Annotated in this window: 58 protein-coding genes, 2 tRNA genes and 1 pseudogene (2 of these 61 only partly in view); 37 read left to right on the top strand and 24 right to left on the bottom strand. The window is 62.9% G+C overall.

The window, feature by feature from the left end; genetic code table 11:
- On the bottom strand, positions 1 to 318 hold the 5' portion of the coding sequence (locus F9Z44_RS16770; RefSeq protein ID WP_159607860.1) for a LapA family protein. 177 nt of this gene lie to the left of the window's left edge; only the first 318 of its 495 coding nucleotides appear in the window; the start codon lies at positions 316 to 318; its stop codon lies off the left edge, out of view.
- Between the two features lie 127 nt (positions 319 to 445).
- On the opposite strand from F9Z44_RS16770, the gene hisI reads away from it, so the two are divergent.
- From hisI to tatC, 7 genes are all read left to right on the top strand, one after another.
- Complete coding sequence (gene hisI / locus F9Z44_RS16765) at positions 446 to 844, top strand: phosphoribosyl-AMP cyclohydrolase (RefSeq protein ID WP_201450084.1); 399 nt, start codon at positions 446 to 448, stop codon at positions 842 to 844.
- Between the two features lie 7 nt (positions 845 to 851).
- Positions 852 to 1,232 carry a phosphoribosyl-ATP diphosphatase gene (locus F9Z44_RS16760; protein WP_159607858.1) on the top strand — a complete coding sequence of 127 codons (381 nt, stop codon included), beginning with the start codon at positions 852 to 854 and terminating at the stop codon, positions 1,230 to 1,232.
- A gap of 12 nt (positions 1,233 to 1,244) precedes the next feature.
- Positions 1,245 to 1,634, top strand: a complete 390-nt coding sequence (locus tag F9Z44_RS16755) for a DUF4870 family protein (RefSeq protein ID WP_201449980.1) — start codon at positions 1,245 to 1,247, stop codon at positions 1,632 to 1,634.
- A gap of 22 nt (positions 1,635 to 1,656) precedes the next feature.
- Complete coding sequence (locus F9Z44_RS16750) at positions 1,657 to 2,019, top strand: histidine triad nucleotide-binding protein (RefSeq protein WP_159607856.1); 363 nt, start codon at positions 1,657 to 1,659, stop codon at positions 2,017 to 2,019.
- 131 nt (positions 2,020 to 2,150) lie between these two features.
- A complete protein-coding gene (gene tatA / locus F9Z44_RS16745; protein WP_159607855.1) occupies positions 2,151 to 2,393 on the top strand; it encodes a Sec-independent protein translocase subunit TatA in 243 nt (80 codons plus the stop codon).
- 94 nt (positions 2,394 to 2,487) lie between these two features.
- Positions 2,488 to 2,979 carry a Sec-independent protein translocase subunit TatA/TatB gene (locus F9Z44_RS16740; protein WP_159607854.1) on the top strand — a complete coding sequence of 164 codons (492 nt, stop codon included), beginning with the start codon at positions 2,488 to 2,490 and terminating at the stop codon, positions 2,977 to 2,979.
- Entirely contained in the window at positions 2,979 to 3,779 is an 801-nt protein-coding gene (gene tatC, locus F9Z44_RS16735) for a twin-arginine translocase subunit TatC (RefSeq protein WP_159607853.1), read from the top strand. The genes F9Z44_RS16740 and tatC overlap by 1 nt, the downstream gene beginning before the upstream one ends.
- A 7-nt stretch (positions 3,780 to 3,786) precedes the next feature.
- On the opposite strand, the gene F9Z44_RS16730 is transcribed toward tatC, so the two are convergent.
- On the bottom strand, positions 3,787 to 4,944 hold the full coding sequence (locus tag F9Z44_RS16730; RefSeq protein ID WP_159607852.1) for a S1C family serine protease: 1,158 nt from the start codon (positions 4,942 to 4,944) through the stop codon (positions 3,787 to 3,789).
- A 175-nt stretch (positions 4,945 to 5,119) separates the two neighbouring features.
- On the opposite strand from F9Z44_RS16730, the gene F9Z44_RS16725 reads away from it, so the two are divergent.
- Together F9Z44_RS16725 and pdxA are read left to right on the top strand one after the other, a co-directional pair.
- A complete protein-coding gene (locus F9Z44_RS16725; protein ID WP_159607851.1) occupies positions 5,120 to 5,905 on the top strand; it encodes a Nif3-like dinuclear metal center hexameric protein in 786 nt (261 codons plus the stop codon).
- A 6-nt stretch (positions 5,906 to 5,911) separates the two neighbouring features.
- The gene (gene pdxA, locus F9Z44_RS16720) at positions 5,912 to 6,961 is read left to right on the top strand and encodes a 4-hydroxythreonine-4-phosphate dehydrogenase PdxA (protein WP_159607850.1); all 1,050 of its coding nucleotides are present in this window, start codon (positions 5,912 to 5,914) and stop codon (positions 6,959 to 6,961) included.
- Here pdxA and mscL read toward each other — a convergent pair.
- Entirely contained in the window at positions 6,951 to 7,379 is a 429-nt protein-coding gene (gene mscL / locus F9Z44_RS16715; RefSeq protein WP_159607849.1) for a large conductance mechanosensitive channel protein MscL, read from the bottom strand. The genes pdxA and mscL overlap by 11 nt on opposite strands.
- Before the next feature lie 248 nt (positions 7,380 to 7,627).
- On the opposite strand from mscL, the gene petA reads away from it, so the two are divergent.
- The 6 genes from petA (at position 7,628) to F9Z44_RS16685 (ending at position 11,858) form a co-directional block, all read left to right on the top strand.
- Positions 7,628 to 8,236, top strand: a complete 609-nt coding sequence (petA, locus tag F9Z44_RS16710) for a ubiquinol-cytochrome c reductase iron-sulfur subunit (protein ID WP_159607848.1) — start codon at positions 7,628 to 7,630, stop codon at positions 8,234 to 8,236.
- Between the two features lie 37 nt (positions 8,237 to 8,273).
- On the top strand, positions 8,274 to 9,674 hold the full coding sequence (locus F9Z44_RS16705) for a cytochrome b (protein WP_159607847.1): 1,401 nt from the start codon (positions 8,274 to 8,276) through the stop codon (positions 9,672 to 9,674).
- Positions 9,675 to 9,706: 32 nt separating this feature from the next.
- Positions 9,707 to 10,462, top strand: coding sequence for a cytochrome c1 (locus F9Z44_RS16700; protein ID WP_159607846.1), 756 nt, complete (start codon positions 9,707 to 9,709; stop codon positions 10,460 to 10,462).
- A gap of 116 nt (positions 10,463 to 10,578) precedes the next feature.
- Positions 10,579 to 11,190: a glutathione S-transferase N-terminal domain-containing protein gene (locus F9Z44_RS16695; protein ID WP_159607845.1), complete on the top strand. Its 612-nt coding sequence runs from the start codon at positions 10,579 to 10,581 to the stop codon at positions 11,188 to 11,190.
- Positions 11,191 to 11,242: 52 nt separating this feature from the next.
- A complete protein-coding gene (locus F9Z44_RS16690) occupies positions 11,243 to 11,764 on the top strand; it encodes a ClpXP protease specificity-enhancing factor (RefSeq protein ID WP_159607844.1) in 522 nt (173 codons plus the stop codon).
- Between the two features lie 18 nt (positions 11,765 to 11,782).
- A tRNA-Thr gene (locus F9Z44_RS16685) sits at positions 11,783 to 11,858 on the top strand.
- Between the two features lie 39 nt (positions 11,859 to 11,897).
- On the opposite strand, the gene F9Z44_RS16680 is transcribed toward F9Z44_RS16685, so the two are convergent.
- Positions 11,898 to 12,215 (bottom strand): hypothetical protein, encoded by a 318-nt coding sequence (locus tag F9Z44_RS16680; RefSeq protein ID WP_159607843.1) that lies wholly within the window; start codon positions 12,213 to 12,215, stop codon positions 11,898 to 11,900.
- A 51-nt stretch (positions 12,216 to 12,266) separates the two neighbouring features.
- Between F9Z44_RS16680 and F9Z44_RS16675 the strand changes: the two genes are divergently transcribed.
- From F9Z44_RS16675 to F9Z44_RS16655, 5 genes are all read left to right on the top strand, one after another.
- Positions 12,267 to 13,217, top strand: a complete 951-nt coding sequence (locus F9Z44_RS16675; protein WP_201449979.1) for a M23 family metallopeptidase — start codon at positions 12,267 to 12,269, stop codon at positions 13,215 to 13,217.
- A gap of 165 nt (positions 13,218 to 13,382) precedes the next feature.
- Positions 13,383 to 16,136 (top strand): preprotein translocase subunit SecA, encoded by a 2,754-nt coding sequence (secA, locus tag F9Z44_RS16670; RefSeq protein ID WP_159607841.1) that lies wholly within the window; start codon positions 13,383 to 13,385, stop codon positions 16,134 to 16,136.
- A gap of 65 nt (positions 16,137 to 16,201) precedes the next feature.
- On the top strand, positions 16,202 to 17,449 hold the full coding sequence (gene argJ, locus F9Z44_RS16665; RefSeq protein ID WP_159607840.1) for a bifunctional glutamate N-acetyltransferase/amino-acid acetyltransferase ArgJ: 1,248 nt from the start codon (positions 16,202 to 16,204) through the stop codon (positions 17,447 to 17,449).
- A 10-nt stretch (positions 17,450 to 17,459) separates the two neighbouring features.
- Positions 17,460 to 18,338 (top strand): ATP-binding protein, encoded by an 879-nt coding sequence (locus tag F9Z44_RS16660; RefSeq protein WP_159607839.1) that lies wholly within the window; start codon positions 17,460 to 17,462, stop codon positions 18,336 to 18,338.
- On the top strand, positions 18,335 to 18,796 hold the full coding sequence (locus tag F9Z44_RS16655; protein WP_159607838.1) for an NUDIX domain-containing protein: 462 nt from the start codon (positions 18,335 to 18,337) through the stop codon (positions 18,794 to 18,796). The genes F9Z44_RS16660 and F9Z44_RS16655 overlap by 4 nt, the downstream gene beginning before the upstream one ends.
- Before the next feature lie 15 nt (positions 18,797 to 18,811).
- On the opposite strand, the gene F9Z44_RS16650 is transcribed toward F9Z44_RS16655, so the two are convergent.
- The 8 genes from F9Z44_RS16650 to F9Z44_RS16615 form a co-directional block, all read right to left on the bottom strand.
- Positions 18,812 to 19,015, bottom strand: a complete 204-nt coding sequence (locus F9Z44_RS16650; protein ID WP_159607837.1) for a DNA gyrase inhibitor YacG — start codon at positions 19,013 to 19,015, stop codon at positions 18,812 to 18,814.
- Between the two features lie 19 nt (positions 19,016 to 19,034).
- On the bottom strand, positions 19,035 to 19,790 hold the full coding sequence (zapD, locus tag F9Z44_RS16645) for a cell division protein ZapD (protein ID WP_159607836.1): 756 nt from the start codon (positions 19,788 to 19,790) through the stop codon (positions 19,035 to 19,037).
- Between the two features lie 42 nt (positions 19,791 to 19,832).
- Positions 19,833 to 20,450 (bottom strand): dephospho-CoA kinase, encoded by a 618-nt coding sequence (gene coaE / locus F9Z44_RS16640; RefSeq protein ID WP_159607835.1) that lies wholly within the window; start codon positions 20,448 to 20,450, stop codon positions 19,833 to 19,835.
- Positions 20,447 to 21,307 carry a prepilin peptidase gene (locus tag F9Z44_RS16635; RefSeq protein ID WP_159607834.1) on the bottom strand — a complete coding sequence of 287 codons (861 nt, stop codon included), beginning with the start codon at positions 21,305 to 21,307 and terminating at the stop codon, positions 20,447 to 20,449. Before F9Z44_RS16635 ends, coaE begins: the two co-directional genes overlap by 4 nt.
- Positions 21,307 to 22,524 carry a type II secretion system F family protein gene (locus tag F9Z44_RS16630; protein WP_159607833.1) on the bottom strand — a complete coding sequence of 406 codons (1,218 nt, stop codon included), beginning with the start codon at positions 22,522 to 22,524 and terminating at the stop codon, positions 21,307 to 21,309. The genes F9Z44_RS16635 and F9Z44_RS16630 overlap by 1 nt, the downstream gene beginning before the upstream one ends.
- Before the next feature lie 32 nt (positions 22,525 to 22,556).
- Positions 22,557 to 24,251 carry a type IV-A pilus assembly ATPase PilB gene (gene pilB, locus F9Z44_RS16625; RefSeq protein ID WP_442907210.1) on the bottom strand — a complete coding sequence of 565 codons (1,695 nt, stop codon included), beginning with the start codon at positions 24,249 to 24,251 and terminating at the stop codon, positions 22,557 to 22,559.
- Positions 24,252 to 24,461: 210 nt separating this feature from the next.
- Positions 24,462 to 24,538: transfer RNA gene (locus F9Z44_RS16620), tRNA-Pro, on the bottom strand.
- Between the two features lie 50 nt (positions 24,539 to 24,588).
- Positions 24,589 to 25,518 (bottom strand): polyprenyl synthetase family protein, encoded by a 930-nt coding sequence (locus F9Z44_RS16615; protein ID WP_159608779.1) that lies wholly within the window; start codon positions 25,516 to 25,518, stop codon positions 24,589 to 24,591.
- A gap of 272 nt (positions 25,519 to 25,790) precedes the next feature.
- Between F9Z44_RS16615 and rplU the strand changes: the two genes are divergently transcribed.
- From rplU to proB, 4 genes are all read left to right on the top strand, one after another.
- Positions 25,791 to 26,102 (top strand): 50S ribosomal protein L21, encoded by a 312-nt coding sequence (rplU, locus tag F9Z44_RS16610; protein ID WP_159608778.1) that lies wholly within the window; start codon positions 25,791 to 25,793, stop codon positions 26,100 to 26,102.
- Positions 26,103 to 26,115: 13 nt separating this feature from the next.
- Complete coding sequence (gene rpmA, locus F9Z44_RS16605; protein WP_056273119.1) at positions 26,116 to 26,373, top strand: 50S ribosomal protein L27; 258 nt, start codon at positions 26,116 to 26,118, stop codon at positions 26,371 to 26,373.
- Positions 26,374 to 26,511: 138 nt separating this feature from the next.
- Positions 26,512 to 27,582: an Obg family GTPase CgtA gene (cgtA, locus tag F9Z44_RS16600; protein ID WP_159608777.1), complete on the top strand. Its 1,071-nt coding sequence runs from the start codon at positions 26,512 to 26,514 to the stop codon at positions 27,580 to 27,582.
- Between the two features lie 29 nt (positions 27,583 to 27,611).
- Positions 27,612 to 28,775, top strand: coding sequence for a glutamate 5-kinase (proB, locus tag F9Z44_RS16595; protein WP_159608776.1), 1,164 nt, complete (start codon positions 27,612 to 27,614; stop codon positions 28,773 to 28,775).
- 19 nt (positions 28,776 to 28,794) lie between these two features.
- Here proB and F9Z44_RS16590 read toward each other — a convergent pair whose 3' ends face one another.
- Positions 28,795 to 29,247: a CNP1-like family protein gene (locus tag F9Z44_RS16590; RefSeq protein ID WP_159607831.1), complete on the bottom strand. Its 453-nt coding sequence runs from the start codon at positions 29,245 to 29,247 to the stop codon at positions 28,795 to 28,797.
- 74 nt (positions 29,248 to 29,321) lie between these two features.
- Positions 29,322 to 29,966, bottom strand: coding sequence for an RNA pyrophosphohydrolase (locus F9Z44_RS16585; RefSeq protein ID WP_159607830.1), 645 nt, complete (start codon positions 29,964 to 29,966; stop codon positions 29,322 to 29,324).
- A 197-nt stretch (positions 29,967 to 30,163) separates the two neighbouring features.
- On the opposite strand from F9Z44_RS16585, the gene F9Z44_RS16580 reads away from it, so the two are divergent.
- Together F9Z44_RS16580 and F9Z44_RS16575 are read left to right on the top strand one after the other, a co-directional pair.
- Positions 30,164 to 31,909 carry a proline--tRNA ligase gene (locus F9Z44_RS16580; protein WP_159607829.1) on the top strand — a complete coding sequence of 582 codons (1,746 nt, stop codon included), beginning with the start codon at positions 30,164 to 30,166 and terminating at the stop codon, positions 31,907 to 31,909.
- Positions 31,906 to 32,535 (top strand): lytic transglycosylase domain-containing protein, encoded by a 630-nt coding sequence (locus tag F9Z44_RS16575; protein WP_159607828.1) that lies wholly within the window; start codon positions 31,906 to 31,908, stop codon positions 32,533 to 32,535. Before F9Z44_RS16580 ends, F9Z44_RS16575 begins: the two co-directional genes overlap by 4 nt.
- 6 nt (positions 32,536 to 32,541) lie before the next feature.
- Here F9Z44_RS16575 and F9Z44_RS16570 read toward each other — a convergent pair whose 3' ends face one another.
- From F9Z44_RS16570 to hemA, 5 genes are all read right to left on the bottom strand, one after another.
- The gene (locus F9Z44_RS16570) at positions 32,542 to 33,546 is read right to left on the bottom strand and encodes an AAA family ATPase (RefSeq protein ID WP_159607827.1); all 1,005 of its coding nucleotides are present in this window, start codon (positions 33,544 to 33,546) and stop codon (positions 32,542 to 32,544) included.
- A gap of 189 nt (positions 33,547 to 33,735) precedes the next feature.
- Positions 33,736 to 34,059 carry a Grx4 family monothiol glutaredoxin gene (gene grxD, locus F9Z44_RS16565; protein WP_159607826.1) on the bottom strand — a complete coding sequence of 108 codons (324 nt, stop codon included), beginning with the start codon at positions 34,057 to 34,059 and terminating at the stop codon, positions 33,736 to 33,738.
- A gap of 53 nt (positions 34,060 to 34,112) precedes the next feature.
- Positions 34,113 to 34,949, bottom strand: a complete 837-nt coding sequence (prmC, locus tag F9Z44_RS16560) for a peptide chain release factor N(5)-glutamine methyltransferase (RefSeq protein ID WP_159607825.1) — start codon at positions 34,947 to 34,949, stop codon at positions 34,113 to 34,115.
- A complete protein-coding gene (prfA, locus tag F9Z44_RS16555; protein ID WP_159607824.1) occupies positions 34,946 to 36,034 on the bottom strand; it encodes a peptide chain release factor 1 in 1,089 nt (362 codons plus the stop codon). Before prfA ends, prmC begins: the two co-directional genes overlap by 4 nt.
- A gap of 79 nt (positions 36,035 to 36,113) precedes the next feature.
- Positions 36,114 to 37,430 (bottom strand): glutamyl-tRNA reductase, encoded by a 1,317-nt coding sequence (gene hemA, locus F9Z44_RS16550; RefSeq protein WP_159607823.1) that lies wholly within the window; start codon positions 37,428 to 37,430, stop codon positions 36,114 to 36,116.
- 48 nt (positions 37,431 to 37,478) lie between these two features.
- On the opposite strand from hemA, the gene F9Z44_RS16545 reads away from it, so the two are divergent.
- Positions 37,479 to 37,745: a hypothetical protein gene (locus F9Z44_RS16545; RefSeq protein WP_159607822.1), complete on the top strand. Its 267-nt coding sequence runs from the start codon at positions 37,479 to 37,481 to the stop codon at positions 37,743 to 37,745.
- A gap of 1 nt (position 37,746) precedes the next feature.
- On the opposite strand, the gene ugpQ is transcribed toward F9Z44_RS16545, so the two are convergent.
- The 5 genes from ugpQ to ugpB form a co-directional block, all read right to left on the bottom strand.
- A complete protein-coding gene (ugpQ, locus tag F9Z44_RS16540) occupies positions 37,747 to 38,499 on the bottom strand; it encodes a glycerophosphodiester phosphodiesterase (protein WP_159607821.1) in 753 nt (250 codons plus the stop codon).
- Between the two features lie 2 nt (positions 38,500 to 38,501).
- Positions 38,502 to 39,506, bottom strand: a complete 1,005-nt coding sequence (gene ugpC, locus F9Z44_RS16535; protein ID WP_159607820.1) for a sn-glycerol-3-phosphate ABC transporter ATP-binding protein UgpC — start codon at positions 39,504 to 39,506, stop codon at positions 38,502 to 38,504.
- Positions 39,507 to 39,524: 18 nt separating this feature from the next.
- Complete coding sequence (gene ugpE, locus F9Z44_RS16530) at positions 39,525 to 40,376, bottom strand: sn-glycerol-3-phosphate ABC transporter permease UgpE (protein WP_159607819.1); 852 nt, start codon at positions 40,374 to 40,376, stop codon at positions 39,525 to 39,527.
- Positions 40,376 to 41,263: a sn-glycerol-3-phosphate ABC transporter permease UgpA gene (gene ugpA, locus F9Z44_RS16525; RefSeq protein ID WP_159607818.1), complete on the bottom strand. Its 888-nt coding sequence runs from the start codon at positions 41,261 to 41,263 to the stop codon at positions 40,376 to 40,378. Before ugpA ends, ugpE begins: the two co-directional genes overlap by 1 nt.
- Positions 41,264 to 41,346: 83 nt before the next feature.
- Positions 41,347 to 42,663 carry a sn-glycerol-3-phosphate ABC transporter substrate-binding protein UgpB gene (gene ugpB / locus F9Z44_RS16520; protein WP_159607817.1) on the bottom strand — a complete coding sequence of 439 codons (1,317 nt, stop codon included), beginning with the start codon at positions 42,661 to 42,663 and terminating at the stop codon, positions 41,347 to 41,349.
- A 176-nt stretch (positions 42,664 to 42,839) separates the two neighbouring features.
- Here ugpB and F9Z44_RS16515 point away from each other — a divergent pair, with 176 nt between their 5' ends.
- The 10 genes and pseudogenes from F9Z44_RS16515 to F9Z44_RS16470 all read left to right on the top strand — a co-directional run.
- Entirely contained in the window at positions 42,840 to 46,718 is a 3,879-nt protein-coding gene (locus tag F9Z44_RS16515; RefSeq protein ID WP_159607816.1) for a DUF3683 domain-containing protein, read from the top strand.
- A gap of 28 nt (positions 46,719 to 46,746) precedes the next feature.
- A complete protein-coding gene (locus F9Z44_RS16510; RefSeq protein ID WP_159607815.1) occupies positions 46,747 to 47,160 on the top strand; it encodes a gamma-butyrobetaine hydroxylase-like domain-containing protein in 414 nt (137 codons plus the stop codon).
- Between the two features lie 10 nt (positions 47,161 to 47,170).
- On the top strand, positions 47,171 to 47,902 hold the full coding sequence (gene ubiE, locus F9Z44_RS16505; protein ID WP_159607814.1) for a bifunctional demethylmenaquinone methyltransferase/2-methoxy-6-polyprenyl-1,4-benzoquinol methylase UbiE: 732 nt from the start codon (positions 47,171 to 47,173) through the stop codon (positions 47,900 to 47,902).
- A gap of 36 nt (positions 47,903 to 47,938) precedes the next feature.
- Positions 47,939 to 48,948: pseudogene (locus F9Z44_RS16500) on the top strand (Tim44 domain-containing protein).
- A gap of 147 nt (positions 48,949 to 49,095) precedes the next feature.
- Positions 49,096 to 49,671, top strand: coding sequence for a ubiquinone biosynthesis accessory factor UbiJ (locus F9Z44_RS16495; protein ID WP_236574167.1), 576 nt, complete (start codon positions 49,096 to 49,098; stop codon positions 49,669 to 49,671).
- Positions 49,668 to 51,233, top strand: coding sequence for a ubiquinone biosynthesis regulatory protein kinase UbiB (gene ubiB, locus F9Z44_RS16490; protein WP_159607812.1), 1,566 nt, complete (start codon positions 49,668 to 49,670; stop codon positions 51,231 to 51,233). Before F9Z44_RS16495 ends, ubiB begins: the two co-directional genes overlap by 4 nt.
- 164 nt (positions 51,234 to 51,397) lie before the next feature.
- On the top strand, positions 51,398 to 51,742 hold the full coding sequence (locus tag F9Z44_RS16485; protein WP_159607811.1) for an FmdB family zinc ribbon protein: 345 nt from the start codon (positions 51,398 to 51,400) through the stop codon (positions 51,740 to 51,742).
- 10 nt (positions 51,743 to 51,752) lie between these two features.
- The gene (locus F9Z44_RS16480; protein WP_159607810.1) at positions 51,753 to 52,433 is read left to right on the top strand and encodes a DUF502 domain-containing protein; all 681 of its coding nucleotides are present in this window, start codon (positions 51,753 to 51,755) and stop codon (positions 52,431 to 52,433) included.
- Between the two features lie 48 nt (positions 52,434 to 52,481).
- Positions 52,482 to 54,284 (top strand): aspartate--tRNA ligase, encoded by a 1,803-nt coding sequence (aspS, locus tag F9Z44_RS16475; RefSeq protein ID WP_159607809.1) that lies wholly within the window; start codon positions 52,482 to 52,484, stop codon positions 54,282 to 54,284.
- Between the two features lie 151 nt (positions 54,285 to 54,435).
- Positions 54,436 to 54,492, top strand: the beginning of a protein-coding gene (locus F9Z44_RS16470) for a DUF883 family protein (protein ID WP_159607808.1). It continues 264 nt past the right edge of the window; 57 of the gene's 321 nt are visible here — the first part of the coding sequence; the start codon lies at positions 54,436 to 54,438; its stop codon lies beyond the right edge, outside the window.

Raw genomic sequence — 54,492 nt, 5'->3', positions numbered from 1 at the left:
CATCTCGGCCTGCAGGAAAGTGCGCAACTCGGTGAAGCGCGACGCCTCCGCCTTGTCAGCCAGGGTGCGCTGCTCGGAGGCTTCGCGGGTGACGCGACGCACCTCCATCATGTGCGTGGTCTGCTGGTAGACCAGCGCGGCAAGAAACACCACCAAGACCAGCACGAGCATGCTCAGAAGCACCAGGCCCAGCGGCGCCTGCACTTCGGTGAGTCCGAAATTCAGCGCGGTAGGTTGCAGAATCTGGGCGAAGTTGAGGGCCACGAAACCTGCAACCAGCAGGATGAACAGGATGAGTAGCAGGGTACGGATTTTCATGGCGGGTCCTGTGCGCGTTGTTGCGCGGTGGCAAGTGATCGGGCGGGGGCATCGGTCTTGTCAGAACCGCCTTCATCCTAGCGGCTTTGCCCGGACCGCCGCGCAGTCGTGCAAATGCCCATGGTAGATTCGTTGGATGAACTGGTTGGACGAAGTGAAATGGGACGCGCAGGGCCTTGTGCCCGTGATCGCGCAGGAGGCGGCCACGGGCGATGTGCTCATGTTCGCCTGGATGAACCGCGAGGCGCTGAAAAAGACCGCCGAGCTTGGGCGTGCGGTGTACTTCAGTCGCTCGCGCAACAAGCTCTGGTTCAAGGGAGAAGAGTCGGGCCATGTGCAGACGGTGCACGACATCCGCATCGACTGCGACAGCGACGTCGTGTTGCTCAAGGTCACCCAGCTCGGCCATGAGCCCGGCATCGCGTGCCACACCGGCCGCCACAGCTGCTTCTTTCAGCGTCTGGACGGCGGGCAGTGGCAGGCGGTCGAGCCCGTGCTCAAAGACCCCGAGTCCATCTACAAGTGAGCCAACGATGAACCCCACCGATGACCTGGCGCGCCTGGCCGCCGTGATCGAAAGCCGCAAGCCGGCCAACGGCGGCGACCCCGAAAAAAGTTACGTCGCGCGCCTGTTGCACAAGGGCCCCGACAGCTTCCTCAAGAAAATCGGCGAAGAAGCCACCGAAGCCGTTATGGCCGCCAAAGACCTGGACCACGGCGGCGACCCGCAGAGGCTGGTGAACGAAACGGCAGACCTCTGGTTCCACTGCATGATCGCGCTGGCTCACTACAAGCTGGGTCCGGCCGATGTGGTGGCCGAGCTGGTGCGCCGGGAGGGTCTGAGCGGTCTGGAGGAAAAGGCCATGCGCAAGGTGCTGGCGCGTGAAGCCGGCACCGAGCCCGACCCCCACTGAAAGGACATGACCATGAGCGACATCATCGACGTCGAACCGGTTGACAACGAACGGGCTCAATCCCTCAAGACGGTGGGTTGGGTCAGCTACATCCTGCACCTCATCGTGGCCGTGGGCGCGGTGTTGCCCGGCACCCAGCCCGGCGTGGCCTTGCTGATCGTGGCGCTGGTCATCGATCTGGTGAAAAAGAGCGATGCCGAGGGCACCTGGCAAGCCAGTCATTTTTCCTGGCGCATCCGCACCGTGATCTGGGCTGCCGTGCTCTACCTGGTGACCATGCCGCTGTGGCTGCTTTTCTTCGTTCCCGGCTGGATCGCCTGGGGGCTCATCTCCATCTGGTTCCTTTATCGCATCGTCAAGGGCATGGTGCGCATGAACGCCAGTCAGCCCATGCCCGACTGAACCTGTCCTATTCGCATCCGACATGACCGCACACGACCCCAACTGCATCTTCTGCAAGATCATTGCCGGCCAGATTCCATCGAAGAAGGTGTACGAGGACGAAGACCTCTTCGTTTTTCACGACATTCATCCCTGGGCACCGGTGCACTTCCTGCTGGTGCCCAAAGCGCACATTGCGTCGATGGCACAGCTGGGGCCGGAGCACGAGCGGCTCATGGGCCGGATGATGGTGCTGGCGCCCAGGCTGGCCATGGAGCAGGGGTGCAATCCGTATCCCGAGGGGGGGTTTCGCATCCTGTGCAATACCGGCGCCGAAGGCGGGCAGGAGGTTCACCACCTGCATGTTCACGTGATGGGCGGCCCCAGACCCTGGTTGCGCGGTTGATCGTTCTGCCTCTGGCGCCTCGCCGCATGGCGCCGAGCTGGAATTGGCCGCGCACCAGGCTTGAACTACTGCGCGGGCTTAGAATCCCACCCACAGCGCACTGCGCTACACCTCAATATCTGGAGTAAACCATGGGTTCGTTTTCTATCTGGCACTGGCTCATCGTGCTGCTCATCGTGGTGATGGTTTTTGGTACCAAAAAGCTCAAGAACATCGGCTCTGATCTGGGTGGTGCCGTCAAGGGTTTCAAGGACGGCATCAAAGAGGGCGGCCAAAGCCCTGCAGACACCGCGTCGGCGTCGGCCGGTCAGGTCACCCAGGAAACCCGTGCCGACAAGAACGCCATCGACGTCGAAGCCAAGCAAAAAAGCTGATCTCTCTCAAGCGCTGCGGTGACCCCACTCGCCGCCCGAGCGCCCACCTCCAGGCTCTTCCAGAGCTCGAACTTGCCCGCAGGATGGCCGACACATGATTGATTTGGGCATTTCCAAACTCGCCCTGATCGGGGCCGTGGCACTTATCGTCATCGGTCCTGAGAAGCTGCCGCGCGTAGCGCGCACGGTCGGTGCCTTGCTGGGCAAGGCGCAACGCTATGTGGCTGACGTGAAGTCGGAAGTGAGCCGCTCGATGGAGCTTGAAGAGCTCAAAAAAATGAAAGACTCGGTGACCAGCGCTGCGCGCGACGTCGAGCAGTCGGTCCAGAGCGGCGCCAGCGATTTCGAAAAGTCGTGGTCTGACGCCACGGCCGGGCTGGATGGCAGCGGCTCTTCTTACGACTCCAGCGGCACCCTTGGGTCGCTCGAGCCACCGGTTTACAAACACCCCAAAAAGAACTGGCGGCTCAAGCAGAAAGCCATGCCCCAGTGGTACAAGGCCCGCACCGGGGTGCGAACACGCACCCAGTCCGGTGCGGCCCGCGTGGCCCGTTTCCGGCCCCGCTCCTCTTCTGCCCCCCGCTGATGTCCGACACCGATAAAACCACCGACGAGCTCGCCGGTTCAGAACAACCGTTCGTGCAGCACCTCATGGAGCTGCGGGACAGGCTGCTTTATGGGGTGATCGGGCTTGCGATCTGCATGGCCTTGCTGGCGTTTTGGCCCGGCCCCAGCGGTTTGATAGACCTGATAGCCGTGCCGATCCGCGCGCACATGCCGCCCGATGCCAAGCTGATCGCTGTCGGCGTGTTCTCGCCGTTCTTCGTGCCCATCAAGGTGCTGGCCATGGCAGCACTGCTGCTGTCGCTGCCTTGGTGGATGTACCAGGTGTGGGCCTTCGTGGCACCTGGCCTCTACAGCCACGAGAAGCGTTTTGCCGTCCCGCTGATCGTGTTGGGCAGCCTGCTGGCCTACGTGGGCATAGCCTTCGTGCAGTTCTTCGTGCTGGACAAGATGTTTGGCTTCATCCAGCAATTCACGCCCGCCAGCGTCGCGGCCACGCCCGACATCGCGTCGTACGTGGAGGCCATCCTGTCGCTCTACCTGGCCTTTGGCCTGGCGTTCCAGGTGCCCATTGTGGTGGTGCTGCTCGTCAAGATGAACATGGTTACGGTCCAGAAACTCAAGGAGTTCCGCGGTTACTTCATCGTGGTGGCATTTGTCATTGCCGCCGTGGTCACTCCGCCCGACGTGATCTCCCAGCTGGCTCTCGCCGTGCCAATGTGCATCCTTTACGAGATCGGCATCTGGGGGGCACAGTGGTTCATCAAGGCATCTGCGCCCACTGAGGCTGAAGCCGCCGAAAAGGAATCGGCGTCTTCTTGACGGGCTGTCAGCGCGCTGCGGGCTGGCGCGCAATGTTGCGACGGCCTGGGGTGACCTGAATCTGGACCTTGCCATCCCGGCGCGTCACGTCCAGCGGCGATGCGGTGCCCGGTTGCAGGGCGGCAACCGCTGACAGCAACTGAGGCACGTTCGTCACGGCCTTGCCTCCCACCGCGGTGATCACATCTCCCGGGCGAATCCCGGCCTGGGCGGCGGGTCCGTTCTGCAGCACCCCCGTGATGACCACACCTGTGCCCGGCTGCAAGCCAAAGCTCTCGGCCAGTTCGGCCGTGAGATCCTGCGGCTCTACCCCGATCCAGCCGCGCGTCACCTGACCGTCGCGCACGATGGCGTCCAGCACGCTGCGCGCGGTGGAGGTGGGAATGGCGAAGCCGATGCCCATGGACCCGCCCGAGCGGGAATAGATGGCCGTGTTGATGCCCATCAAATGGCCGTTCACATCCACCAGTGCCCCACCGGAATTGCCCGGATTGATGGCCGCGTCGGTCTGGATGAAGTTCTCGAAGGTGTTGATGCCCAGTTGCGTGCGGCCCAGCGCGCTGACGATACCGCTCGTGACCGTCTGCCCGACACCGAACGGGTTGCCGATGGCCAGCACCTGGTCACCGATTTCCAGGGCATCGGAGTTGCCCAAGGTGATCACGGGCAAATCAGTGAGTTCAATTTTCAGGATGGCGAGATCGGTTTCCGGATCGGTGCCGATGACCTTCGCAGCGCTCTTGCGCCCGTCGTTGAGGATGACCTCGATCTCGTCGGCTTCCTCGATCACGTGGTTGTTGGTCAACACGTAGCCCGCCGGGCTCACGATCACGCCCGATCCCAGGCCGGTCTGCGGCTGGCTCTGGCCTTGATCGCCGAAGAAAAATCGAAACCAGGGATCTGCGCTCTGTGGCGCGGTGACGGCGGCCTTGCTGGTGTTGATGCTCACCACCGCCGGGGAGGCGGCTCGCGCCGCGCTGCGGAAACCGGCCGCGCCTTCCGCCGGCGTGGGCGTTGCGCCGATGGACGCAGCCTCCAGCACGGGCACCACCGAGGCCACCGAAGCGGAGCGCCCGAGCCACTGCGGCTGCAGGGTGGCCACCACAAACAGGGCGGCCACCAACACGGTGACGGTTTGGGCAAACAGGAGCCAGAGACGTTTCATGGGGAACGAAGTGAGGGTTGGACCTGGTGCGAATCCGTGGACAAAGCGGTCGGTCGAAAGCGCCATTGTCCCGCAAATGGGTGCTGTCACGCGGCGTTCAAGGCACTCGGCGCCGTGCACGCCCAGTGTCAAAATGGACGGCTGTTGTTGACCTCACCGGATCCCGCATCACCCCATGACGACCGAGCTCTCGCCGCCTCTTGCGGTCTCCCGTTCCGCGCTGACCCAGTCGCTGGACCAACTGCTGCAGCCTCAGATGTTCAAGGATTACGGCCCCAACGGGCTGCAGGTGGAGGGTCGCGCCGAGGTGCGCAAGCTGGTCAGCGGTGTCACGGCCAGTCGCGCCTTGATCGACGCAGCCATCGCCGAAGGGGCCGACGCGATCCTGGTGCACCATGGCTTGTTCTGGCGTGGCCAGGACGGTCGAGTGACCGGCTGGATGAAGCAACGGCTTTCGCGCCTGCTGGCGCACGACATCAACCTGCTGGCCTACCACCTGCCGCTGGACGCCCACGCAGAGCTGGGCAACAACGCCCAACTGGCTCAGCGGCTGGGGGTCGTTCTTTACAGCGATGCACGCGGTCGCTTTGGCGACCAAGCTCTGGGTTTCATGGGGCACAGGGCATCGGCATCGGCCGCCGAGCTGGCCACCCACGTGGCTGCGAAACTCGGCCGCGCCGTGACGCTGGTGGCCGAACCCGATCGGCCGGTGCAGCACGTGGCGCTGTGCACGGGTGGTGCACAAGGCTATTTCGAAGCCGCCATCGCCGCGGGGGCCGACGCGTTCATCACCGGTGAAATCTCCGAGCCGCAGGCGCACTATGCGCGCGAGTGCGGCGTGGCCTACATCGCTTGTGGTCACCATGCGTCCGAGCGCTATGGCGCGCCTGCGGTGGGTGCGCATGTGGCGGCCCAGCTCGGGTTGGCGCATGTGTTCATCGATATTGACAACCCGGCTTGATTGGCGATGAGCGCGCCTTTACCTGGCCAGCCGGCCCCCATCAAGCCCATCGTCCTGACCATGGGAGACCCGGCCGGCATTGGCCCGGAGATCATCGCCAAGGCTTTGCGCGAGCGGCCCGAACTGCTTGGACAGATCGTGGTGGCTGGCGACGTGTTCACGCTTTCCAGGGCGACTCGACTGGTCGGAGCGGGGTTGCCGCCTTTGATGGTGGCCGAGATTGCTGACCTTGCGGATCTGGCAGCTGTGCCGCCGGGCTGCGTGGCCGTGGTGCAGGCGTGCCGCTTGGCGCGACCAGTGACGTTCGGGCACATCAGCGCGCACGCGGGTCGCGCGGCGGCCGATTGCATCGAGTGGGCGGCAGCCGCCGCGCTGGAGGGGAGGGCGCGTGCCGTGGTGACCGCGCCGATCCACAAGGAGGCCTTGGCGGCGGCCGGCGTCGAACATCCCGGACACACCGAGCTGCTGCAGGCATTGAGCGCGGCGCACCTGGGCGTGGCGGTGTCTGCCTTGCCTGTGCGCATGATGCTGAGTTGCCCGGGGCTGAGCACGGTGCTGGTGAGCATCCACGTGTCGCTCAGGCAGGCGCTGGATGCCGTGACCACCGAGCAGGTGCTGCAGACGATCCGCATCACCCATGCGCATTTTCAGCGCATCGGCCTGGCGCGGCCACGCATCGCCGTGGCGGGACTGAATCCGCACGCGGGAGAAGGCGGCCTGTTCGGGCTGGAAGACCGGGACGTCATCGCACCAGCGGTTGGGCGCGCGCGAGCAGACGGTCTGGACGTCAGCGGCCCTCACGCACCAGACACCGTGTTCATGCGTGCACGGCAGGGCAGCTTCGATGTGGTGGTGGCGATGTACCACGACCAAGGGTTGATTCCGGTGAAGCTGTTGGGCCTGGACGATGGTGTGAACACCACGCTGGGCTTGCCCTTCGTGCGTACCAGCCCCGACCATGGGACAGCCTTTGACATTGCCGGCACAGGTCGCGCCAGCGCCCGCAGCTTGCTGGCCGCGATCGACGCTGCCCTGGGAGCGGCCGTTACTTCTTGAGGCTGTCGCGGATCTCGCGCAACAGCACCACGTCTTCGGGCGTGGCCGCCGGTGCTGGCGGCGCGGCGGGGGCTTCGCGCTTGAGCCGGTTGACCTGCTTGACCATCATGAAAATGATGAAGGCGAGGATGGTGAAGTTGATGGCCACAGTGATGAAGTTGCCATAGGCCAGCGTGGGCACGCCAGCGGCCTTGAGTGCCGCCAGCGTGGAAGCAGTGCCCTCGGGCACCTTGCCCAGCGGCACGTACAGATTGGTGAAGTCGAGGTTGCCGAAGATCGATCCCACGATGGGCATGATGATGTCGTCCACCATCGAAGTGACGATCTTGCCGAATGCGCCTCCGATGATCACGCCCACCGCCAGATCGATGACGTTGCCCTTGACGGCGAACTCCTTGAATTCCTGCATCATGCTCATGGTGTTTCCCTCGGTAGATGGTTGTTGGCGATAGCCATCGTTCTGCTGAGCGAGTGGCCGAAATTGATTCTCACACAAGGGTCTGGTGCACAGTGACAACCACGATCCAAATGGGCCCGACAGCCCGTGTTCTTCATCAGCAATAGCCCAGTCCTGTACCCCGGCAAGCCTGAATGGGCCTTGTGGGCTCCAGTACAATGCCGGGTTGTCCCGAATGTCCTGACCTGAAGTCTCATTGAAAGAGTTCCATGAGTGAAGCAACCGTCCACGCGCCTGCCAACAGCAGCCGCCGTACCTGGCTGATCACCTCCTGCGCCATGGGTGGCGTGGGTGCAGCCGCTGTCGCTGTGCCCTTCGTGAGCACATTCCAGCCGTCCGAGCGCGCCAAAGCCGCCGGCGCCGCGGTCGAAGTGGATGTCTCGGGCATCCTCCCAGGTGAAAAAATCGTGGTCGAGTGGCGCGGCAAGCCGGTGTGGATCATGCGCCGCACGCCCGAGCAATTGGCCGAACTCGAAAAGATCGGTGGCCAGCTGGCAGATCCCGATTCGGCGCGCAATGCCGTGCCCACGCCCGAATACGCCAAAAATCACCATCGCTCCATCAAGCCCGAGTTCCTGGTGGCCGTGGGTATCTGTACCCACCTGGGTTGCTCGCCCGGTGACAGGCTCACGCCCGGCCCTCAGCCTTCGTTGCCTGACGATTGGCAGGGCGGCTTCCTCTGCGCTTGCCATGGCTCCACCTTCGACCTGGCCGGTCGTGTGTTCAAGAACAAGCCCGCGCCCGACAACCTGGAAGTGCCGCCGCATTACTACATCTCCGACACGAAACTGCTGGTCGGCGAAGACAAGCAGGCCTGAGCGGCGCTGACAGACAACGGATCACAGAGGCACCCCCATGGCTGAATTCAAAGACATTTCCCCCGACGCACCGATCGGTCAGAAGGCGCTGAACTGGGTTGATAACCGGTTCCCGCTGTCCAAGCTCTACAACGAGCACTTGGCCGAGTACTACGCACCCAAGAACTTCAACTTCTGGTATTTCTTTGGCTCGCTGGCACTGCTCGTGCTCGTGATCCAGATCGTCACCGGCATTTTCCTGGTGATGCACTACAAGCCCGACGCCGCGTTGGCCTTTGCCTCGGTCGAATACATCATGCGAGATGTGCCTTGGGGCTGGTTGATCCGCTACATGCATTCCACCGGCGCCTCGGCGTTCTTCGTGGTGGTCTACATGCACATGTTCCGCGGTCTGATTTACGGCAGCTACCGCAAGCCGCGCGAGTTGGTGTGGGTGTTCGGCTGCGCCATCTTCCTGTGCCTGATGGCCGAAGCCTTCATGGGCTACTTGCTGCCCTGGGGTCAAATGTCGTACTGGGGCGCTCAGGTGATCGTGAACCTGTTTGCCGCCATCCCCTTCGTGGGCCCCGATCTGGCGTTGTTGATCCGTGGTGACTTTGTGGTGGGAGACGCCACCTTGAATCGCTTCTTCAGCTTCCACGTGATTGCCGTGCCGCTGGTCCTCCTGGGCCTGGTGGTTGCGCACATCATTGCCTTGCATGAAGTGGGTTCCAACAACCCCGACGGCGTGGAGATCAAGGCCAAGAAAGACGCCAAGGGCATTCCCCTCGATGGCATTCCGTTCCACCCGTACTACACCGTGCACGACGTGCTGGGTGTGTCCGTGTTCCTCATGATCTTTTCGGCGATTGTTTTCTTTGCGCCCGAGTTCGGGGGCTACTTCCTGGAGTTCAACAACTTCATTCCGGCCGATCCGCTGGTCACGCCGCTGCACATTGCGCCGGTCTGGTACTTCACGCCCTTCTATTCCATGCTGCGTGCCATCACCAGCGAAATGATGTACGCGCTGATTGCCTGCGTGCTGCTGGGCGCTGTCCTGGGTGTCATCAAGACCAAGCTGGCATCCATCTTTAAAGCGGGGATTCTGGGTGGCGCTGTGGTGCTGGTGGCGCTGATGCTGGCCATCGATGCCAAGTTCTGGGGTGTGGTCGCCATGGGCGGCGCAGTGATCATCCTGTTCTTCCTCCCCTGGTTGGACCACAGCCCGGTCAAGTCGATTCGCTATCGTCCGACCTGGAACAAGTACTTGTATGGCGTGTTCGTCATCAACTTCCTGATCCTGGGTTACCTCGGCGTGTTGCCACCGTCACCCATTGGCGAGCGCGTATCTCAGGTCGGCACCTTGTTCTACTTCGGCTTCTTCCTGCTGATGCCTTGGTGGAGCCGTCTGGGTGAGTTCAAGCCCGTGCCCGACCGCGTTACCTTCCAGCCCCACTGAAATCCGAAGAGCCAATTCAGAGAGTCAAGCAAATGAAAAAAATCCTCTTGGGTTTCGTGATGGCATTGGGGCTGTCAGGTGTGGCGTTGGCTGCTGGCGGCAGCATTCCGCTGGACAAAGCGCCCCAGCGCACCAACGACATGGCTGCCCTGCAAAACGGTGCCAAGCTGTTCGTGAACTACTGCCTGAGCTGCCACTCGGCCGCCTTCATGCGCTACAACCGCTTGCGTGACATCGGGCTGAACGACAAGCAGATCGCGGAGAACCTGACCTTTACCACCGACAAGATCGGTGACACGATGAAGGCGTCCATCGATCCGAAGCAGGCCAAGCAGTGGTTCGGTGTGAATCCGCCCGATCTGACCTTGATCGCCCGATCGCGCTCCAGCCATGCGGGCACGGGAGCAGATTACGTCTACACCCTGCTGCGGACCTACTACCGCGACGACACCAAGCCCACGGGCTGGAACAACCTGGCGTTTCCCAACATCGGCATGCCCAACCCCTTGTGGGAACTCCAGGGCGAGCAACGCCCGGTGCACGAAAAGGTCATGAGCCACGGCCACGAGGTGGATCGCGTCAAGGGCTGGGAAACGGTCAAGGCCGGTACGCTCAGTGCTGCCAAGTACGACGACAACGTGGGTGATCTGGTCGCCTATCTGCAGTGGATGGCTGAGCCAGCCCAGAACAGCCGGGTTCGCGTTGGCGTGTGGGTGATGTTGTTCCTAGCCGCCTTCACCGTGGTGGCTTGGCGCCTGAATGCCTCGTTCTGGAAAGACATCAAATAATTCCCACCCGGCAGGGCTGGTGGTGCGAACCACCAGCCTGTCTGTTTCGCAGTGGTTTGCAGTGTCCGTATGACACGAGAGCAAACCACTGTTTTTTGCTTTAAGGAGACTCCCTCATGATGGTCTTGTACTCGGGTACCACTTGCCCGTATTCCCACCGCTGCCGCTTCGTGTTGTTCGAAAAGGGCATGGACTTCGAGATCCGGGATGTCGACCTCTACAACAAGCCCGAAGACATCAGCGTGATGAACCCGTACGGTCAGGTGCCCATCCTGGTCGAGCGCGACCTCATCCTGTACGAGTCGAACATCATCAACGAGTACATCGATGAGCGTTTCCCGCATCCACAGTTGATGCCCGGCGACCCGGTCGATCGCGCTCGTGTGCGTCTGTTTTTGCTGAACTTCGAAAAAGAGCTGTTCACGCATGTCTCCATGCTCGAATCGCGCAGCACCAAGGGCAACGAAAAGGCGCTGGAGAAGGCGCGGGCTCACATCCGCGATCGGCTCACTCAGTTGGCCCCGGTGTTCCTGAAGAACAAGTTCATGCTGGGCGACAACTTCTCCATGCTGGATGTAGCCATCGCCCCGTTGTTGTGGCGTCTGGACTTCTACGGTATCGAACTCAGCAAGAATGCGGCGCCTCTGCTCAAGTACGCCGAGCGCATCTTCTCGCGTCCGGCCTATATCGAAGCGCTGACGCCGTCCGAGAAAGTGATGCGCAAGTGATGACGTACCCGGTCGTGCGCGACCGGGTTGCCTACAGCCCCAGCGACCATTCATGAGTCCTGTCGACACCGATATCCCATCCACTCGGCCCTACCTGATCCGTGCCCTGCACGAATGGTGTTCGGACAATGGGTTTTCCCCCTACATTGCCGTGCAGGTGGATGCCTCCGTGCAGGTGCCGATGGAGTTCGTGAAGAACGGCGAGATCGTGCTCAATGTGGGTGTGGATGCCACCAGCGCCTTGCGCCTGGGCAATGACTTCATCGAGTTCAAGGCACGCTTCGGCGGCGTGGCGCGCGAAATCGTGGTGCCCATCAGCCACGTGATTGCGATCTATGCGCGCGAGAACGGTCAGGGCATGGCTTTCCCCGCGCCAGCGGCCGCAACGCTGTCCACCGTCAAGTCGGACGCTGTGTCCGATGCCACGGAGCCTGCATCAGACACAGTGTCGCGCAGCCCGCTCCGCTCAGTGACCAACGAGGATGTGGCGGACGAAGGCGACGAGCCGCCGGAGCCGCCCAGCGATGGTCCGGGACGCACGGCCGGCCGACCCCAACTCAAACGGGTCAAGTAAACTCGCAACCTTTTCAGGGCCGCTTTAGCTCAGTTGGTAGAGCAATCGCCTTGTAAGCGATAGGTCGTCTGTTCGAGTCAGACAAGCGGCACCATCCCTCTGTATTTGCCACCGGCTTGCGCACACCGTGCGTTCATCGCCCGGGCATTTGGACTTTGATCCGGATTGCGTTAACCTGCGCACCGCTTTGGGTCAATGCCTGCTGAATGGCCGGCAACAGTTGTCTCAGCTTGGTGGATGCAGCCGCGCTGCCCACCAGCAAACACCACTCCTGGTCCTGCAAGGGGCCAGCCACCACCTGCTGACGCATGGCAGCCGGTATCAGATGGCGTATCTGATCCATGCATCCTTGGGACTCGCGAATGCGTTCCCTCAGCAAGGCCAGCGAAGGCGCGGCACCCACAGCCTGATCCAGGCTGTAGAGCGTGCGGGGTCGTTGGTCGGTGGCCATGTGAATTGGACGGGTGGGCTCTCGCTGCTCACCGCAAGGAAAGGTTTCAGAGTGCACATCATTATCACGGACGCCTGGTTGGCCAAGAGCAGGGCGCTGCATCTCAATGGCTTCAAATTGGTCGGTGTGGGCATGTTGGCGGCCGTGATGTTGATGTTGGCTTCGATTGCCACTTATCACTGGTTCTTTCTTGAGGGCGTGCGTCAGGGTTGGCCAGGTTTTGCCTCCGTGGCTCGGCTGGTTCACCAGAGCGAGGTCGACTCCAAAGACGCATACATGCGCGCCAATCTCGACGCCATGGCCCGCAAGCTCGGGGAAATGCAGGCGCGCATGATCCAGATCGACTCGCTCGGTGAGCGCGTGGCTGGTTTGGCGGGTCTTAACCCGGCTGAATTCAAAAAAGCTCCAGGATCGGGCGGATCCCTGGTGGCGAGTCGGGACATCAGCCTGCCGGAGTTGATGCAGGCGCTGGACACGGTCGAGGTGTCCAGTGGCTCTCGTGTCGACTGGCTGACTGTCGTGGAGTCCCGGCTGTTTGATCAAAAGATCCAGCAAACGCTGATACCCACGGAAAAACCGGTGAACGGTGTTCAAGTGGGGTCACCTTTCGGCTTTCGGATCGACCCGATCACGGGCCGTTCGGCCCTGCATACCGGGCTGGATTTCCCGGCCGATGTGGGTACCCCAATCCTTGCGGCGGCCGGAGGTGTGGTGGTGGTGCAGGAGTACCACGCTGCCTATGGCAATGTGATCGAGATCGATCATGGCAACGACTTGATCACGCGGTACGCCCACTCGTCTCAAACCTTCGTGAAGAAGGGCGACATCGTCAAGCGAGGTCAGAAGATCGCCAGCGTGGGATCCACTGGACGCTCCACCGGGCCGCACCTGCACTTTGAGGTCTGGGTGGCTGGCGTGCCTCAGGACCCTCAGCGGTTCCTGGCGGCTGGTGAAAAAATCGCGGCAGCCAGGCCCGCGGCGGTGGGCCCTCGCAAGCCCTGAACAGGGCCGGGTCCCGGCAGTTAAAATCCCGGCTTTGCTCTTGAAAGCTCAGCGTTCGCCGGCACCTCAGTGGCGCTTGGTGTACGCCCTCCAGGTTCGCAAGAGCCCTCCTCATTTCCTTTGCCTGCCCGGCGCCTTCAGGGTGTCTGGTGTGGGCCTGCATGTATGGCCACAAACTTCCTCACCAAACTTTTTGGTAGTCGCAACGACCGATTGCTCAAGACCTATCGCAAAACGGTGGAGCGCATCAATGGTCTGGAGGCGCAGTTTGAAAAACTCAGCGATGACGAGCTTCGGGGTCAGACCGAATCGTTCAAGCAGCGTATAGCCCAGGGAGAGAGCCTGGAGTCGGTGCTGCCCGAAGCTTTCGCTGTGGTGCGAGAAGGCAGCAAGCGCATCATGAAGATGCGGCACTTCGACGTGCAACTGGTGGGTGGCCTCGCGCTGCACCATGGCAAGGTGGCCGAGATGCGCACGGGCGAGGGCAAGACTCTCACCTCAACGTTGCCGGTGTATCTCAATGCGCTCACCGGCAAGGGTGTGCACGTGGTCACCGTCAACGATTACCTGGCCAGCCGCGACGCGCAATGGATGGGTCGTCTGTACAACTTCCTTGGTTTGACGGTCGGCATCAACCTGCCCCAGGCACCGCGCGAAGAGAAGCAGGCCGCTTACCGCTCCGACATCACCTACGGCACCAACAACGAGTATGGGTTCGACTACCTGCGCGACAACATGGTGTACGAGGCGGCCGACCGTGTGCAGCGTGGTTTGAACTACGCGATCGTCGATGAGGTGGACTCCATCTTGATCGATGAGGCCCGCACGCCGCTCATCATCAGCGGTCAGGCCGAGGACCAGACCCAGACCTACATGGCCATCAAACAACTGGTGCCGCATCTGGTGCGCCAGGAAGGCGAGGCCGACGTGCGCACGGGCGAAGGCGTCATCAAGCCGGGCGACTTCACGGTGGACGAAAAGGCCCATGCGATCCACATGACCGAACAAGGTCACGAGCATGCCGAGCAGTTGCTGAGCCAGGCCGGCTTGCTGCCCGAGGGCGCGTCGCTGTACGACCCCGCCAACATTGCGCTGCTGCACAACCTCGTCACGTCGCTCAAGGCGCACCACTTGTATCACCGCGACCAGCACTACGTGAACCAGAATGGCGAAATTGTGATCGTCGATGAGTTCACCGGCCGCCTGATGACGGGCAGGCGTTGGAGCGACGGCCTGCACCAGGCGGTGGAAGCCAAGGAAGGTGTGGCGATTCAGCCCGAGAACCAGACGCTGGCCTCCATCACCTTCCAGAACTACTTCCGCCTGTACGGCAAGCTCTCTGGCATGACCGGCACGGCCGATACCGAAGCGTATGAATTCCAGGAAATCTACAGTCTGGAAACGGTGGTCATTCCGCCGAACCGCGTGAGCAAGCGCGTTGACCAGCTTGATCGCGTCTACAAGACGACGAAAGAGAAGTACGTCGCCGCCATCGAGGACATCCGCGAATGCCACGAACGTGGCCAACCCGTTTTGGTGGGCACGTCGTCGATCGAAAACTCGGAAATCATTGCCGAGTTGCTGGTGAAGGAAGGGCTGCCCCATGAGGTGCTCAACGCCAAGCAGCATGCGCGCGAGGCCGACATCATCATCCAGGCGGGCCGCCCAGGCGGTATCACCATCGCCACAAACATGGCGGGTCGCGGCACCGACATCGTGCTCGGTGGCAATCTGGAGAAGATGGTCGACGCGGTGCAGAACGACGCATCCCTGGACGATGTCACCAAGGCATCGCGCATCGAGTCGCTGCGCCAGCACTGGCAGGCCGACCACGACAAGGTCAAGGCACTCGGCGGCCTGCGCATCATTGCCACCGAACGCCACGAATCGCGCCGCATCGACAACCAGTTGCGCGGTCGCTCTGGCCGCCAGGGCGACCCGGGTTCCTCGCGTTTCTATTTGAGCCTTGACGATTCGCTGATGCGCATCTTTGCGGGTGATCGCGTGCGCGCGATCATGGACCGCCTGAAGATGCCCGAGGGTGAGGCCATCGAAGCCGGTATCGTCACGCGCAGCATCGAAAGTGCACAGCGCAAGGTCGAGGCCCGCAACTTCGACATCCGCAAGCAGCTGCTGGAGTACGACGATGTGTCCAACGACCAGCGCAAGGTGATCTACCAGCAGCGCAACGACATCCTGGATGCCGAGTCTTTGCGCGCGCAGATCGATTCGCTGCGCGACGGATGCTTTGCCGATCTGGTGCACCAGTACGTGCCCGAGGGCAGTGTCGAGGAGCAATGGGACCTGCCCACGCTGGAGCGTGTGTTGCGGGAGGAGTGGGCGGTCGATGTGCCAGTGACGACCTGGGTGTCGGACGCTGAGTCGATCGATGCCGAGGAGGTCGCCGAGCGCGTGGTGGCGGCCGCCAGGGTGGCCTTCGAAGGCAAGGTCCAGATCGTGGGCGAAGAGAACTTCACCCAGTTCGAACGCGTCGTGTTGCTTCAGACCATCGACGGTCAGTGGCGTGAGCATCTCTCGGCATTGGACTATCTGCGTCAAGGCATTCACCTGCGCGGCTACGCCCAGAAGCAACCCAAACAAGAGTACAAGCGCGAGGCTTTCGTGCTGTTCGGCCAGTTGCTGGACACGGTGAAGAACGATGTGACGCGTGTTCTGATGAACGTGCGTGTGCAGTCGGCCGAGCAAATGGCGCAGGCGGCCGAACAGCTGGAAGAGCGTGCCGAGCAGATTGCCAACGTGACCTACACAGCGCCTACGGAAACCGGAGAAGCGGAAACGGTGGGTGCGGCCAACGCCGCGCCACGTCCAGCTGGCGAAGTTCCGCGCGTGGGTCGCAACGACCCTTGCCCTTGTGGCAGCGGCAAGAAGTACAAGCATTGCCACGGCAAGCTGGACTGATACCACGGGGCCCGCAGTCCCGAGTGTCCCGTTGCCGGCTCTCACCCTGAATCCACGGAGTTTCCATGCCCGTTCAACTCGACACGCCCCTGGTCACGGATCTGCTTCCCATCGCGGGTGTGCGCATCGGAGTGGCTCAGGCCGGTATCCGCAAGGCCAATCGCAAGGACCTCACCGTGTTCCTGCTCGATGAAGGCAGCGCTGTTGGTGCGGTCTTCACGCAGAACCGCTATGCCGCCGCACCCGTGCAGGTGTGCCGCGAACATCTGGCCTCCGGCCAAGGTGTTCGAGCGCTGGTGGTCAACACTGGCAATGCCAACGCTGGCACGGGCGAGCCAGGCCTGGCCAACGCGCGCCAGACCTGCAACGCGCTGGCGCGCTCGCTGGGATTGCATCACGAGCAGGTGCTTCCGTTCTCCACCGGTGTGATCATGGAGCCCTTGCCGCTGGATCGCCTGCTGGCGGGACTGCCCGGTGCGCTGACCGATGCTGCCCAGCCGCAAACCGACAGCGGTGCGCAATGGCTCTCGGCGGCCCAGGGCATCATGACCACCGATACGTTGCCCAAAGCCAGTAGTCGACACATGACCATCGATGGGCGCAAGGTGAGTGCCACGGGCATTGCCAAGGGCGCCGGCATGATCCGCCCCAACATGGCGACCATGCTGGGTTTCCTGGCCACCGACGCCGCCGTTGCCCCCGCGCTCATGAACGAACTGGCCCGCCGCTTGGCCGACGCGTCGTTCAACCGGGTCACCGTGGATGGCGACACCAGCACCAACGATTCGTTTGTGGTGGTGGCCACGGGTCGGGCGGGCAACACCCCCGTCACCGATCTGGACAGTCCGGCGGGCCTCGCCTTGCTGGATGGCCTGACGCAGGTGGCGCGTTTGCTCGCCCACGCGATCGTGCGTGACGGTGAAGGTGCCACCAAGTTCATCACCATCCAGGTAGATGGGGGGCGTACCAGCGCCGAATGTTTGCTGGCGGCCTACGCCGTTGCGCACTCGCCCTTGGTCAAGACTGCCTTCTTCGCCAGCGACCCCAACCTCGGCCGCATTCTGGCCGCCGTGGGATACGCCGGCATCCACGACCTGGACGTGAGTGGCATCGACCTGCACCTGGGCGATGTGCACGTCGTCGCCCAAGGCGGCCGCCATCCCGACTACCGCGAGGAAGATGGTCAACGCGTGATGAAGCAAGCCGAGATCCTGGTGCGCATCGGCCTGGGCCGTGGCACTGCTACCGAAACAGTGTGGACCTGCGATTTCAGCCACGAATACGTCACCATCAACGCCGACTACCGGTCCTGACCCGCGTGCCATGAACGAACATTTTGAACGCTTGCTGGAGCGAGCCGAACAATTGATGGTGCGCATTGAATCGGTGTTGCCGCAGCCCATGCAGGCGCCCGACTGGTCTGTGGCTGTCGCGTGGCGTTACCGCAAACGCTCCAGCGGCCATGGCGCGCTGGAGCCGGTGCGCCACGTCGGTGCCATGCGCCTGACCGACCTGCAGGAGATCGATGGTCAGAAAGAGAAGATCCAGCGCAACACCTTGCAGTTCGTGCGGGGCCTTCCGGCCAACAACGTTTTGCTCACCGGCGCCCGTGGCACGGGCAAGTCGTCGCTGATCCGGGCCTGCCTCAACGAATATGCGCCTGCCGGTCTGCGACTGATCGAGGTCGACAAAGCCGACTTGGTGGACCTTCCCGACATTGTTGATGTCGTCAGCGATCGCCCGGAGCGTTTCATCGTTTTCTGCGACGACCTCAGCTTTGAAGACGGTGAGCCGGGCTACAAGGCACTCAAGTCGATCCTGGATGGTTCGGTGTCGGCGGCCAGTCCCAATGTGCTGATCTACGCCACCAGCAATCGGCGCCACCTCCTGCCCGAGTACATGAAGGAGAACCTCACCTACACCCACACTGCCGATGGCGAGGTGCATCCGGGTGAGGTGGTGGAAGAGAAGATCTCGCTTTCTGAGCGGTTTGGTCTTTGGGTGAGCTTCTATCCGTTCAGCCAGGACGAGTACCTCACGATCGTGGCGCAGTGGTTGTCGTCGTTCGGCGTTCCAACGTCCGACATTGACGCAGCGCGGCCCCAGGCGTTGGTCTGGGCGCTGGAGCGCGGTTCGCGCAGCGGTCGCGTGGCCTACCAGTTCGCCCGAGATTACGCGGGCACCCACGGTTCAAAGGCATGACGGGCCAGGTCCTCGTCGTGGACGCCGAACCCGGCGCTGCACGGCAGGTCGACCGACCTGTGGTCGACGTTGCGGTGGGTGTGCTGATCGCAGCGGACGGCCGCTTTTTGCTCACCTCTCGCCCGGTCGGCAAGGTGTATGCAGGCTATTGGGAGTTCCCCGGCGGCAAGCTGGAAGCAGGCGAGTCGGTCGAGCAGGCATTGCGCCGCGAACTGCACGAGGAGATCGGCCTGACCATCGGAGAGGCGCAGCTCTGGCGCGATAGCATGGTGGACTATCCCCACGCACTTGTTCGCCTGCATTTCTGCAAGGTGTACGACTGGTCGGGTGAACTGCAAATGCGCGAAGGCCAACAGTTCAGCTGGGAGGCGTTGCCCGTGCGCTGTACACCGATCTTGCCTGGCACCGTCCCGGTGCTTGAATGGCTGGTGCTGGAGAGTGTGTCGGCGTCCAGCTGAACTGAAGCTCTCCGTTCAGGAGGTCCCAAACTCCGGATCGTTCTGGCTGTCCTGCTCGGGCAGCTTGAAGCTCTCGGTGGCCCACGCACCGAAGTCCATGTTCTTACAGCGTTCGCAGCAGAATGGGCGGAAGGCATTGCTGGGCGCGTAGATGCTCGGTCCGCCACATCCCGGACAGCGCACCGTCTTCAATGGACTGGTGTTGGCGTTCGAGGACATGGCAGGTCTCCGAAAAAGCTCAAGCGCAAAGGGTCAGCTCGAACGCCGTGTCGTCTTGCGCCGAGTGCAGACGGTCGTCTTCACCCTGGCGCATCAGACGCACCGACAGCATCAGGCGGTTGCCGCTGATTTCAGGGATCAGGCCGGTGCTCGGATCCATGCGCAGGCGCAGCAGCTGGAAGGTGCGACCCTGCGGCAGGGTTTGCTGGAACTGCCCACCAGGCGCCACCACCTTCTGCGGTGAGCCTGAATCCCGCAGCATCTTGAGCAGCAACACAATGGACTCAGCCAGTGGCGCCAGCGGCACCGACCAGCGTTGCAAGTCGGCTTGTCGCTCTTGTGCGCTGTGGTGTTGCCAGCTGTAGTAGGCCGGCAGGTCGAACTCGCAGGTGCCCGCTGGGATGCCAATGCGGCTGCGGATGCTCATCAACCAGTCGTTTTCGGTCAGCGATTGGCCCGTCTTACCCGCCAGCCCGCTGAGCTGCGAGAAACAGTCTTCCAGTTGCCCGATGGCGTCGTTGAGGGCTTGCTCCGAGATCATCGGATTGCCGCGGTAGGCGATCAGCTGCTGCTTGTGGCGGTCAATGTCCTTGAGCACATCGGACTTCATGTCCGCCCTCGAGGCGACCTCGATGATCTCGAAGATGGTCTGTATGGCGAAGTGATGGTCCAGCGGATGCTGGCGCGGCACCAGTTCGACCATGCGACGGAACAGTTGTTCAAGTCGCAGGTAGGTGCGAATGCGTTCGTTGAAAGGGTATTCGTACAGGATCACAACGGCTTGGGTGCGCAGGGCGGTGCAGCGGGCGGGTCTTCATCATAGCCCGAACCGATTTGCCAACGCCTGTGCCAGATGTTGCAGGTTGTCGAGGCTGTCCGTGTCGTTGAACACCACGAAGTCCGCCGCAGCCAACCGCGTCTCGCGCCTGCTCTGGCTGCGCATGGCGGCCTCAATGGTGGGCAGATCCCACCCGCTGCGCTGGGTCACCCGACGAACTTGCGTGGCGGGCAAACAGTCCACCACCAGTACCCGATCCAGCTGGGGCCGCCAGTGCGGAGATTCGACCAACAAGGGGATATCAAACACCAGCACGCTCGACCTCGCTAGCAAGACTTTGCGCCGGATACCTTCGCCCACCAAGGGATGAACGATGTGCTCAAGCACCTTGCGCGCATCCGGGTGGGCAAACACGTGTTCGCGCATTCGTTGCCTGTCCAGGGAGCCGTCGGCTGCGATGAACGCGTCGCCGAACGTTTCGGCAATCGCCTGGATGGCCGAACCACCACTTTCTGTGCAAGCACGCGAAATCGCGTCTGCATCGATCAAGTCTGCGCCCATTGACTGGAGCAGCCGCGCCAGGGTGCTCTTGCCACTGCCAATGCCACCGGTGAGCCCCAGCCGCAAGACCTGACTTGGCGGCAAGGAGTCGCTCACAAGCCGATGGCAGCCAGGATCGCCGATGGCCCGAAGATCATGGCAGTCAGTCCTGCCAGCGCCAGGAAGGGGCCAAACGGAACATAGCCTCCCTCGCGCAGTTCCCCCTTGAGCTTGATGCCGATGCCAATAACTGCACCGATCACGGATGCCATCAGGATGATGGGGATGAGCGCCTGCCACCCGAACCATGCACCGAACGCTGCGAAGAGTTTGAAGTCCCCATAACCCATGCCCTCTTTGCCCGTGGCCAGTTTGAAAGCCCAGTAGACCAGCCACAGCGACAGGTAGCCCCCCACCGCCCCCCACAGCGCATCGGGAAGCGTCGTGTCTGTGAGCCGTAGTCCCGCAGCGCACAAACCTGCCCACAGCAGGGGCAGCGTAATGTCATCAGGCAGCAAGGTGGTGTCCCAGTCGATGCAGGCCAATGAGAGCACCGCTGCCGAAAATCCGCACCATGCGATGGCTTCCCAGCTCATGCCCCATTGCCAGCCGCACCAAGCGAAAAGTGCGCCACACGTGAGCTCCACCGCCGGGTAGCGCAGGCTGATCGGCGCAGCGCATTGGCTGCACTTTCCATGCAGCGCCAGATAGCTGACAACCGGGACGTTTTCGAACCAGCGAATTTGATGACCGCACTGAGGGCAGCGCGAGCGCGGCACCATAAGGTTGAACGGCTCAGCCGCAGTTGCAGCGTGTTGAGCGGTGTCCGCCTGCGGATGAAGGTCTGCGCATTCGGCTGCCCAATTCAACTCCATCATTTTGGGCAACCGATGGATGACCACGTTGAGAAAACTGCCGATCAGCAAGCCCAGCACACCCAACAGCGCCGCCTCCGGCGCACCCGATCCCAACATCAGACCACCTGACCCAATTTGAAGATGGGAAGGTACATTGATACAACGATACCGCCGATGACGGTGCCCAGCACCACGATGATGATGGGCTCCATCAAGCTGGAAATGCCTGCAACCATGTCATCGACCTCGGCTTCATAAAAATCAGCGGCTTTGCCCAGCATGTGATCAATTGAGCCCGACTCTTCACCGATCGCGCACATCTGCAGCACCATCGATGGAAAGATGTTGGCGTTGGTCATTGCGTTGGTCAGGCTTGTGCCGGTCGAAACCTCCTGCTGAATGCGTTCAGTGGCCATCGAATAAACCGAATTGCCAGAGGCGCCACCCACCGAGTCGAGCGCTTCTACCAAAGGTACCCCGGCCGCAAACATCGTGGAGAGCGTGCGGGTCCAGCGGGCAATGACCGATTTTTCGATCAGCACGCCGAAGATCGGCAGTTTCAGCAGCACGCGGTCCATGAAATGCTGCACCTTCTCGTTGCGGCGCCACGCCTGCATGAAGAAATAGAAACCTCCGCCCAGTCCACCAAAGATCAACCACCAATAAGCGGTGAAAAATTCGCTCATCGCGATCACAAACAAGGTCGGGGCAGGGAGGTCCGCGCCGAAAGAAGAGAACACTTCCTTGAATGACGGGATCACGAAAATCATGATCACGGCGACCACGACGAATGCCACGATGATCACGGCGATGGGGTACATCAGCGCCGACTTGATTTTTGATTTGAGCGCTTCGGTCTTCTCCATGTAGACCGCCAGGCGATCCAGCAATTGTTCAAGGATACCGGCCGCTTCACCCGCTTCGACCAGATTGCAATAGAGGCTGTCGAAATAGAGCGGGTTCTTGCGGAACGCGGCGCTGAGCGAAGTGCCCGTTTCCACGTCGGTGCGAATGTCGTTCAGCAGCTTGGTCACGCTTGGGTTGGGGTTGCCTCGCCCGACGATGTCGAACGACTGAAGCAAGGGCACGCCAGCCTTCATCATGGTGGCCAGTTGTCGCGTGAAAATGGCAATGTCCTTGGGCTTGATGCGTTTGCCCGAATTCATTCGGCGCTTTTTCACCTTGCCTGGAACAATGCCCTGCCGTCGCAATGCAGCAAGCACCTGGTTCTCTCCCACTGCGCGGGTCTCGCCGCGCACAGTCTTCCCGTTGCGGTCCTTGCCTTCCCACTCGAAAACTGCGTCTTTGACGCTCTTTGTTGCCGCGGTTGCCATGGTGTCCTCTCAGGCGTATGTCTGGTTCAGCGTCACTCGTTGGTCACGCTGAGCACTTCTTCCAGTGAAGTCATGCCCAACTTCACCTTGAGCAGGCCGGACTCACGCAGCGTGCGGACGCCCTCCTTGCTGGCTTGTTGTGCAATGTCCAGCGCGCTTCCGCCGCGCAGGATGATGCGTTGAATTTCTTCGGTGATCGGCATTACCTGGTAGATGCCAACCCTGCCCTTGTAGCCGTTGTTGCAGGCCGAGCAGCCCACAGGTCGGTAGGGCGTCCAGGTGCCGTCCAGATCCTCTGCCTTGTAGCCCGCATCGACCAACGCCTTGCGTGGCACGTCCAAAGGGGCTTTGCACACGCCGCACAGCCGCCTGGCCAAACGCTGAGCGGTGATCAGGATCACGCTGGATGCAATGTTGAACGTGGGAATGCCCATGTTCATCATCCGCGTCAGGGTAGTCGGCGCGTCATTGGTGTGGAGCGTGGACAGCACCATGTGTCCGGTCTGCGCGGCCTTGATGGAAATGTCGGCAGTTTCCAGATCCCGAATCTCGCCCACCATGATGACATCAGGATCCTGCCGCAGGAAAGCCTTCAATGCCGCTGCAAACGTCAAGCCCGCCTTCTCATTCACGTTGACTTGGTTCACCCCTGGCAAGTTGATCTCGGACGGATCCTCTGCGGTTGAGATGTTGATGCCTGGCTTGTTGAGGATGTTCAGGCAGGTGTAGAGCGAGACTGTCTTGCCCGAACCGGTAGGGCCGGTCACCAGCACCATGCCATAGGGTCGCACGATGGCCGCCATCAGCCGCTCTTTTTCTTCAGGCTCGTAACCCAGCGCATCAATGCCCACCTTGGCGCTGCTGGGGTCCAGAATACGGATCACGATCTTTTCACCGAAAAGGGTCGGCAGTGTGCTCACCCGGAAATCGATCACACGATCCGGCCCGATCTTGAGCTTCATTCGGCCGTCTTGGGGTACCCGCTTCTCAGAGATGTCCATACGGGAAATCACCTTGATGCGGGAAGCCAGTTTGTCCTTGATGGCGATGGGAGGTGAGGCAATCTCGCGCAGTTCGCCATCGACCCGGAATCGAACGCGGTAGTTGTGCTCGTAGGGTTCGAAGTGCAAGTCAGAAGCACGCATGTTGAATGCATCGATCAACATCTTGTGCAGAAACTTGACCACCGGAGCGTCGTCGACTTCAGAAGTCTTGTCGTTGGTGTCCGCGACCACCGCCTCGGTCGCCATTTCATCGAACTCGAACTCCCCTCCAATGATGTTGTCCATCGTTTCGGAGACGCTGGTGGTCAGTGACTCCACCAGCTTGCTGAGCTTGTCGTACTCAGCAATCACCCAGTCAACGCCCATCTGCGTGGCGAATTTAATCTTTTCGGCCGCTTGCTGATCGGCTGGATCAGCCGTCGCCACCATCAGACGGTTGTTGCGTTTGCTGAGCACCACAATGCGGTAGTCAGCGCAGATCTTTGCATCCAGCAAGCCACTGGGCAGGCGCTGCACATCGATCGCGTCGAGATCAAGGAGTGGAGCGGAGAACGCCACCGACATGGTGTGTGCCAGATCCGACGCCGACACAGCACCTGAGCCCGTGAGTTCAGCGATAAAGCTGGATCTGCCACTCTGAGCTTTGCGGTAAAGATCCTCGGCTGCTTTTTGCCCGAGTTTCCCTGCTGACACCAACGCACGACCCAAGCCAGGCAGCGCCATGGACGGGGTTTCCTGAGTGACAGATTCAACGGACGCCATAAGCTCGTAATCTATCGTAAATCAACGACTTGGCCGCTGATATTGAGGCAAGTTGTGTTGAATATGCGTAATCGAGCCCATCTGCGTTGTAACGAGGTTGCTCTGCCTGCGCTGGTCGCTTGAAACGGTCCGTTCATCGGTGCCGGCTTCGGCTTGACCTGGGGCGAAATGTGGTCGGGGTGAGAGGATTCGAACCTCCGGCCTCTACGTCCCGAACGTAGCGCTCTACCTGGCTAAGCTACACCCCGATGGACCGCTTGGGTCTAGAAACAAAGTGGCTGCCGTAGCGACTTGTCAGTCAGGAGCGACGCTCCAGCAAACCGGACGCCAATTGTAGCAAAGCTGCACTGTAGATATTCTTGGGGAGCTGCTCCGCAGCGTCGATTGCCCGCTGCGCTTCGGCATCTGCACTGGCTCTCGCTTCTTTCAAGGCGCCCGTGTCCAAAATGATCGAACGGATAACGTCCAGATGGGCGACATCACCCTGTTCGATGGCTTGGCGGATCAGATGCTTCTGGTCCTCGGACCCAGCTCTCAGCGCGCAGATGATTGGCAAAGTCACTTTGCCTTCCCTCAAGTCATCTCCCAGGTTCTTTCCGAGCTCCTCTGCGGTGCCTTCGTAGTCAAGTACGTCGTCAATCACTTGAAACGCAGTGCCCAAGGCCTGTCCGTAGCTGGCGCACAAGGCCTCGGTGTGCTCGTCTGCACTGGCAAGGATGGCTGCGAGCCTGGAGCTGGCTTCAAAGAGCTTGGCTGTCTTGGATCGAATCACCCGGAGGTAGGCGGCTTCGTCTATGGAGGCATCGTGCATGTTCATGAGTTGCAGCACTTCGCCTTCGGCAATCACATTCGTGGCGTCCGAGAGCACCTGCATGACGCGCATGTTGCTCACATCGACCATCATCTGGAAGGCGCGTGAGTACAGGAAGTCGCCCACCAGCACGCTGGCGGCATTGCCAAAGCGTTCGTTGGCAGTCGCTCGTCCACGTCGCAGGGTGGACTCGTCCACCACATCGTCATGCAGCAGAGTGGCTGTGTGAATGAACTCGACGACAGCAGCCAATGTGTGGCGGTGTGCACTCTGGCTGCCAATGGCGCCACTGAGCATCAACAAAAGAGCGGGGCGCAAACGCTTGCCTCCCGCTGAGATGATGTACTGCGCGACTTCTCTGACCAGTGGCACCTCGGTTGTTAGCCGCTCGTGGATCACTTGGTCTACCCGATGCATGTCGGGTTGAATCACTTCAAGCGGGTTGCCAGGTTTAGGGGTGGAGATCGTCAAGATACGAGCCGGAAGGAAGAGGGTGGCGGGGGTATGCCACGGCGGGATGGATTATAGGAACGAGGCGGCACTCCCAGTGGGTGCGCCGCTTCATGAGGGGCAGCTGTTGGGCTGTGCGGGCGCCACTTGTTGACAAGATCAGGCCGTGCTAAAATCGCGGGCTCAGCGGAATTTGGTTCGCTGGATTTCCATTCGTGGATTTTTTACAAGAGGTTCATATGTACGCGGTCATAAAAACCGGTGGCAAACAGTATCGTGTTGCTGCTGGCGAAAAAATTAAAGTAGAACAGATTGCTGCGGATGTGGGCCAAGAGATTGTGTTTGACCAAGTTCTGGCTGTCGGCAACGGCACCGAGATCAAAGTTGGCACTCCCTTGGTTTCCGGCGCAACGGTAACGGTCACGGTGTTGGCTCATGGCAGACACGACAAAGTGCACATCTTCAAGATGCGTCGTCGTAAGCACTACCAGAAGCGCCAGGGTCACCGTCAAAATTTCACCGAACTGCAGATTTCGTCGATCGCAGGCTGAGGAGTAAGTCAACATGGCACAGAAAAAAGGCGGCGGCTCAACGCGAAACGGGCGCGATTCCAAGCCCAAAATGCTCGGCGTGAAAGCGTTCGGCGGCGAGTTGGTCAGCGCAGGTTCGATCATCGTGCGTCAGCGCGGTACCAAGTTCCACCCCGGCCTGAACGTTGGTCTGGGCAAGGACCACACGATCTTCGCTACGGTGGATGGTCACGTGAGCTTTGCCGTGAAGGGCGAGCTCAATCGCCAGACCGTCAGCATCACGCCCGTTTGATCGGGTGCTGCGGACGCTGCCGGCTGGCACAGCCTCGGCGGCAGTTTTGCAGTGCTGACGCGTTGAATGCAAAAGGCCCGCCGTCGCGGGCTTTTTGTTTTGGTTTCTCTAGTGGGGCACGTCCCTGGAAAGCATGTCATGAAATTTGTGGATGAAGCCACCATCGATGTCGCCGCAGGCGATGGCGGCAACGGCTGCGCATCTTTCCGGCATGAAAAGTACAAGGAGTTCGGCGGCCCCGATGGCGGCGATGGTGGGCGAGGCGGGCACGTGTATGCCGTGGCTGACGCGAGCCTGAACACGCTGGTGGATTTCCGCTTCACGCGCCGCTTTGAAGCGGAGCGTGGGGAGCATGGCAAGGGCTCCGACATGTTCGGTGTCAAGGGGGACGACATCGTTCTCAAAATGCCGGTAGGCACCATCATTGCTGATGCCGAGACCGGTGAGGTGTTGCACGAGCTGTTGCAGCCCGGAGAGCAGGTGACCATTGCCAAAGGTGGCGACGGCGGCTTTGGCAACATGCACTACAAGAGTTCGACCAACCGCGCGCCCCGCCAGAAGACGCCCGGTTGGGCCGGCGAAAAGCGGACCTTGAAACTGGAACTGAAGGTCCTGGCTGACGTTGGCCTGCTCGGTATGCCCAATGCGGGCAAGTCCACCCTGATATCGGCCATTTCAAATGCCCGTCCCAAGATCGCTGACTATCCGTTCACGACTCTGCACCCCAATCTGGGCGTGGTCCGGGTCGCGCCTGAGAAGAGCTTTGTGGTGGCCGATGTGCCGGGCTTGATCGAGGGGGCTTCAGAGGGCGCCGGCTTGGGGCATCAGTTTCTGCGCCATCTCCAGAGAACGCGTTTGCTGTTGCACATGGTGGACGTTGCACCATTTGACGAAGGTGTCGATCCGGTCGTGCAGGCCAAGGCCATCGTGGCCGAACTCAAGAAGTTCGATCAGGCCTTGTTTGAGAAGCCTCGCTGGCTGGTGCTCAACAAGCTGGACATGGTCTCGTCGGACGAGCGCGAAGCCAAGGTCAAGGACATCGTCAAGCGCCTCAAATACAAAGGGCCGGTATTCGAAATCTCGGCGCTCACGCGAGAGGGCTGCGAATTTCTGGTGCAAAAGGTGTACGAACACATTGCCAAGGTGCATCAGGCCACCCTGCCGCCGGTAGACATTGACCCGCGATTTGATGCACATCTGCCTTCTTGATCATTCCCGACCTTGATCCTCCACCGACCATGCTCAATGTCGACAATCTGAGTTTGAAGCCGTTGAATGCCACTGGCATCCTGAAGTCCGCGCGCCGCATTGTGGTCAAGGTGGGTTCGTCGCTGGTGACCAACGAGGGCAGAGGTCTCGACGAAGAGGCGATCGGGCAGTGGAGTCAGCAATTGGCGGCGCTGGTGCAGGAGGGCCGCGAACTCATCATGGTGAGCAGTGGCGCGGTGGCCGAAGGCATGAAACGCCTGGGCTGGACGGTGCGCCCCAAGGAGATCAACGAGCTGCAGGCTGCTGCGGCTGTCGGGCAGATGGGGCTGGTCCAGATGTACGAGTCCAAGCTGCGCGAACATGGCGTCGGCAGCGCACAGGTGCTGCTCACGCACGCCGATCTGGCTGACCGGGAGCGCTATCTGAACGCTCGTTCGACCTTGGTCACGCTCCTGCAACTGGGCGTGGTGCCGGTGATCAACGAGAACGACACGGTCGTCAACGACGAGATCAAGTTTGGCGACAACGACACCTTGGGAGCCTTGGTGGCCAATTTGGTTGAGGCCGATGTACTCGTGATCCTTACAGACCAGAAGGGCCTGTACACCGCCGACCCGCGACGCGATCCAGCCGCACTGTTCGTGCACGAGGCGCATGCCGGTGATCCTCAGCTCGAATCCATGGCCGGAGGCGCCGGCAGCGGGATTGGCAAGGGCGGCATGATCACCAAGATCCTCGCGGCCAAGCGCGCGGCGGGGTCGGGTGCGTCGACGGTGATCGCCTGGGGGCGCGAGCCGAAGGTGTTGCTGCGCCTGTGTGAAGGCGAGGCCATTGGCACCTGCCTGGTTGCCAACACGCCGAAAAACCAGGCACGCAAGCGCTGGATGTCGGACCACCTGCAAATGCGCGGCGCCGTGCTGGTGGACGACGGCGCTGTGGGCAAGATCGTTGGCGAGGGCAAGAGTCTGTTGCCAATCGGCATGACGGGCGTGGATGGCGACTTCTCGCGGGGCGACGTGATCGCGGTGCGCGATGGTCGGGGCGTGGAGGTGGCCCGTGGTCTGGCGAACTATGCCAGCTCGGAGGCCCGCTTGCTGTGTCGCAAGTCGTCGGCCGATTTTGAGCGCTTGCTTGGGTATGCAGCCGAACCCGAAATGATTCACCGCGACAACATGGTGCTGGCGCGCACCTGAATGCAGCCGCTCGGGTGAGTCAACGGTAGTCGGTGCGGCCGGTCTTCAGCGTCGCCAGGATCTTCTGGGGATTGCCTGTGATGGTGCGGCCCTCACAAACACCTTGACGGGCCAGCATCATCGATGGGCGCGTGGGACCCTTGAAAGACAGCGATTCCCATTTGACATCCGGACTGGTGTTCCAGTTCCCCTTGTCGCTCAAACGCGCGTAGGTCTTGCTCTCAGCGGTTGCGCAGCGGATGCCTTGGTACAGAACGTTGAGCGCCCCACTGGCGCTGCGCGCCACCATCACAAACCGCACCACACCGTCTTCACCCACGATCAGGCTGCCGGGATCAATGCCGTAGGTCAGAGCAGAATTCTTCATGACCTCAAATGACTGCAGCACTTCGGTGTTGAAGTTCGCCGGAGGAACCACTGCCGACTCGGTCCATGTGGGCTCTTCGAAGGACGAAGGCTGGGCATGGGGCATCGAGGTTGCGGTGCAAAGCCCCGCGAAGGTGACTGCCGAGGCCAACCACTTCGGCAGGCATTGAACATGAGATGTCATTTGAAGGGAGTGTTCACGGAACGTCCATCGTTCTGTGGATCGGGATCGAAACTGGCGCCGGGGGGCAGTTCCAGCCCCATGGGCGCGCACAGCGATGTAAAGGGCTCATCACTGCCGTCTTCCTGGCGTTGACGCGGGCCGCTGCGCAAGTAGCGGTTGCGATGGTCGGACCTGGGCAGGTAACGCGCAAGTTCCGTCAGTGCCATCTCATAGACGCCGCGTTTGAACTCGACCACCACGTCCAGTGGGACCCAGTAGTCGTGCCAACGCCATGCGTCAAATTCCGGGTGGCTAGTGGCGCGCAGGTTCAAGTTCCAGTCTTGCGCGACCAGCCGCAGCAGGTACCAGATCTGTTTCTGGCCCTTGTAATGGCCGCGCGCATCCCGGCGGATGAAGCGGTCCGGCACTTCGTAGCGCAACCAGTCCCGCGTGCGGGCCACGATGTTCACGTGCTCGGGCATCAGGCCCACTTCTTCGTGCAACTCGCGGTACATCGCCTGCTCAGGTGTCTCGCCTCTGTCGATGCCACCTTGCGGAAACTGCCAGGAGTGGGAACGAATGCGTTTGCCCCAGAACACCTGGTTTCGCTGGTTGAGCAGAATGATGCCGACATTGGGCCTGAAGCCTTCTCTGTCAAGCATAATCAACCCCAAATTTTTAAACTGTCTTCATTATGCATCGCTCCATGCGAGTTGCGAAGTGATCACACACCTGTTGTCTCTCTGAGCGCTTCGGGACGCCCCAAAATCGGGCTCACTCGGGCCGGTTTGTCCGGTACATCTGCTCAGAGCCCTCCCTTTTTGAACCCACCGAGCTGCCCGCGGGCGGCCTTGAGCCCATGAAAGCCTCCCAGTTCTTCATCTCCACCCAGAAGGAAGCCCCGGCCGACGCCGAAGTGGTGAGCCATCAGCTCATGACACGCGCCGGCATGATCAAGAAACTCGGCGCCGGCATCTACAGCTACATGCCCATGGGCTTGCGGGTGATCCACAAGGTGGAAGCCATCGTGCGAGAAGAGATGAACCGCGCTGGTGCGGTGGAACTCACCATGCCGGTGATCCAGCCGGCCGAGCTCTGGCAGGAAACAGGCCGGTTTGAAAAGATGGGCCCGGAGCTGCTGCGCATCAAGGACCGGCACGAGCGAGATTTCATCGTGCAGCCCACCAGCGAAGAGGTGGTGACCGATATCGCGCGCCAGGAGCTGCGCAGCTACAAGCAACTGCCAAAGAATTTTTACCAGATCCAGACCAAGTTTCGCGACGAGCGCCGTCCGCGTTTTGGTTTGATGCGCGGGCGCGAATTCATCATGAAGGATGCCTACAGTTTTGACCGCACCGGTGAAGCCGCACAGGCAAGCTACCAGGTGATGGCCGCCGCCTACCGGCGCATTTTCGACCGCTTTGGCCTACGCTACCGGGCCGTGGCAGCCGACAGTGGCGCCATCGGCGGAGACTTGAGCGAAGAGTTCCAGGTGATCGCCGCCACGGGTGAAGACGCCATCGTCTACTGCCCGAACAGCGATTACGCGGCCAACATGGAGAAGGCGGAGGCGTTGGCCCCTACGGGGCCGCGTCCGGAGGCCGCCAACGCCATGGTCAAGACGCCAACCCCGGGCAAGAGTACCTGTTCCGACGTGGCCACGCTGCTGGGCGTGCCTCTGGCTACCACGGTGAAGTCGTTGGTGCTGGCCACCGACACGCTCGACGAAGCGGGTGAGACCGCGCGGAGCCAGGTGTGGCTGCTGCTGCTGCGTGGTGATCACGACATGAACGAAGTCAAGGTGAACAAAGTCCCGGGACTGAGTGCCGGTTTCCGCTTCGCCAGCGTGCCAGAAATTGAAGAGCATTTTGGCTGCCGCCCCGGTTATCTGGGGCCGATCGGCTTGAAGAAGCCGGTGAAGCTGGTGGTGGACCGCGAGGTGGCCATGATGGCCGACTGGATTTGTGGCGCCAACGAACCGGATTTCCACATGACCGGCGTGAACTGGGGCCGCGACCTGCCCGAGCCCGATGCGGTGGCCGACCTCCGCAATGTGGTGGAAGGAGATGCCTCTCCGGATGGCAAGGGCCAGCTCGCCATCGAGCGCGGTATCGAGGTGGGTCACGTGTTTTACCTGGGTACCAAGTACAGCAAGGCAATGAATGCCACCTTCCTGGCGGAAGACGGCAAACCGGCGCACTTCGAAATGGGCTGCTATGGCATCGGCGTCACGCGCCTGCCGGCGGCTGCCATTGAGCAGAACCACGACGAGCGCGGCATCATCTGGCCGGACGCACTGGCGCCCTTCACGGTGGTGGTGTGCCCCATCGGCATGGACCGCAGTGCCGAGGTGAAGGTGGCTGCGGAGCAGCTCCACGCAGACCTTTTGAAGGCCGGTGTGGACGTCATCCTCGACGACCGGGGCGAGCGCCCAGGTGCCATGTTTGCCGATTGGGAACTCATCGGTGTGCCGCACCGTGTGACCATCGGCGACCGGGGTTTGAAAACAGGGCAGGTGGAGTACCAGCACCGCCGCGACGCCGCTGCCACTCAGGTGGCCCTGACCGACGTTCTTGCCTTGCTGAAGGGCAAGCTCGGCGCATGAAGCCACGGGCTTGGTCGCGCCGCGACTGCCTGATGGGGGCAGCGTCGCTCGGGCTGGGCACTTTGCCCACTTGGACGCACGCAGGCGGTCAGGTGGAGGAGCCACTGGCCGACTCGGTGCGCGGAGCCTTGAGTGCGGCCATTGCCAACAGCGCGCCGCCGGTGCCTGAATTCACCGACCTGGAAAAGCGGCTGGCTTACCTGCGTTGGCTGGGCGCCAGCAGCGGGCGGCTGCAACGCCGCAAGGCGGACTTTCAAACGCGCATCGAATTCCTGCAGACCGTCTGGTACGAAGCGCGTCGGGCTGGACTGGACATCACGATGGTGATGGGGTTGGTCCAGGTGGAGAGTGCCTTCAGAAAGTTCGCCATCTCGCGCGTGGGCGCGCGGGGCTACATGCAGATCATGCCGTTCTGGTCGCGCCTGATCGGCGATGGTGACCCGAGCCGCCTTTTCAACATGCAGACCAACCTGCGTTTTGGCTGCGTGATCCTGCGCCACTACCTTGATCGAGAGCGCGGCGACACCTTCATGGCGCTGGGCCGCTACAACGGCAGCCGGGGCCGGGCCGAGTACCCAAATGCGGTGTACGCCGCAGCAAAGAACTGGGCCCACCCCGACGCTTGAAGCCCGTTACTGCAGAAACCCGATGCGGCTCTTGCCCGCGCCCGCTTTGGGCAGGTCATCGGGCTCCACGCGGTAGCGGTTGTCCAGTCGCGCGTTGCCAAACGCCGTGACCAACGCGCGGCGCATGTCGCGCGGCGCCAGCACCGCCAACTGGTCCAGCACGTCATCGGCTGGTTCCGGGTCGAAGCGCTGCCCCCAGTCGTGTTCTCCCAGAATCCCGCGGTAGAGGTGGGCCGCGATCTTGCGGGCAGCCTCCAGCGAGGGCGGGGCGATCTCGAACACATTCATGCGGTTCATGATCGGATCGGGAATGTGGCGCTCGTCGTTGGCGGTGGTGACCCAGATCACCTGGCTGGCGTCGATCGGCACCTCGGCGAATTCGTCCACGAAATTTTGCGCTGTGTCGTGCTCCAGCAGGCTGTAGAGCGCGCCCAGCGGGTCGTATTGCGCGTCGGCGTTGGCCTTGTCGATCTCATCCACCACGATCACCGGGTTGGCGTACTGGCCGTCGATCAGCGCCTCGAACACCTTGCCGGGCTTGGCGCCTTTCCATTGCGACGACGAGCCCGAGAGCAGCCAACCCGCCGTCATGGAGCTCATGGGCACCAGGCTCATGCTGGTGCCCAGCAGATCGGCGAGTTGTTTGGCGAAATGGGTCTTGCCCACGCCGGGTGGGCCGAGCAGCAGAATGGGCGTGACCTCCAGGCTGTCGCGGCTGTCCTGGCTCAGGGCCACGTGGCGTTTCACGTCGTCGAGCACCTCCCCAAAATTGGGCAGCAGGTCGTAGAGCGGTGCCATGTCGGGCACGCCCGAGGGTTTGACGGCGAAGCGCTGTGGTCCGCGCTCCAGCATGCGTTGCCAGGTGTTGCGCAGGCTTTCGTATTCACGCTCGTTGCCGCTGGCCTGCAGTTTGGCCAGTTTGCGCTCGACTTCGTCGGCGCTGAACACGCTGCGCATCTGGGCGATGGGCAGACCAAGCGGGGGTGAAGCGACCAGGCTGCGTGAGCTCATGCGGTTCTCCTTGAAGGTTCAATGGCAGTTTCATTCAAGCACAAGATGTGCCCGGCATGAACGCCGAAAAGCCCTACAAAGACACCGCTGAATGCCGGATCGCCCGCCGCCGTGCGAAACCACGCGGATGGCGGAGGCCAGAAACGACAAAGCCACCCGAAGGTGGCTGGTGCGGCAGCGCGGGGCTCGTCAGTTCTGACCGGTGATGACCTGCTGCAGTTCGCCCGACTGGTACATCTCCATCATGATGTCCGAGCCACCGACGAATTCGCCCTTGACGTAGAGCTGCGGGATGGTGGGCCAGTTGCTGTATTCCTTGATGCCTTGGCGCACTTCGTCGTCTTCGAGCACGTTCACTGTCTTGAGCGTCTTGGTCTCGACGCCGCAGGCCTTGAGGATCTGGATGGCGCGACCAGAGAAGCCGCACATGGGGAAGCTCGCGTTGCCCTTCATGAACAGCACGATGTCGTTGGATTTGACCAGTTGGTCGATTCGGGTTTGGGCGTCGCTCATGGCTGAAAGGTCCTTCTGCGAATGGGTCTGGAGTGACCCGGGAACGGTGTGCATTATCGCTGTTGCTGCCATTGGCCGCCGCTGCAGCGTTCGATGGCCGCAAGGTCGGTGCGGCTGCTCACCCGCTCGAAGCCGGCGGCTTGCAGCAGGCCGCGCACCGCGGTGGCTTGGTCGAAGCCGTGTTCGATCAGCAGCCAGCCACCAGGCACCAGCGCCCGCGGGGCGTGAGCGACGATGGTGCGGATGTCGGCCAGGCCGTCGGTGCCGGCCGTGAGGGCGGTCAAGGGCTCGTGCGTCAGGGCGGCGAGGTGCGGGTCGCCGTCGGCGATGTAAGGTGGGTTGGTGACGATCACATCGAAGCGCTGACCGGGCACCGCGCCCAGCCACGAGCCGGCGTGAAACTGCACGGACAGGCCCAGCCGCTGTGCGTTGCTGCGGGCCACCGCCAGGGCGTCTTCGCTGGCGTCGGTCGCGTTCACCGATGCCTTGGGCCGCTGCGCCGCGATGGCCAGCGCGATGGCGCCGCTGCCCGTGCCCAGGTCCAGCACGCTCACCGCGTTGTCCGCCGCATCCACTTTCTCCAGCGCCCAGTTCACCAGTGTTTCGGTGTCGGGACGGGGCACCAACACGCGGGAATCCACGTGCAGTTGCAGGCCAAAAAACTCCTGGTCGCCGCGCAGGTAGGCCATGGGTTCGCCGCGCTGGCGCCGCTGCACGAGCGCATTCAGGCGCGCTGCAGCAACGGATGGCAGTGCATCGCCGTCGTGTGCCATGAGCCACGCGCGGTCGTGCGGGCCGCGCTGCAAGGCCAGCAGCACCAGCATCTGCGCGTCGAGTCGGTCCAAGCCACTTGTTTGCAGCGCCGAGAGAGTGTCGCGAACCGAGTTCATGCCCCGTTGCGCTGTTCAAGCTCGGCCAGCAGCTCGGTGCCGCGTGCCACCTGCAAGGCATGGATGACTTCGTCCAGATCGCCCTCCATCACCTGCAGCACCTTGTAGAGCGTGAGGTTGATGCGGTGGTCGGTGATGCGGCCCTGCGGGAAGTTGTAAGTGCGGATGCGGTCGCTGCGGTCGCCGCTGCCGATCAGGCCCTTGCGCGTGGCGGCCTCCTTGGCGGCGCGCTCGCTGCGGTCCTTTTCCTGCAGGCGCGCGGTCAGCACCTGCAGTGCCTTGGCCTTGTTGCTGTGCTGCGAGCGACCGTCCTGGCATTCGGCGGTGATGCCGGTGGGCAGGTGGGTCACGCGCACGGCGGAGTCGGTCTTGTTGATGTGCTGGCCGCCGGCACCGCTGGCGCGGTAGGTGTCGATGCGCAGCTCACTCGGGTTGAGCTTCACGGCCTCGGTTTCGTCGGGCTCGGGCATCACGGCCACGGTGGCCGCGCTGGTGTGGATGCGACCTTGCGTTTCGGTGGCGGGCACGCGCTGCACACGGTGACCACCCGACTCGAAACGCAACCGACCATAGGCGCCGGAGCCGGCCACGCGCAGCACCACTTCCTTGTAGCCACCGAGTTCGCTGGGCGACTCGCTCACCGCCTCCACTTGCCAGCCCTGGCGCTCGGCGTAGCGGGTATACAGGCGCGCCAGGTCGCCGGCGAACAAGGCCGATTCGTCACCGCCGGTACCGGCGCGGATCTCCACGAAGGCGTTGCGTTCGTCGTCGGGGTCTTTGGGCAGCAGCAGTTGCTGCAGGTCGGTGTCGAGCTGCGCCATATCGGCCTGCGCGGTGTCGATTTCCTCGCGTGCCATGTCGGCCATGTCGGCATCACCCAGCATCTCGTTGGCCGCGGCCAGATCGGCTTCGCGCTGCAGATAGCGGTTGAACACCTCGACCACGGTGGAGGCGTCGGCGTGCTCGCGGCTCAGCGTCTTGAAGCGTTCCATGTTGTCCACCACGTCGGGCGCGGAGAGCAGCGCGTCCAGCTCGTGCAGGCGGGCGCGTTGGCGCAGCAGGGTGTCGCGGACGAAGGGTTTCATGGGAGGGGAAAACGGTGGTGTGGGCGGGCCAGCCATCCGGCGGCAAAGAACCGCGGATGGCAGCGCCCGGAGCAAGCCGCTAGGCTTGTGGATCGCGCGGCGAGTTTGGCGCTGCCGGGGATCTGGCGGAGGATTCGCGCAAAAAGAGGCGCGAGACGGTCTGGGCCGTGGCGGCGCGAGCGGCGTTGTCGCCGGCGTGCAACTCGGCGAGTGTGCCGTGCAGCATCTTCTGCGTGAGGCCTTTGGACAAGGCTTCCAGCACGGCTTCCACCGGCTCGCCCTTGGCCAGCATGCGGCGCGCGCGCGCCAGTTCCACTGCGCGCCATTCATCGGCCTGCGCGTTGATCTGTTGAATGAGGGGCACCACGCCGCTGGCGGGGTTGCGCTGCTCCAGCCATTGCATGAAGCTGGCCACGCCGGCGTCGATGATCACCTCGGCCTGGGCCACGGCGGCCTGACGGTTGTCCTTGCCGGTCTGCACCACGGTGGCCAGGTCGTCCACCGTGTAGAGGTACACGTCGGTCAGGGCCTTCACTTCCAATTCGATGTCGCGCGGCACGGCCAGGTCAACCATGAACATGGGGCGGTAGCGGCGCTTTTTCAGCGCGCGCTCCACGGCGCCCAGGCCGATGATGGGGAGCGTGCTGGCGGTGCAGCTGATGACGGCGTCGAACTCGTGCAGGCGGTCGGGCACGTCGGCCAGGCGGATCACCTGCGCGCCAAATCGGTTGGCGAGCTTTTCGCCGCGCTCCAGCGTGCGGTTGGCAATGGCCATGCTCTTGGGCGTCTTGGCAGCGAAGTGGGTGGCCGCGAGTTCGATCATCTCGCCCGCGCCGACGAACAGCACCCGGATGTCCTTCAAGTCTTCAAACAGCTGCGAGGCCAGGCGCACGGCTGCGGCCGTCATGCTGATCGAGTGGGCGCCGATCTCGGTGGAGCTGCGCACTTCCTTGGCCACAGCAAACGAACGCTGGAACAGCTGGTGCAACGTGCTGCCCAGGGCGCCTGCATCGTTGGCGGCGCGCACCGCGTCTTTCATCTGGCCGAGGATCTGGGCCTCGCCCAGCACCATGCTGTCCAGCCCGCTGGCCACGCGAAACGCATGGCGCGCGGCCTGGTCGTCGCGCAGCACATAGGCGTGGTCGCGCAGCACGTGGGTGCTCACGCCGCCGGTCTGGGCCAGCCAGTCCAGCGTGGGGTCCACGGCGGACGCATCGCCCGCCCCGTAGAGCTCGGTGCGGTTGCAGGTGGAGAGCAGGGTGGCTTCGGGTTGGCGCACCAGGCTCTGGCGGTAGCCGTTGAGCGTGGGCTGGATCTGGTCGAGCGCAAACGCAAAACGGCCCCGCAAATCGAGCGGAGCCGTGTGATGGTTGATGCCGAGGGTCCAGACAGACATGGCTCGATTATAAAATTGATCGCTTATGCATGTCACTGTCAACTTCAAATGACACTTTTGTCTTTCCTGTCGCACCTCGCGGGGTTCATGGCGCCGGCGCTGGGCGTGGGGTTGTTGTTGTGGGTTGGCCTGCGTATCCGCCGCAGGGGGCGGCCGGGCATTGGCGCTGGCGCGCAGTTCGGGTTGCTGTGCGTGGCCGGGGTGGCGGTGCTGTTGGCAGGTTTGGTGTTCTTCGGGCGCGACGGCAAGATGGCCACGTATGCGGCACTGGTGCTGATGCAAGGCACGGTGGCCTGGTGGTTGCGCGGGCGTTGAATCAGGAACCCGGCGCGAACAGGTCTACCCGGTCGGTGATGATGCCGTCCAGACCGAGGTCCAGCAGACGCCGCGCGGCCCGTTCGTCGTTGACCGTGTAGGCCAGCGCGCGCAGGCCGGCATCGCGGGCCTTGGCCATCAGCGCGGCGTCCCACAAGGCGTGGTTGCAGACCAGGGCCACGCACTCCAGCGAGCGGGCCACGTCCAGCCAGCCCGTCCACAGGGTGTCCAGCAGCAGTCCACGCGGCAGCTCGGGTGCTGTGGTCATGGCGCTCTGCAAGGCTTCGGGCTGGAACGAGGTGAGCAACGGGGGCCAGCCCGGCTGTCCGTGCCAGAGCCGTTGGGCCGCTGCCGCGACGGCCTTGCCGGTCTGGGCTTCCAGGCCCGGTGTGGGTTTGATCTCGATGTTGAGCCAGCAGGCGTTGGCCTGGCAGAAGCGGGCCACGCCTTCCAGCGTGGCCATAGGTTCGCCCGCGAAGCCGCGCGAATGCCAGCTGCCTGCGTCGAGCTGGCTCAAGGCGCTCCACGACTGGTCGCCGCCGATACCTTGACCGTTGGTGGTGCGATTGAGCGTGTCGTCGTGCAGCAGGAACACCACGCCGTCGGCGCTGAGTTTGGCGTCGCACTCGAACATGCGGTAGCCGTGCGAGGCACCCAGCCGGAACGCGGCCAGGGTGTTTTCGGGTGCGAGCTTTCCCGCGCCTCGGTGGGCGATCCACCGTGGATAAAGCCAGGCCGCTTTCTGATCCACCATGCTCACACCCGCTTGCCCGTGGTGGCGTCAAACCAGTGCAGCCGGTCCAGCCGCGGCTGGGCGTGGATGGTGCTGCCCACCACCGGCGCGCCCTGGTCTTCGTGGATGCGGATGACGAGTTTCTCGTCGCCCAGCCGCGCGTGCACCAGGCGTTCTGCGCCGAGCAGCTCCACCGTCTCCACCTGCAGCGTCCAGCCTTGCGGTCCGATGTCCAGGTGCTCGGGCCGCACGCCCAGGATCTGGCCGGGTTTGCCGCCGGGGGCCGACTTGAGCAGGTTCATGGGCGGGGAGCCGATGAAGCTGGCCACGAAGGTGGTGGCCGGGCGCGAATACACCTCTTCGGGGGTGCCGAACTGCTCCATGTTGCCGGCGTTCATCACGATCATGCGCTGCGCGAGCGTCATGGCTTCGACCTGATCGTGCGTGACGAACAGCGAGGTGATGCCGAGTTCGCGGTGCAGCTTCTGGATTTCCAGGCGCGTCTGGGCGCGCAGCTTGGCGTCGAGGTTGGAGAGCGGCTCGTCGAACAGAAACACCTGCGGCTGGCGCACGATGGCGCGGCCCATGGCCACGCGCTGGCGCTGGCCACCGGAGAGTTCGCGCGGCTTGCGCGCCAGCAGATGGCCCAGTTCCAGGATGCCGGCGGCCTTGTCCACGCGCTGCTTGATCTCGGCGATCGGCACCTTCTTGATCTTCAAGCCGTAGGCCATGTTGTCGAACACGGTCATGTGGGGGTAGAGCGCGTAGTTCTGGAACACCATCGCGATGTCGCGCTCGGCCGGCTCCAGTTCGTTGACCACGCGCTCGCCGATGCAGATTTCACCACCGCTGACTTCTTCCAGCCCGGCCACCATGCGCAGCAGGGTGGACTTGCCGCAACCCGACGGACCGACGATCACGATGAATTCGCCGTGGATGATCTCGGCGTTGACGCTGTGGATGACTTGCAGTTCGGTCTTGCCGGTGCGGTAGCGTTTGATGACGTTGCGCAGGGAAATGGAGGCCATGTTGTTTTCTTCGAAGCGTTACTTTTCGGTGTCCACCAGGCCCTTGACGAACCAGCGCTGCATCAGGATCACCACCAGCGCGGGTGGGATCATGGCCAGCACTGCGGTGGCCATCACGATGTTCCAGTCGGTCGCTGCGTCGCCGCCGCTGATCATGCGTTTGATGCCGATCACCACCGGGTACATACTCTCCTCGGTCGTCACCAGCAGCGGCCAGAGGTACTGGTTCCACCCGTAGATGAACTGGATGACGAACAGCGCCGCAATCGATGTGACCGACAAGGGCAGCAGCACGTCCTTGAAAAAGCGCATGGGACCGGCACCGTCCATGCGCGCGGCTTCCACCAGCTCATCGGGCACGGTCAGGAAGAACTGCCGGAACAGGAAGGTGGCGGTGGCAGACGCGATCAACGGCACCGTGAGGCCGGCGTAGGTGTTGAGCAACCCCAGGCTGGCCACCACCGAGTAGGTGGGTCCGATTCGCACCTCCACCGGCAACATCAGCGTGACGAAGATCGCCCAGAAGAAGAGCATGCGGAACGGGAAGCGGAAGTAGACGATGGCAAAGGCCGACAGCAGCGAGATGACGATCTTGCCGACGGCGATCACCAGCGCGGTGATGAGGCTGACCATCATCATGCGGCCCACCGGCGCATTGGAGGCGGCGCCCATGCCGGTGCCTTGCAGCGCAGCGGTGTAGTTCTCGATCAGCTGGTTGCCCGGCAGCAAAGACATGGGTGCGTGCACGATGGCCTCGGCCGTCTGGGTGGACGCCACAAAGGTCAGGTAAAGCGGGAAGCCGACCACCAGCACGCCGATGATCAGCACGGCGTGGGAGAGGATGGTCAGGCCCGGGCGGCGTTCGATCATCAGTATTGAACCTTCTTTTCGACGAAGCGGAACTGCACCACCGTGAGCGCAATGACGATCACCATCAGCACCACCGACTGGGCCGCCGAACCACCCAAATCCAGCGCCTTGAAGCCGTCGTAGTAGACTTTGTAGACCAGGATCGCGGTGTCCTTGCCCGGTCCGCCCTGGGTGGCCGCGTCCACGATGGCGAAGGTGTCGAAGAAGGCGTAGACCACGTTGATCACGAAGAGGAAGAACGTGGTGGGCGAGAGCAGCGGGAACTGGATGGTCCAGAAGCGCCTCCAGGGGTGTGCGCCGTCGATGGCTGCCGCCTCGATCAGCGACTTCGGAATGCTCTGCAAGCCGGCCAGAAAGAACAGGAAGTTGTAGGAGATCTGCTTCCACACCGAGGCCATCACGATCAGCGTCATGGCATGGGTGCTGTTGAGCAGGCTGTTCCATTCGATGCCCACGGCGCGCAGCGCGTAGGACAGAACCCCGATGGACGGCGCCAGCATGAACAGCCACAGCACACCAGCCACGGCCGGTGCCACCGCATAGGGCCAGATCAGCAGCGTGCGGTAGATCAGGGTGGCTTTGACGACCCGGTCGGCGAACACCGCGAGCACCAGCGAAATGCCGATGCCCAGGCCCGCGACCAGCACCGAGAACACGGCGGTGGTCTTGAACGATGCAAGGTAGGTGTCGTCCTTGAGCAGGTTCTCGAAGTTCAGCAGACCGACCCATTCGGTCGAGATGCCGAAGGCGTCGGACTGCTGAAACGACTGCAGCAGCGCCTGCGCTGCTGGCCAGAAGAAAAACACCAGGATGACGGCCACCTGGGGCGCAAGCAACAGCCAGGGCAACCAGCTGGAGCGGAAAACGACGCGTTTTTCAGAAGCCATGCGGGCCGTTATGGTGGGTTAGGTCCCCTCGGACTGTAAAGAAGCTCAAGGGGCGGAGTGGTTCTCGGTGCCACCCCGGGGACTCAGTTCTTGTTGGCCGCCTCGAAGCGCACCAGCAATTCGTTGCCGCGCTTGACCGCGCTGTCCAGCGCTTCCTTGGCGGATTTCTTGCCGGCCCAGACCTGCTCCAGCTCCTCGTCCTCGATCGCCCGGATCTGCACGAAGTTGCCCAGGCGGATGCCGCGCGACTTCTCGGTGGTCTTGCGGATCATCTGGTTCACGGCCACGTCCGTGCCTGGGTTCTGCTTGTAGAAGCCGGCTTTTTCGGTGGCTTCGAACGAGGCCAGCGTGATCGGCAGGTAGCCGGTGCGCTGGTGGCTCTTGGCCTGGATCTCGGCGTTGGTCAGGTAGTTGAAGAATTCAGCCACGCCCTTGTATTCGGGCGCCTTCTTGCCCGCCATGACCCACAGCGAGGCGCCGCCGATCACGGTGTTCTGCGGCGCGCCGGCCACGTCTGGGTAGTAGGGCAGCGGGGCAATGCCGAAGTCGAACTTGGCGTTCTTCTTGATGCTGGCGTAGGTCGACGACGAGGCCGTGGCCATCGCGCATTCGCCCGAGTAGAACGGTGCATCGGCGGCGTTGCCGCGGCCGCGGTAGACGAACAGGCCCTGCTTGGCCATGTTGGCCAGGTTCTCGATGTGGCGCACGTGCAGCGGGCTGTTGAAGTTCAGCCGCGCGCTGGTGCCGCCAAAGCCGTTGCCCTTGGTGGCGAACTCGGTGTTGTGCCAGGTCGAAAAGCTCTCGAGCTGGGTCCAGCCCTGCCAGCTGGTCGTGAAGGGGCAGCTCACGCCCGATGCCTTGAGCTTGGCTGCAGCCAGCACCACCTCAGGCCAGGTCTTGGGCGGGCTGTTCGGGTCCAGGCCGGCTTTCTTGAACAGGTCCTTGTTGTAATTGAAGACGGTGGTCGAGCTGTTGAGCGGGAAGCTCAGCATCTGGCCGTTGGGGGCGGTGTAGTAGCCCACCACCGCGGGGATGTAGGCCTTGGAGTCGAACTTGTAGCCGGCGTCGGCCAGCACCTTGCCCACCGGCACGATGGCACCTTTGGCGGCCATCATGGTCGCGGTGCCGACCTCATACACCTGAAGGATGTGAGGCGCATTGCCGGCACGGAAGGCCGCCACGGCCGCCGGCATGGTTTCGTCATAGGTGCCCTTGTAGGTCGGCACGATCTTGTATTCCTTCTGGCTGGCATTGAAACCATTGGCCAGGTCGAGCACCCAGTCGTTCAGGCCACCCGTCATCGAATGCCACCACTGGATTTCGGTTTGGGCATGGGCCGGGCCGCTCAAGAGGGCGGTGAGCGCCAGGGCGCTGGCCACAGGAAAGAAAGGCTTGTTCATGGGTGCTCCTGAATTTCTTGGAATGGGAGGCCGTAGGGTAGGGGCCCCGTGTGACGAATCGATTGCAACGGCGTTTCCCGCCGGTGACAACAGGGGTTTCCATAAGAGGGATGGGTGTATGGGGCCTGCGGTACCATCTTGGGCTCCCTACTGTCACGTTGGCGTCTGCCACAGCCATGAACGCTCCCACACCGCTTTCGCTCTTCGCCGTGACCTCCGACGAAGCACCGCGCCTGCGCGAGATTCCCTACAACTACACCTCGTTCTCCGACCGTGAAATCGTGCAGCGCCTGCTCGGTGAGCGGGCCTGGACGTTGTTGAACGAACTGCGCGGCGAGCGCCGCACAGGGCGCTCCGCCCGCATGCTGTATGAAGTGCTGGGCGACATCTGGGTGGTGCAGCGCAATCCCTACCTGCAGGACGACCTGCTGGACACGCCGAAACGCCGCAAACTGCTGGTGGATGCCCTGCACCACCGCCTGACCGAGGTGCAGAAGCGCCGCACGCCGCAAGACGACGTCGGGCGCGACCAGCTGGTGGCCGAGCTGCTGCAGGCAGCCAAAGGCGCTGTGGATGCCTTCTCCCGCTCCTTTGAAGACATGGCCGCGCTGCGCCAGCGCGCCACCAAGGCGCTGCGCAAGCTCACCGCGCACGACAACATCAAGTTTGACGGGCTGTCGCGCGTCTCGCACGTGACCGACGCCACCGACTGGCGCGTGGAATACCCGTTTGTGGTGCTCACGCCCGACACCGAGTCCGAGATGGCCTTGCTGGTCAGGGGCTGCTACGAGCTGGGCCTGACCATCATCCCGCGCGGGGGTGGCACCGGTTACACCGGAGGCGCGATCCCGTTGACCTGGAAGAGCGCGGTGATCAACACCGAAAAGCTCGAAGCCATGACCGAGGTGGAGTGGGTGAAGGCACCCGGCCACGACAAACCCCTGCCCACCATCTGGACCGAAGCCGGCGTGGTGACGCAGCGCGTGGCCGACGCCGCAGAGCGCGCGGGCCATGTGTTTGCCGTGGACCCGACCTCGGCCGAGGCCTCGTGCGTGGGCGGCAACATCGCCATGAACGCTGGTGGCAAGAAGGCCGTGCTGTGGGGCACGGCGCTGGACAACCTGCTGAGCTGGCGCATGGTCACGCCGCAGGCGCAGTGGCTCGAAGTCACCCGGCTCGACCACAACCTGGGCAAGATCCACGACGCTGATGTCGCCAGCTTCGAGCTGAAGACGTTCGAGGCCGACGGCAAGACCCCGGTGCGCACCGAACAGCTCGTGATCCCCGGCAAGACCTTCCGCAAGGAAGGTCTGGGCAAGGACGTGACCGACAAGTTCCTCAGCGGCCTGCCCGGCATCCAGAAAGAAGGTTGCGACGGCCTGATCACCAGTGCGCGCTGGGTGGTGCACCGCATGCCCGAGCACGTGCGCACCGTGTGCCTGGAGTTCTTTGGCAATCCGCGCGACTGCGTGCCCTCGATCGTGGAGATCAAGGACTTCATGTTCACCGAGATGAAGCGCCCGGGTGGTGCCATCCTTGCCGGTCTGGAGCACCTGGACGACCGCTACCTCAAGGCGGTGGGCTACGCCACCAAGAGCAAGCGCGGCACGCTGCCCAAGATGGTGCTGGTGGGCGACATCGTGGGCGACGACGCCGATGCCGTGGCGCGCGCCACCAGCGAAGTCATCCGCCTGGCCAACTCGCGCAGCGGTGAAGGCTTCGTGGCCATCAGCGCCGAGGCGCGCAAGAAATTCTGGCTCGACCGCAAGCGCACCGCGGCCATCAGCAAACACACCAACGCCTTCAAGATCAACGAAGACGTGGTGATCCCGCTGCCGCGCATGGGCGAGTACACCGAGGGCATCGAGCGCATCAACATCGAGCTCTCGCTGCGCAACAAGATCAAGCTGGCCGACGCGCTGGAGGCTTTCTTTGCCAAAGGCCAGTTGCCGTTGGGCAAGACCGACGACGCCAACGACATTCCCAGCGCCGAACTGCTGGAAGACCGTGTGCAACAGGCCCTGGTGCTGGTGCGCGAGGTGCGCGCGCTGTGGGCTGGCTGGCTGCGTGACGTGGACAGCCTGTTCCCACAGTTGCAAGACCACCGCCTGCGCGCCAGCTGGAAAACTCAGCTCCGTGCCCCGCTGCAGCAGATCTTCACCGGGGCCGCATTCGGCGCTGTGCTCGAAGAGTGCACCGCCATTCACAAGCGCGTCCTCAAGGGTCGCGTGTGGGCGGCGCTGCACATGCACGCCGGCGACGGCAACGTGCACACCAACCTGCCGGTCAACAGCGACGACTACGAGATGCTGCAGACAGCGCACGAAGCTGTGGCCCGCATCATGGTGCTCGCTCGCAGCCTGGACGGCGTGATCTCGGGTGAGCACGGCATCGGCATCACCAAGCTGGAGTTCCTCACCGACGAGGAACTGCGTCCGTTTGCCGAGTACAAGGACCGCGTCGACCCCGAAGGCCGTTTCAACAAGGGCAAGCTGCTGCGCCAGGGCGTGGGCGGTGACGTCAGCCTGCGCAGTGCCGACCTGTCTCACGCCTACACGCCGAGCTTTGGCCTCATGGGTCACGAGTCCCTGATCATGCAGCAGAGCGACATCGGCGCCATCGCCGATTCGGTCAAGGACTGCCTGCGCTGCGGCAAGTGCAAACCGGTCTGCGCCACGCACGTGCCGCGCGCCAACCTGCTTTATTCCCCGCGCAACAAGATCCTGGCCACCTCGCTGCTGGTGGAGGCCTTCCTGTACGAAGAGCAGACCCGGCGCGGCATCAGCATCAAGCACTGGGAAGAGTTCGAGGATGTGGCCGATCACTGCACGGTGTGCCACAAGTGCCTGAGCCCCTGCCCGGTGAAGATCGACTTTGGCGACGTGACCATGAACATGCGCAACCTGTTGCGCAAGATGGGCCAGAAGAGCTTCAGGCCCGGCAATGCTGCGGCCATGTTCTTCCTGAACGCGACCAACCCCGAGACCATCAAGTTCATGCGCGGCGCCATGGTGGGCGTGGGCTTCAAGGCGCAGCGCCTGGCCAACGACCTGTTCAAGCGACTGGCCCGCAAGCAGACCAGCGCGCCGCCCGCCACGCTGGGGCCGGCTCCCATCAAGGAGCAGGTGATCCACTTCATCAACAAGAAGATGCCCGGCGGCCTGCCCAAGAAGACCGCGCGTGCCTTGCTGGACATTGAAGACAAGGACTACGTGCCCATCATCCGCAACCCGGTGGGCACCACGGCCGAGACCGAGGCGGTGTTTTACTTCCCGGGCTGCGGCTCCGAGCGGCTGTTCAGCCAGGTGGGCCTGGCCACGCAGGCCATGCTGTGGCACGCCGGCGTGCAGACCGTGCTGCCGCCCGGCTACCTGTGCTGCGGCTATCCGCAGCGCGGCAGTGGCCAGTTCGACAAGGCCGAGAAAATCATCACCGACAACCGGGTGCTGTTCCACCGCGTGGCCAACACGCTGAACTACCTGGACATCAAGACCGTGGTGGTGAGCTGCGGCACCTGCTACGACCAGCTCCAGGGCTACGAATTCGACAAGATCTTCCCCGGCTGCCGCATCATCGACATCCACGAATACCTGCTCGAAAAAGGCATCACGCTGCCGGCCGGCCAGGGGGGCTACCTCTACCACGACCCCTGCCACAGCCCCATGAAGCTGCAGGAGCCGATGAAGACGGTGAAGGCGCTGGTGGGTGACAACGTGCTGGAGAGCAAACGCTGCTGCGGTGAGTCGGGCACGCTGGGCGTGACCCGGCCCGACATTTCCACCCAGATCCGCTTCCGCAAGGAAGAGGAGCTGCTCAAGGGTGAAGCCGCCCTGCGCGCCGCCGGCACCGTCGGTGCAACGGACAACGTGAAGATCCTCACCTCGTGCCCGAGCTGCCTGCAAGGCCTCACGCGCTACGGCGATGACCTGAACAACGGCCTGCTCGAAGCCGACTACATCGTGGTCGAGATGGCGCGCCAGATCCTGGGCGAAGACTGGCTGCCCGCCTATGTGGCCAAGGCCAACGAAGGCGGCATCGAACGCGTGCTGGTCTGACCTCACAACATACACGGAGACAATTCCCATGGCCGGACTCGACAAGAACACCCCATCGCCGCAATCGATCACGCTGCACCAGCAGTCGCATGTGCTTGAGATCGGCTTTTCCGACGGGCAGGAATTCAAGATTCCGTTCGAGCTGATGCGTGTGTATTCGCCCTCTGCCGAAGTGCAGGGACACGGTCCGGGCCAGGAGGTGCTGCAGACCGGCAAGCGCGAGGTCGGCATCGTTGCCCTGGAACCGGTGGGCAACTACGCAGTGCAGCCCACCTTCTCCGATGGCCACAGCTCGGGCATCTTCTCGTGGGACCTGTTGTATTTCCTGGGCTCGAAACAGGCCGAACTCTGGGCCGACTACACCGCGCGGCTGGCCGCCGCCGGCATGGAGCGCGACGCGCCCATGATCGAAAAGGGCGGCCACGCCTGCGGCAGCCACTGAAGGCGCGGCCATGGCAGACACCCATTTCGGCTTCAAGACCGTCGACGAGCGGGAAAAGGCGTCCCGTGTGCGCAGCGTGTTCGACTCGGTCGCACCCAAGTACGACGTGATGAACGACCTGATGTCGGCCGGCCTGCACCGGCTCTGGAAGCGTTACACACTCACCGTGGCCAACCCGCAGCCGGGTCACCGCGTGCTCGACATCGCAGGCGGAACCGGCGATCTGTCCCTGGCGTTTGCCAACAAGGTCGGGCCCACCGGCCGCGTGGTGCACACCGACATCAACGAGGCGATGTTGCGCGAAGGCCGCACGCGCCTTCTGGACAAGGGTGTCGTGCTCCCCACGCTGGTGTGCGACGCAGAGAAGTTGCCGTTTGCCAGCGATTCGTTCGATTTCGTGTCGGTGGCCTTTGGACTGCGCAACATGACGAACAAGGAACTCGCGCTGGCCGAGATGCATCGCACCCTCAAGCCGGGCGGCAAGCTGCTGGTGCTGGAGTTTTCCCGGGTGGCGAAACCGCTCGAAAAGGCTTATGACTGGTACTCGTTCAACATCCTGCCCAAGCTGGGCAAGCTGGTGGCCAACGACGAGGACAGCTACCGCTACCTCGCGGAGTCCATTCGAATGCACCCGGGCCAGGAAGAGTTGCGGCAGATGATGCGCAGCGCGGGCTTCGGCCACGTGGATGTGCACAACCTCAGCGCCGGCGTGGTGGCGTTGCATGTGGGTATCAAATGCTGATCGTGGTTGTGGTTTTTGATTGAAGGAGACAGGGACATGTACAAGTTGTGGTCGGTGATGCTGGTTTGCGCCATGGCGCTGAGCTCGCAGGAGGTTTGGGCCAAGCGCATGGGTGGAGGCTTGTCGTTCGGCAAGCAGTCGACCAACGTGACGCAGCAGCGCAGCACCACGGCGCCCGCGCAGCAGGCCACCCCCGCGCCGACGCAAAACGCCGCCGCCCGCCCGGCCACCACCAGTCCGGCGGCTGCCGCAGCGCCCAAGCGGCCCTGGGGCGCCATGCTCGGTGGCCTTGCCGCGGGCCTTGGCCTGGCTTGGCTGGCTTCTTCGCTGGGTTTGGGGGAAGGTTTTGCCCAGTTCCTGATGTTTGCGCTGCTCGCTGCGGTGGTCATGGCGGTGATCGGCATGGTGATGCGCCGTCGCTCGGCGGCCAGCGGTGCAGCAGGTGGACTGGCCTACCAAGGCGCCGGTGGCCCGGCCACGCAGTCGGGCAACTCCCAGTTCGACCCTGCCACGCCGCGCAGCTACTCCCCGCAGAACGTCGGCAACGACGCGTCCGCCCGCCCCTGGGAACGCAGTGGCCCCGCTGCGCTGGACACGGCCCACGCGCCCGCGGGTGGCTCGATGATCGGTGCGGCCCTGATGGGGCGCCAGACCTGGGGTGTGCCGGCCGGCTTTGATGCCGACGGATTCCTCAAAGCCTCCAAGGCCAACTTCGTGAGCTTGCAAGACGCCTGGGACCGCTCCGACATCCCGAGCCTGCGCGCCATGATGACCGACGGCATGCTTGAGCAGATTCGCAGCCAGCTGGCCGAGCGGGAATCCGCCAGCGGGGGGGGGTCAACAAGACTGAAGTGGTGATGCTTGATGCCCAACTGCTCGGCATCGAAGAAACCGAAGACGAGTACATGGCCAGCGTGGAGTTCTCGGGAATGATCCGCGAAGACGCGTCCTCCGGCCCCAACCCGTTCCGCGAAGTCTGGAACATCACGCGCCCCAAGAGCGGCTCGGGCGGTTGGCTGGTGGCAGGCGTGCAGGCGCTGCAATAAGGTCAATGGGTCGGGCAAGAGTCCCGAGCTTGAGCGGGGAATGGCCGATGGTGCCGTGCACCGTGCTTTATCCGTCAAAATCGGGTGGTCATGAAAAATGAACCACCCGTTTTTTCGTCCGGCCCGGGCGCTTCTGGCGCCTCGCCCTTGAACTTCCTGCAATCCTTGCTGGGCTCGATCCGCCCGCCTGACTGGGTGGTGGACGAGTTGCAGAACCGCCTCGTGCTGTTCCTCAACCACGTGCTCATGCAAGAGCCCGCCGCGCAGGACCGCCTGCGCCGCCAGAAGGGCAAGCCCGTGCGCATCCAGTGGGGCGACTTCCACCTCACGCTGGCACCCACGGCCGCCGGTTTGCTGGAGCGCTGTGCGCCCGGCGCGAAGCCCGAACTCAGCGTCACGCTCACCCAGACCTCACCGCTCGAGCTCGCCCAAAGCGTGCTTGCCGGGCAGAAGCCCGGCGTGGACATCCAGGGCGATGTGCAACTGGCGGCCGAGGTGGCCTGGCTGGTGGACAACGTGCGCTGGGACGTGGAGGAAGACCTGTCCCGGGTGGTGGGTGACGCCACCGCCCACACGATCGCGCGGTTCGCGCGATCCGCAGCCACGGCCGTCAAGTCGTTCGTGGCCCGCATGCCTGAGGGCTTTCCCGCCAGGCCGCCCTTCGCCAGTGCGCCCGCGTCCGATGCCGGCGTGCCGCCGCGCGACGGCGGACCCAGCGCATGACGCGGCTCTTTCGCGGCGCGTTCATCGTCTGGGTGGTCTTGCGCTACGGGCTGGACGAGCTGGTGCTCTCCAGCTTCCGTGGCCGCGGCATCCACCTGCTCACGCGCATCGTCTCCGTCGGCCGAAATCTCGATGCGCCGCGTGGCGAGCGCCTGCGCGAAGCCCTGGAGCGCCTGGGCCCGATCTTCGTGAAATTCGGCCAGGTTTTGTCGACCCGCCGCGACCTGCTGCCACCCGACATCGCCGACGAACTTGCCCGTCTGCAGGACCGTGTGCCGCCGTTTCCCAGCGAGGTGGCGGTGGCCAGCATCGAGCGGGCGTTTGGCAAGCCGTTGTCCGAGGTGTTCACGCACTTTGAACAGGTGCCGGTGGCCAGCGCGTCAATCGCCCAGGTGCACTTTGCGACCTTGCGCGATGGCCGCCACGGTGGGCGCGAGGTGGCCGTGAAGGTGCTGCGACCCAACATGCTGGCGGTGATTGACAAGGACCTCAGCCTCATGCGCATGATGGCCGGCTGGGTAGAGCGCCTCTCTGCCGACGGCAAGCGCCTCAAGCCGCGCGAGGTGGTGGGGGAGTTCGACAAATACTTGCACGACGAACTGGACCTGCTGCGCGAGGCCTCGAATGCCGCGCAACTGCGCCGCAACATGCAGGGTCTGGACCTGGTGCTGATCCCGGAGATGCTCTGGGACTATTGCTACACCGAGGTGATGGTGATGGAGCGCATGCATGGCTTGCCCATCAACAAGGTTGACGAACTGCGCGCCCTGGGCGTGGACATCCCAAAGCTCGCGCGCGATGGCGTGACCCTGTTTTTCACGCAGGTGTTCCGCGACGGTTTCTTCCACGCGGACATGCACCCGGGCAACATCCAAGTGAGCACGGCGCCCGCCACTTTCGGGCGCTACATCTCGCTGGATTTCGGCATCGTCGGCACCCTGACCGAGTTCGACAAGGAATACCTTGCGCAGAACTTCACGGCCTTCTTCCGCCGCGACTACAAGCGCGTGGCCGAGCTGCACATCGAGTCCGGCTGGGTGCCTGCCGAGACGCGGGTGGACGAGCTCGAATCGGCCATCCGAGCGGTGTGCGAACCTTACTTCGACCGCCCGCTGAAGGAAATCTCGCTCGGCATGGTGCTCATGCGCCTGTTTCAGACCTCGCGCCGCTTCCAGGTGGAGATCCAGCCCCAGCTCGTGCTGTTGCAGAAGACCCTGCTCAACATCGAGGGGTTGGGGCGCGACCTCGACCCCGAGCTCGATCTGTGGAACACCGCCAAGCCGTTCCTGGAGACGTGGATGATTGAGCAGGTGGGGCCGCAGAAGCTGCTCCAGCAGCTGAAAGCCGAGGCGCCCCAATACGCCAAGCTGTTGCCCGCGCTGCCGCGCCTGATCAACGACTACCTGCAGCACAAGCCACACGAACTGCGGCGTGAACTCGACAGCCTGCTGGTCGAGCAGCGCCGCACCAACCGCCTGTTGCAAGCGATCCTGTACGGAGGATTGGGCTTTTTGCTCGGTCTCATCGTGATGCAGGTGCTGGTGCGCGTGCGCCTCTGGTGACATCGGGCGGCCATGGGCCGCCCGATGCCGACGCCCGGCAGGGCACCCGACACCCCCTCAATTTATAATGACGGGTTTTGTTCCGCTTCCCACCGGGGAGTGCAGTGCACCCGCCGGGTGGCTGCCCTGACGGGACAACCCCCCTTCTTCACCAGGTTCACGCCATGCCCATCTATGCCTACAAGTGCGAGTCCTGCGGCCATGCCAAGGACGTGCTGCAGAAAATGTCCGACGACCCGCTCACCACATGCCCGGCCTGCGGTCAATCGAGCTTCAAGAAGCAGCTGACCGCCGCCGGTTTCCAGCTCAAAGGCTCGGGTTGGTACGTCACCGATTTCCGCGAGGGCAACAAGCCCGCTGCCACGCCGGCCACCGAAGGCGCGCCCGCTGCCGCAGCACCCGCCAAACCGGCCGGTGATGCCGCCGCCGCAGCGGCGCCCGCCGCGCCCGCCGCTGCACCCGCAGCCGCGCCGGCACCTGCCACCCCGACCACACCGTCGGGTTCCTGAGCCAATCCGCATGCCGTCTTTGCGCAAATGGTTGTTCTCGGGCCTGCTGGTGCTGGTGCCGCTGATCATCACGCTCTGGGTGCTGGAGTGGGTGGTCAGCACGCTCGACCAGACGCTGCGCATCCTGCCCACCAGCTGGCAGCCCGACCAGCTCTTCGGTGTGCACATTCCCGGCCTGGGCGTGGTGTTTGCACTGGTGGTGGTGCTCTCCATCGGCGCCCTGGCGACCAACATCATCGGTAACAAGCTGGTGAGCTGGTGGCATGCGCTGCTGCACCGCATTCCCGTGGTTCGTTCGATCTACTCGGGCGTCAAGCAGGTGTCGGACACGTTGTTTTCCGAGAAAGGCAATGCCTTTCGCAAGGCCTTGCTGATCGAGTGGCCGCACGAAGGCATGTGGACCATTGGCTTCCTCACCGGCGCCCCCGCCGGTGACGTGTTGCACCACCTGCAAACGCAACCGGGTCGAACCAGCGAGCTCGACGAATTTCACAGCGTGTACGTGCCCACCACCCCCAACCCCACCGGCGGCTACTTCGTGATGGTGCGCAAGAGCGCCTGCGTGGAGCTGCAGATGAGCGTGGACGAAGCCTTGACCTACATCGTGTCCATGGGCGTGATCGTGCCCGGTGGACCCAAGAATCTGCACCTCAAGGTGGGCGCCGACGGCGCCATCGAGAAGACCTCCTGATGTTCCCCTGCGGGTCCAACCCGCGAACCTGTTGAAAGAAGAAGCGAAATGGCGATGCGTACCCACTACTGCGGTCTGGTGACCGAGGCCCAACTGGGCGAAACCGTGAAGCTCTGCGGCTGGGTGAACCGCCGCCGTGACCACGGTGGCGTGATCTTCATCGACCTGCGCGACCGCGAAGGCTATGTGCAGGTGGTCTGCGACCCCGACCGCGCCGAGATGTTCAAGACCGCCGAAGACGTGCGCAACGAATTCTGCGTGCAGGTCACCGGCCTCGTGCGCGCTCGTCCCGCCGGCACCACCAACGACAAGCTCAAGAGCGGCCAGATCGAGGTGTTGTGCCACGACCTGCAGGTGCTCAACCCCTCGGTCACGCCGCCGTTCCAGCTGGATGACGACAACCTCTCAGAGACCACGCGCCTGACCCACCGCGTGCTCGATCTGCGCCGCCCTTACATGCAGAACAACCTGATGCTGCGCTACCGCGTGGCGATGGAAGTGCGCAAGTTCCTCGACGCCAACGGCTTCATCGACATCGAGACACCGATGCTCACCAAGAGCACGCCCGAAGGCGCGCGCGACTACCTCGTGCCCAGCCGCGTGCACGACGGCCACTTTTTCGCGCTGCCGCAAAGCCCGCAGCTGTTCAAGCAGCTGCTCATGGTGGCCGGCTTCGACCGCTACTACCAGATCACCAAGTGCTTCCGCGACGAAGACTTGCGCGCCGACCGCCAGCCCGAGTTCACGCAGATCGATATCGAGACCTCGTTCCTGACCGAAGAAGACATCCGCGACATGTTCCAGGGCATGATCAAAACGGTGTTCCAGAACGCGCTGGGCGTGGACCTGGGCGAATTTCCGGTGATGGCCTACAGCGAAGCCATGCACCGCTTCGGCTCCGACAAGCCCGACCTGCGCGTGATGCTGGAGTTCACCGAACTCACCGACGTGATGGGCGATGTGGACTTCAAGGTCTTCTCCGCCCCAGCCACCATGAAGGGTGGTCGTGTGGTCGCACTGTGCGTGCGTGGCGGCGCCGACATGAGCCGCAGCGAGATCGACGCCTACACCGAGTTCGTCAAGATCTACGGCGCCAAGGGCCTGGCCTGGATCAAGGTCAACGACGCCTCCAAAGGCCGCGACGGCTTGCAGAGTCCGATCGTCAAGAACCTGCACGACAAGGCCGTGGCCGACATCCTGGCGCGCACGAAGGCACAGAACGGCGACATCATCTTCTTCGGCGCCGACAAGGCCAAGGTGGTCAACGACGCCATTGGCGCACTGCGCCTGAAGATCGGCCACAGCGAACTGGGCAAGAAAAATGGCCTGTTCGAAAGCCGCTGGGCGCCGATGTGGGTGGTGGACTTCCCCATGTTCGAGCACGACGAGGAAGCCGACCGCTGGACGGCCGTGCACCACCCCTTCACCGCGCCGAAAGACGGCCACGAGGACTGGATGGTCACCGCACCCGAGAAGTGCATCGCCAAGGGCTACGACATGGTGCTCAACGGCTGGGAAATCGGTGGCGGTTCGGTGCGTATCCACACCGCCGCCGTGCAGCAGAAGGTGTTCGATGCCTTGAAGATCACGCCCGAGGAAGCCCAGGTCAAGTTCGGCTTCCTGCTCGACGCGCTGCAGTACGGCGCGCCGCCCCACGGAGGCCTGGCCTTCGGCCTGGACCGCATCGTCACGCTGATGACCGGTGCCGAATCCATCCGCGACGTGATCGCCTTCCCCAAGACCCAGCGCGCCCAGTGCCTGCTGACCCAGGCTCCCAGCCTGGTGGACGAGAAGCAGCTGCGCGAGCTGCACATCCGCTTGCGCAACACGGACCTGGCCAAATCCGCCTGACCCGCGGCGGGCACCACATGAGAGGGCGGCAGGTGCCGCCCTTTTTTGTTGGAGCCGGGCGGTGTGCCGCAGCCTGCCGGTGCGGTAACGAAACGTAGGGCGGGTTACGGGTGAGGGTTTGTTAGGATGAACTTTTGAAAGGAGCCCATCCATGAGCAAGAACGCCCAAGACACCCTGGCCAACAAAGAGAAACTGGTGGCCGACCTG

The sequence above is a fragment of the Hydrogenophaga sp. PBL-H3 genome (genome assembly GCF_010104355.1).
GTDB lineage: Bacteria > Pseudomonadota > Gammaproteobacteria > Burkholderiales > Burkholderiaceae_C > Hydrogenophaga.
This window is presented reverse-complemented; position numbering and strand designations above follow the sequence as displayed.

Coding starts and splice junctions, on each gene's coding strand:
- F9Z44_RS16695 (WP_159607845.1), top strand. CDS start 10,579: ATGATGGTCTTGTACTCGGGTACCACTTGCCCGTATTCCCACCGCTGC.
- prmC (WP_159607825.1), bottom strand. CDS start 34,949: ATGAACTCGGTTCGCGACACTCTCTCGGCGCTGCAAACAAGTGGCTTG.
- F9Z44_RS16590 (WP_159607831.1), bottom strand. CDS start 29,247: ATGCCCCATGCCCAGCCTTCGTCCTTCGAAGAGCCCACATGGACCGAG.
- ugpC (WP_159607820.1), bottom strand. CDS start 39,506: ATGGCCTCCATTTCCCTGCGCAACGTCATCAAACGCTACCGCACCGGC.
- grxD (WP_159607826.1), bottom strand. CDS start 34,059: ATGAGCGACGCCCAAACCCGAATCGACCAACTGGTCAAATCCAACGAC.
- F9Z44_RS16650 (WP_159607837.1), bottom strand. CDS start 19,015: ATGTCCTCGAACGCCAACACCAGTCCATTGAAGACGGTGCGCTGTCCG.
- F9Z44_RS16485 (WP_159607811.1), top strand. CDS start 51,398: ATGCCCATCTATGCCTACAAGTGCGAGTCCTGCGGCCATGCCAAGGAC.
- prfA (WP_159607824.1), bottom strand. CDS start 36,034: ATGAAACCCTTCGTCCGCGACACCCTGCTGCGCCAACGCGCCCGCCTG.
- ugpB (WP_159607817.1), bottom strand. CDS start 42,663: ATGAACAAGCCTTTCTTTCCTGTGGCCAGCGCCCTGGCGCTCACCGCC.
- ubiE (WP_159607814.1), top strand. CDS start 47,171: ATGGCAGACACCCATTTCGGCTTCAAGACCGTCGACGAGCGGGAAAAG.
- F9Z44_RS16760 (WP_159607858.1), top strand. CDS start 852: ATGAACCCCACCGATGACCTGGCGCGCCTGGCCGCCGTGATCGAAAGC.
- F9Z44_RS16700 (WP_159607846.1), top strand. CDS start 9,707: ATGAAAAAAATCCTCTTGGGTTTCGTGATGGCATTGGGGCTGTCAGGT.
- aspS (WP_159607809.1), top strand. CDS start 52,482: ATGGCGATGCGTACCCACTACTGCGGTCTGGTGACCGAGGCCCAACTG.
- argJ (WP_159607840.1), top strand. CDS start 16,202: ATGCCCGTTCAACTCGACACGCCCCTGGTCACGGATCTGCTTCCCATC.
- F9Z44_RS16755 (WP_201449980.1), top strand. CDS start 1,245: ATGAGCGACATCATCGACGTCGAACCGGTTGACAACGAACGGGCTCAA.
- F9Z44_RS16655 (WP_159607838.1), top strand. CDS start 18,335: ATGACGGGCCAGGTCCTCGTCGTGGACGCCGAACCCGGCGCTGCACGG.
- tatA (WP_159607855.1), top strand. CDS start 2,151: ATGGGTTCGTTTTCTATCTGGCACTGGCTCATCGTGCTGCTCATCGTG.
- cgtA (WP_159608777.1), top strand. CDS start 26,512: ATGAAATTTGTGGATGAAGCCACCATCGATGTCGCCGCAGGCGATGGC.
- F9Z44_RS16725 (WP_159607851.1), top strand. CDS start 5,120: ATGACGACCGAGCTCTCGCCGCCTCTTGCGGTCTCCCGTTCCGCGCTG.
- F9Z44_RS16545 (WP_159607822.1), top strand. CDS start 37,479: ATGACACTTTTGTCTTTCCTGTCGCACCTCGCGGGGTTCATGGCGCCG.
- F9Z44_RS16705 (WP_159607847.1), top strand. CDS start 8,274: ATGGCTGAATTCAAAGACATTTCCCCCGACGCACCGATCGGTCAGAAG.
- F9Z44_RS16680 (WP_159607843.1), bottom strand. CDS start 12,215: ATGGCCACCGACCAACGACCCCGCACGCTCTACAGCCTGGATCAGGCT.
- F9Z44_RS16740 (WP_159607854.1), top strand. CDS start 2,488: ATGATTGATTTGGGCATTTCCAAACTCGCCCTGATCGGGGCCGTGGCA.
- F9Z44_RS16750 (WP_159607856.1), top strand. CDS start 1,657: ATGACCGCACACGACCCCAACTGCATCTTCTGCAAGATCATTGCCGGC.
- F9Z44_RS16615 (WP_159608779.1), bottom strand. CDS start 25,518: ATGCATCGGGTAGACCAAGTGATCCACGAGCGGCTAACAACCGAGGTG.
- mscL (WP_159607849.1), bottom strand. CDS start 7,379: ATGAGCATGATGCAGGAATTCAAGGAGTTCGCCGTCAAGGGCAACGTC.
- F9Z44_RS16690 (WP_159607844.1), top strand. CDS start 11,243: ATGAGTCCTGTCGACACCGATATCCCATCCACTCGGCCCTACCTGATC.
- ubiB (WP_159607812.1), top strand. CDS start 49,668: ATGACGCGGCTCTTTCGCGGCGCGTTCATCGTCTGGGTGGTCTTGCGC.
- F9Z44_RS16585 (WP_159607830.1), bottom strand. CDS start 29,966: ATGCTTGACAGAGAAGGCTTCAGGCCCAATGTCGGCATCATTCTGCTC.
- F9Z44_RS16515 (WP_159607816.1), top strand. CDS start 42,840: ATGAACGCTCCCACACCGCTTTCGCTCTTCGCCGTGACCTCCGACGAA.
- F9Z44_RS16630 (WP_159607833.1), bottom strand. CDS start 22,524: ATGGCAACCGCGGCAACAAAGAGCGTCAAAGACGCAGTTTTCGAGTGG.
- F9Z44_RS16570 (WP_159607827.1), bottom strand. CDS start 33,546: ATGAGCTCACGCAGCCTGGTCGCTTCACCCCCGCTTGGTCTGCCCATC.
- secA (WP_159607841.1), top strand. CDS start 13,383: ATGGCCACAAACTTCCTCACCAAACTTTTTGGTAGTCGCAACGACCGA.
- petA (WP_159607848.1), top strand. CDS start 7,628: ATGAGTGAAGCAACCGTCCACGCGCCTGCCAACAGCAGCCGCCGTACC.
- rplU (WP_159608778.1), top strand. CDS start 25,791: ATGTACGCGGTCATAAAAACCGGTGGCAAACAGTATCGTGTTGCTGCT.
- tatC (WP_159607853.1), top strand. CDS start 2,979: ATGTCCGACACCGATAAAACCACCGACGAGCTCGCCGGTTCAGAACAA.
- ugpQ (WP_159607821.1), bottom strand. CDS start 38,499: ATGGTGGATCAGAAAGCGGCCTGGCTTTATCCACGGTGGATCGCCCAC.
- F9Z44_RS16635 (WP_159607834.1), bottom strand. CDS start 21,307: ATGTTGGGATCGGGTGCGCCGGAGGCGGCGCTGTTGGGTGTGCTGGGC.
- hemA (WP_159607823.1), bottom strand. CDS start 37,430: ATGTCTGTCTGGACCCTCGGCATCAACCATCACACGGCTCCGCTCGAT.
- pilB (WP_442907210.1), bottom strand. CDS start 24,251: ATGGCGCTGCCTGGCTTGGGTCGTGCGTTGGTGTCAGCAGGGAAACTC.
- F9Z44_RS16510 (WP_159607815.1), top strand. CDS start 46,747: ATGGCCGGACTCGACAAGAACACCCCATCGCCGCAATCGATCACGCTG.
- F9Z44_RS16480 (WP_159607810.1), top strand. CDS start 51,753: ATGCCGTCTTTGCGCAAATGGTTGTTCTCGGGCCTGCTGGTGCTGGTG.
- F9Z44_RS16575 (WP_159607828.1), top strand. CDS start 31,906: ATGAAGCCACGGGCTTGGTCGCGCCGCGACTGCCTGATGGGGGCAGCG.
- rpmA (WP_056273119.1), top strand. CDS start 26,116: ATGGCACAGAAAAAAGGCGGCGGCTCAACGCGAAACGGGCGCGATTCC.
- pdxA (WP_159607850.1), top strand. CDS start 5,912: ATGAGCGCGCCTTTACCTGGCCAGCCGGCCCCCATCAAGCCCATCGTC.
- F9Z44_RS16660 (WP_159607839.1), top strand. CDS start 17,460: ATGAACGAACATTTTGAACGCTTGCTGGAGCGAGCCGAACAATTGATG.
- ugpA (WP_159607818.1), bottom strand. CDS start 41,263: ATGGCTTCTGAAAAACGCGTCGTTTTCCGCTCCAGCTGGTTGCCCTGG.
- ugpE (WP_159607819.1), bottom strand. CDS start 40,376: ATGATCGAACGCCGCCCGGGCCTGACCATCCTCTCCCACGCCGTGCTG.
- F9Z44_RS16580 (WP_159607829.1), top strand. CDS start 30,164: ATGAAAGCCTCCCAGTTCTTCATCTCCACCCAGAAGGAAGCCCCGGCC.
- F9Z44_RS16730 (WP_159607852.1), bottom strand. CDS start 4,944: ATGAAACGTCTCTGGCTCCTGTTTGCCCAAACCGTCACCGTGTTGGTG.
- proB (WP_159608776.1), top strand. CDS start 27,612: ATGCTCAATGTCGACAATCTGAGTTTGAAGCCGTTGAATGCCACTGGC.